Below are 56,444 nucleotides of genomic sequence, written 5' to 3' on the forward strand. Positions count from 1 at the left end.
TCAAGAAGCTCCTCCACTGTTTCTTTAGTATATCCAGTTGTTGCTTGTAGCTCTCCACAGAATAGCTTGTCATTGTGAGCTGCTTCTGCGACTAATTGCCTGAAGAAAACCAACTCTTCGTGTGAGAAAAGCTCTCCGATATATGCTTCTTTAGTTTTTTCAGCAATAATCTTTGCTGCACCTTCAAGCACAGGTGAAATCAAAACAACATCTCCAGCCTTTTCAATTTCATGTAAGGCTTGCGTGATATTTACTTTTAACTCTTTATCTACATCTTTCATGATTCACTTAATGCTGAACACACCAGCGTGAGCTTGCGAACGTCCGGTGCTGTGACTTGTTAAATATCTGATGAATGATCTATTGATAAACTTAAAACTCGATTTAGTAAGCTTTCTTCGGAAAGAGAGTAAAAATCAACTGCTTTTTCAGTACCGAAGCTTTGGCGGAAAAGAGCAAATTTTGCTTCCCCCACCTCATCAGTAAGTGCTTGAGCTCCCTTCAATGGAACCACAGAAAAGTAGTCTGTTTGAATTTCGCCAAAACCATCCCGGTAGGAAACTTTTAGAAATCGACTTAGGCTGATTTCTGCATAATAGCCGTGAAGCTCCACATACTGCATAAACTCGACATTGAAGTCCATCCACTTTTGATAGTTATGACTCCCTATCGAAGTAAACATTAGACCCTTCGGATTTTGAGTGACTTCAGTAGCAGAAAAGTAGCCACTCATTGCCAACTCTACCTCGATAATTTCTTGGCTCTTATCTTCTGGGTATAGCTTTACCCGCAACCAAACTGCATTTGATTCTTCTGCCGCAAATGCCGGCCCACCTAGATTATAAACCCTGAGCTCTTCCTCAGAGTAACGACCCGTATCCGAACTCCTAATCTGAACTACAGTAGCATGAATTTTTGGGCTAATAGACTGTTTCGCCACTGTTAGTTGGGCTTCAGTTAGTTCTTGTTGTTTCAGCGCCACAAAAACCTGAGATACTGAGACCAAAATAGCCATAACTCCCAGCAAAGAGGCCGCTACCGTTTCAAAATATATTTTTTTTTGGTTAAGCCATGACTTCATAAAAACTGCCCAAAGAAACCCAACTATTTAACATTTTAATAGTGCGCATGCTCGTTTACACATTTCTAAAACTTCCCCAAAAAGCTTATAAGTACTTAACTTCATATAACTTTTCTACGTTATAAACAATTTTGAAAATTGAAAAAACGAGCATGCGCGTTATTCCTTTTGTCCACAGCGCGTTATTTATTTTGTGAACTCCCTTACTCATTGATACTAAAATACTTTAAAAATCATCACCAGTACAAAACGCGCACAACTGGATTATTTATTTTGGCTAAACGCGCAAAAAACTGGCTAAGTAAAAAATAGACTGTATATTTATACATGTATTTTAGATTTATACACAAGGAATGTGATATGTCTTCTAGCCCTTTTTTAAACCATATCCGAAGCGAACTTCGGCTACGTGGATATAGCCTTAAAACCGAAAAATCTTATATTTACTGGATTCGGTATTTCATTTGCTTTCACCAATTACAGCACCCTACCCTTATGGGGGCTGCAGAAGTAAGAGACTTTCTGTCTTTTCTCGCTATTGAAAAGCATGTAGCAATTAACACCCAGAAGTCTGCACTTAACGCCCTTGCTTTTTTATACAACAAAATTCTTGATCGCCCACTTGGGGATTTAGGGTTTCAACATGCGAAACAGGGACGCCGATTACCCATTGTTTTATCTCCCGATGAGGTTCAAAAAATACTTTCTAGTTTAAATGTAAGAGACCATTTAATTTTCTCGTTATTATATAGTTCAGGTCTAAGAATCAGTGAATGTTTGCGAATCAGAATTCAGGATATTAATTTGGAACAAGGCAGTTTGAATGTGCGTTGTAGTAAGGGTAATAAAGATAGAACCACAATATTAAGTCGTAAACTCGCCAACGCTATAAAAAAGCAAAAAACTTCAGCACAAGCAATCCAACAAGAAGATAATAAAAAGGGATATGGACCATCATTACCTTTTGCTCTTGGAAAAAAGTACCTCAATGCATTTAGACAATTCAGTTGGATGTTTCTGTTTCCATCCTCTTCGATTAGCCCTCACCCCGTAACAGGAGAACTATGCCGTCACCACCTGCACGATTCAGTTCCTCGAAAGACCTTAAAGCAAGCGCTACAATGTACAAACCTTGTAGAGAAAAAAGTAAATTGTCATACGTTTCGCCACTCCTTTGCGACACATTTACTGATGGCTGGAAGAGATATTAGGACGGTTCAAGAGTTACTTGGTCATAACGATGTTTCAACAACACAAATTTACACTCATGTTATTGGACAACATTTTTCTGGCACTGACAGTCCTCTTGATCAGTTACTATAATGCAATAAGAATAAGGCAATTTATTGAACTGAAGTTCGACATACCAAGAACAGCTATTCCTTAACATTCAAAACTAGCACCACTAAACCTCTACCTTACCTTCACTCAATGCAGTGTTAATTTCTTTCCATGTTAATCCACTGCGTTTCTTGGTTTCTGACAAACTTTGCTGGGTGAGTTGGATAATTTGTGCGGAGATGGATATAGCAATTTCAAAGGGCTTTTTGCCTGTAATGTCGGGCGAGCCAACGGGACAATGGACAGAGTCTATTTCACCTTGGCTGAATGAGGCGCTGGCGAGGCGTTTGCGGAATCTAAGAGCTTTGGTTTGTGAGCCGATTAAGCCAATAAAACGACAGTCTTTTCTGTCTAATAAAGCTTCAACCAGTTGGTAATCCAGCGCATGGTCGTGGGTCATGATGAGCGCCATTTCGTTAACGCCCATTTTCTCCACGTGTTCCAACATGGACTCATACAAGAAGACTTGTGCATTGGCTGGCACGCCTTGCATTTGGCGGTCTTGAGCGAGGTTTTCCCGGCTATCCACCCAAGACACCTTCGCTTGCATGTTCGCCAATACATTCACCAAGGTAGAGGCCACATGCCCCATACCAAATATGGTAATTTTGGTGGCAGGCTCTGGAAAATATTCCAGTAAGACACTCACCGAGCCACCACAACATTGGTTGGTTTTCGCCGCCAAGGGAAAGTGCTCTAACACATGGGAAGCACTGGTTTCTCCATCACTACCACTACTTAACATAGCGCGGGCTTTTTGGCAGACAGCGTATTCCAGCTGGCCACCGCCAATGGTATCGAAGCTGTGATCTTGGGTAATAATCATCTTACTGGATGATTCCCTTGGCGCAGAGCCATGGGTGCCAATCACGGTGGCGATCACCCAAGATTGGCCTGTTTTTTCCACTTCAGCTAAGGCCTGAATCCAACTCATTGATGACATCATAAACAAACCTCCCTAAAGGCTTTTCATACTCTTCTCAGAATTTGATACAGCACCTGCACTGAACTCTTTCGCCGCTTGCATACTATAAAACACGGCTTCTGGCGTCGCAGGCACCGCCAAAGGAGGTGAAATTTGATGATCACACACAGCAGCACAAGCGTCTTTCAAAGCACACCACACAGAAATACCCAGCATTAACGGTGGTTCACCCACGGCTTTAGAACGGTAAACAGACTCTTCACTGTTAGCTCGATCAAACAACTTCACAGTGAACTTCTCAGGTACATCCGCCGAAGTAGGGATTTTGTAGTTGGCAGGGCTGTTAGTGGTAATGCGCCCTTTTTCATCCCAACTTAACTCTTCCGAAGTTAGCCAGCCCATTCCTTGCACAAAGGCACCTTCAATCTGGCCGATATCGATTTCTGAGTTAATGGAAGCACCCACGTCATGGAGAATATCCACTTGAGTGACTTTATATTCCCCAGTAAAGGTATCCACCACAACTTCAGATACAGCCGCGCCGTTAGCGTAGTACAAGAAAGGACGCCCCTTAGCGGCTTTTCTGTCGTAACCAATTTTTGGCGTTTTGTAGAAGCCAGTAGACGACAAAGACACACGGTTCATATAGGCCAGCTTCACGAACTCAGGGAAGCTCATCACCTGAGAATCACTGTCGCCTTTCCCTAGTATGACTTGGTCATCTTCAATGGCGAATTCGTCCGCAGCAATACCAAAGTGTTCCATAGCAAATTCTTGCAGGCGTTCTTTAATGGTTCTTGCCGCGTCCAATGCCGCCATACCATTTAAGTCTGTACCAGCGGACGCCGCTGTTGGTGAAGCGTTAGGGACTTTGTCCGTTCGGGTCGCCCCCACATTCACTCGTTGGTAATCAATACCGAAAGTTTTCGCTACGATTTGCGCCACCTTGGTATACAAGCCCTGCCCCATTTCTGTTCCACCATGGCTCACATGCACGCTGCCATCCGTGTAAACATGCACTAGAGCACCACCTTGGTTAAGGTGTTTGGAAGTGAAGGAAATACCAAATTTCACAGGCACTAAAGCAAGGCCTTTCTTCAAAAATGGACTTTGCTGGTTAAAAGCTTTTATCTCTTCTCGGCGCGCTCGATAGTTTGAGCTGTCTTCCAAGTCTTGAATTAAAGGCAGCAACACATCTTCATCCACGCTTTGGCCATAAGGTGTTTGACGCTTCCCTTCTTGATAACAATTGAGTTTGCGAATATCTAGGGCGTCTTTACCAACCGAGCAGGCGATTTCTTCCACCACGGTTTCCGCCAATATCACCCCTTTGGGGCCACCAAAACCACGGAATGCGGTGTTGGATACCGTATGGGTTTTACCACGGTAACCACTGATTCTGGCATTAGGTAAGAAGTACGCATTGTCGGAATGGAACATGGCCCTATCCACCACGCCGTCCGACAAATCCGCCGTGCAGCCACATTTACCGACCAAGTCGTATTCTGCGCTGATAATTTCCCCTTCATCGGAAAAGCCCACCTCGTAGCTGTTCCAGAAGTCGTGACGCTTACCTGTTTGCACCATGTCATCTTGGCGAGGCATACGATATTTCACAGGGCGACGATTACGCACCGCCAACACAGCTGCCATACAACCCAGTGTTGCTGCTTGGGATTCTTTACCCCCAAAGCCACCGCCCATGCGGCGCACTTCCACTTGCACACTTTCAACTGGCACACCCAACACTTTCGCTACCAGCTTTTGTACTTCGGCAGGGTGCTGGGAAGAAGCGTATACCACCACACCTCGGTCTTCCGTGGGGGTCGCAATACTAATTTGCCCTTCTAAATAAAAGTGCTCTTGGCCTTTGATATAGATATCTGACTTAATTTTACGGGGCGCTTTGGCCATGGCGGCTTTTGCATCACCACAGCGAATGGTATGGGTAGGTAAAACAAACTCTTGGCGTGCTAAAGACTCTTTAGGGTGAAGGGTTGCTTCCCTTGGTTTGTATTCGATTTCAGCCAGTTCCACCGCCTGCTTGGCAGCACGAAAACTGGTCGCCGCCACGGCAAAAATAGGCTGACCTATGTAATGGACAAAATCCCCCGCTAGCAGTAAATCGCCACTTAAAACAGGCGATACGTCGACTTCACCGGGAATATCCGATTGCACAATAACATCGACAACACCCGGATAAGCGCGAACTTTATCAAGGTTAACACTGACAATATCCGCATGGGACTCTGTCGATTTACCCGTCGCCACATGCAGCTCATTGGGCCATTCCGACATATCATCAATATAAATGGCTTCTCCAGTCACATGCTTTTTTGCGGACTCATGTATGGGCTGTTTTTTGGCCTTTTGATTAGATTGTTCGGTCACTAAGTTATCAGGAAGTTTACGCATGACTTGCTCCTCCTTGTGTGGATGCCGAAGTTGTTGATGCTGCTACTTCGTAGCCTAAGTCAGCATTCGAAACTGGGTGCCCTGAAAAGGTCGGCACCTGATGACCATTTAACTCCAGCAACGCCTTCCTTATTAAGCTCGCAGCAATGTCCGATCGGTACCCAGCGCTGGCTCGCATATCACTTAGTGGCGATAGCTCTTCTTTCAATGTATTCATGGCTTGCAACAAGGCTTGCTCATCATTTATTGATGCACCCAGCAGCGCGTTTTCTGTTTGGCTTGCACGAATGGGTGTGGCCGCCATGCCGCCAAAGGCAAAACGCACATCGGTAATTTTCTGATCTTCTACTGCGAAACGCACGGCCAGCATGACACTGGAAATGTCGTCTTCCATACGCTTAGAGACTTTATAAAAGCGGTGGAATAGATCGAGTTTAGCTAGGTCAATTTCAAAAAATTGAATCAACTCATCCGCCGCTAACTCTGTTTGCTTATAACCTAGGTAGAAATCATTAATATTCACCACTCGTTTGCTGCCATCCACTTTGACTAAATGAATGTCTGCATCGAGTGCTAGCAAGATAGGCGGCATATCTGCGATAGGTGAACCGTTCGCGACGTTGCCGCCAATGGTGCCACGGTTACGAATTTGTCGAGAGGCAATGCGTTCCAATAGGTGAAATAAGTGTGGGTAGCGCGTTTTGCTAAAGGCTTCTAATTCACTGTAAGTGACCGATGCCCCCAAGCTAATACTGGTTGAACTTTCTTCTATTTGAGTCAACTCTTTGACACAAGACACATCAATCAAGACATCGAAGTCATGGAATCGTTGGGTATTTTCCAACATCAAGTCCGTCCCACCAGCAATGAGAACCGCGTCTTTATGGTCAGCTTTTATCGCCAACAACTCGGCTAGTGTATCTGGCTGAAAGTAGTTATTCGCTGACTGAGCTTCTTGTTGCAAACTTTCTAACTGAGCTTTTACTTGCTCACTATTAGCCGAAATATTTGACCAAGCCTCTTCTCGCGAATGCTCGCTAATGGATTGCTCAGCAGTGGATTGCTCAGACTGCATAGCAAGACCTGCATCTATGATGGGGCGATAGCCAGTACAACGGCACAAGTTACCTGAAATGGCATCACATACATCAGAACGATTGATGGTTTTATTGGCAGACTGACTGTTCTCATAGAGGCTTGCTAACGACAGCACTATGCCCGGCGTACAAAAGCCACATTGGGAACCATGGTGGTCGACCATGGCTTGTTGAGCTGGGTGGAGTTTATCTAAGCTTTCTGACAAATATTCAACAGAGACAACATGTTTACCCGCCAATGCTTGCACGGGAGTAATACAAGAGTTGAAGGTCGAATAGGCCACTTCGCCCTCTTCCAATGCACCAACCAAGAGCGTACATGCCCCACAGTCACCCGATCCACACCCCTCTTTAGTGCCTGTTAGCCCCTGCTTTTCTCTTAAGTAACGTAACGCGGAAAAGTCGCTAGGCAGCGTATTATCAGTCACTAGCTCATCATTTAGTAAAAATTTCACCGAGCTCTCCTACAAAAACAAAAAATTATATGCAGATGAAATGCAAAAACCTGACCAATCGTACAAACTTTTAATAAAAACAACCAGTACAAAGTTAAAGCCGCTTTAAACACTAAGCAAAAGCCCCTTATCAAAGCTACGAAGATAGCATCCAGTCTTATCGAAAAACACTAAATAGCAACACAAAAAATCAGTATTAATACGTAGTAAGTATTTATTTTATAAGGAGTTAATGCGGTTAATACGTATTCAAAGCGAACACACCCTTTGTTAAGGTAGGCTCGAATCCATAGCAAAGTAGCTTATGTACTAATACAAAGTTCATTTCACACATCAGAAAAGGCTTTGCTGAAATCCGTTGATTTTGTAAAAGCCTCTCAGCGTTAGGTTCACTCTATCTAGTTAAATTTTGATACCACTAAAATCCAAAATATAAAGAAAGGCTCAAGATATTCGGCCTTTATATTTTAATTTTCTAATAAATTCTAATAAGAGGAAAAACATGGATATTAGCATCCAAGCTGCGTTTGCAGTGCTCCCCATTCTGGTCGCTGCCGTATTACTCGTCGGCTTTCGATTACCAGCCAAAATATCAATGCCAATTGTATTTGTCGTCACCGCACTCGTTGCCTTACTCGTTTGGGAGGTTACGCTAAATCGTGTTATTGCCTCTTCAATACAAGGTTTCTTAATTACTATTGCCGTTTTATGGATCATATTTGGTGCCATATTATTACTGAACACCCTAAAACATTCGGGTGCCATGACCGTCATTCGTTCTGGGTTTAATGGAGTTAGCCCTGATCGAAGAGTCCAAGTCATTATTATTGCTTGGCTGTTTGGCTCTTTTATTGAAGGTGCCTCTGGCTTCGGTACACCTGCTGCGATTGCGGCTCCTCTGCTGGTTGCAATTGGCTTCCCTGCCATGGCAGCCGTGATGATAGGTATGATGATCCAAAGTACGCCCGTTTCTTTCGGTGCCGTTGGCACACCTATCTTAATCGGTATCAATCGAGGGCTGGATTCAGAAGGGATAGGCGCGACCCTATCTTCAATTGGTTCTAATTGGGATGTCTATCTTCAGGTTATCACTTCAGAAGTTGCCATTGTTCATGGCATAGTCGGCACGTTAATTCCTTTGGTTATGATAGTGATGATGACGCGCTTCTTCGGTAAGAAGAAATCTTGGACAGAAGGCTTAAACATCCTGCCTTTTGCTATATTTAGTGGTCTTGCGTTCACCGTTCCTTATGCACTAACAGGTGTATTCCTTGGAGCCGAATTCCCATCGTTAATTGGTGCTCTAGTTGGCCTGCCAATTGTTACCTTTGCTGCTAAGAAAAAGTTCTTACTTCCAAAAAGCACTTGGGATTTTGCGCCAAGAGAAGAATGGCCTGTGGAATGGGTCAGCAAATTTGAAATGAAATTTGACACTCTAACTGATAAAGCACCAATGTCTTTAACCAAAGCATGGATTCCTTACCTTTTAGTCGCTGCCATTCTGGTGTTAACTCGTGTTTCCTCAGAAGCGAAAGCCTTTGTAACCTCTTGGGTTATTCCATTTAAAGACATTTTAGGGGAAGGTTTAGGTTATTCCATTACGCCGCTTTATTTACCGGGTGGAATTTTAGTCTTTGTTTCCTTTGTCACATATTTCTTCCATAAAATGAAATTTAAGGAAATGAAATCAGCACTGTCCGAGTCTTCTCAAGTAATGCTGGGTGCGGGTTTTGTTCTTATGTTCACTATTCCTTTGGTACGAATCTTAATCAACTCTGGAGTCAATGAATCAGGTTTTGACTCTATGCCTGTTGCCATGGCGAACTTCGTCGCTAATTCGGTTGGAGAGATTTACCCAGTTTTTGCCCCTATGATTGGTGCCTTAGGCGCTTTTATTGCGGGTAGTAATACGGTATCAAACATGATGTTGGCTCAGTTCCAATTTGGTGTTGCAAACGCATTAGGCTTATCGACTGCCTTCATGGTTGCACTTCAAGCCGTAGGTGCTGCAGCGGGTAACATGATAGCCATTCACAATGTAGTGGCCGCTTCCGCTACGGTTGGCCTACTGGATAAAGAAGGGGAAACCCTTAGAAAGACTATTATTCCAACACTTTACTACTGTTTAGTGGCGGGTATTTTAGGCCTTATCGGTATGTATGTAATTGGTTTGACTGACCCTCTACAAGGCTAATTTTTTAGCCCCAAAAAACAATAAAGCCTCCGTTAATTGTATCTCAATTTTATCGGGGGCTTTTTATTACCCGTTTATTATTGGAGGCTACTTCTATCGTGATCTACCTGACACTGCTATATTCAAAAGACAATTACATTGGGCAATCAGTGCCCGAGCCAAAGCCTTATTTAGCTTTCTACTCAGTATTCGGGTTTAAATAGCCTATTTTACTCTACAATTCCGTCACTCAAAACTCAGACATTTAGAGCTACTTCAATTCAACTTCTGCGTGCATTTCTAGTTTGAAGCCCAACCAAACGCCCCCTACCGTTGCCAATATCAACATAATAATAAGCATAAGATGAAAGCTAATGTACTCAGCCACCGCCCCCATGAGAAACGCGCCAATTGCTGGCCCGCCAAGGGCAATCATGATCCAGATACTCATCACTCGACCACGAATTTCATTATGGGTAGAAAGCTGTATCAATATTTGTGAGCCTGTACCAATCACCGTCATCAACAAGCTAATAAGACAAATCAAGCTGCCAAGAATAAAAACAGGTGGCACAAGTAAAATAGGAAGCATTGCCAGAGCTGTTCCCAGCATTGCCATCATCATAAGCTTCATTAGCCGCTGTTTATCTCCCTTCTGACGAGAGATAAACAAAGCCCCAAGAATAGAGCCAGCACCAGAACAGGCGGTTAAAACAGCCAGATCATGGGGCTGACCTTGAGTAAAAGTACCAGATAAGGCAGGTAACAATTCCATGAGTGCTCGTCCAACTTGGCTATTCACCAAGGTCATTAGCAACATTAAAAGAATAAACTCTGATTGGTAGGCGAAACGAAAGCCTTTTACTAAGTCTTCAAATTTACTTTGCTTCTTTTCCCTCTTAGCGGGCGGCAAATCACTTAAACGAGTATTGAATAGCGCCGCCACAGCAAAAAATAAGGCACTGATTAGGAAGATGTATTCCGCAGCAATAACCGTTAACAAAGCAGCCGCTATAGCAGGTGCCATCACCCGAGATGAGTTAAATATCATAGCACCCAACCCAACCGCATTTGGCAAGTTGTCTTGGTCGACTAACCGAGGAATTAACGACAAGCGTAAAGGCGAGCCAGCGGATGCCACACACCCAAACGCTAGCCCTAATAAAATTAAGCTAAACAAACTTGGTGAGAAAAACACAAAAGTCACAAAGGCAAAAAAAGCAATAAAAGACTGACTAGAAACCCAAATCAACATGCCTTTACGAAGGTCAATACGGTCGGATATCACGCCAAAAAAAGGGGTTATGATTAAGGTTGGAATCAAAAGTGCCGAGCTAATAATACCCACCCAGAGAAACGATTCCGTTTCCTCCCAAACTAACCAGCCAAACATGAATCGTCCCATCCAAACCGCGAGAGTTGCAAAGCAAGAAGCCACAAAATAGTGACGATATTGGGTTTGCTGTAACGCTGAGAAATCGAACAAAGAGCGTAATTTTTTAAAGTAGAACATGGACAGAATGGCTCAGTTAAGACGGGGTATGTTATTGTTTTCTCATCATAGCACCATCTGTTTCTTTCAGACACGAAGTGCACTTCCCCATATAGAAATTTACAGGCGAAACGTAGTCGACAAAATTGGCAAGGAGAGCAAAGTGAAAAAAGTCATTATTCTCGGCAATTCAGGATCTGGTAAATCGACACTAGCCAAGCAATTTGAATCTGAAGGGCTCGCTCATCTCGATTTAGATACCATAGCGTGGGACCTAACCCCTTCCCCGATCCGTAAACCACTAGAAGAAAGCGAACAGCAAATACTCAGTTTTATGTCAGCACATTCTTCTTGGGTCATTGAAGGATGCTATGCAGATCTTTTAGATATTTGCACACAGTACGCCAACCAAGCCATTTTTATGGATTTAGAGGTGAGTGCCTGCATTAAAAATGCTGAATCGCGACCTTGGGAGCCACATAAATACCCTTCAAAAGAAGCTCAGGATAAAAACCTAGCCATGCTGATAGAATGGATTTCACAATACCCCATCAGGACAGATACTTTTTCACGACAAGCGCATCAAGGTCTATATGAAAAATTTGCGGGAGATAAAACGCGAATTGTTGAAAACAGCGATCTAAATACGGTTTTCCCGAACAGCCATAATTGGAACAAGAGCCGTTCATCATTAGAGTAAAGGTGGACTTAGTAAAAATTAACTTATTGCAATTAGGTCTCTTCTCCAAAGAAAAACAGTAACTATGACAAATACAGGAAGGTGAACATGGATATGCCGCCAGAAGTAAAAATAATTACCGAGATATTCTTGAAAGAGATGTTGGAAGCAGACGATACGAAGAACTTCCTACTCTATACCAAACGCTACGAGGCAAAATACCTAGAGGGCTTCACGCAGGAAAGATTCTCTGATGATATTGACCAAATGCAGATGCGTAATGGCAAAAATAAAAGCTATGAGTTTTTAGCCACACTACGCAGTGCTGAAATAGAAGGCGCAGAAGTATTTAGATCTGTTTGGAAAGGTGTTTATGAAAAGCGCGACGCTGTTATTGAGATGGCGATTTATCAGAAAAACGGCAGCTGGCACCTAATTCAATCTTCGGTTCATTAGTGTTTGCTAAAAATATCGTTTGACGTAACAAAAGTAAAAAACAGTAAAGATAAAACCTTAGCCTTGAATGATAATAATTCGACTGGCATGATGCGCCAAAATTGGCACTTATAAATAAGGAAATTGCACATGAAAAAATATAATTTTTTGTCTATCCTCGCTCTCATTTTTGCATTCCAAGCACCCGCTGCGCTTGCTGAGAAAGTCGAGATTGTTTTAGTTGATAACCTAAATGGTATTCTAAACGGCTACTGCGTCGATATTGCTGGCGGCAACCGTAATGTGGACATTAGCAAAGGCTTGCAAACTCACACCTGTTACAGCTACAGAGGCTCGCTAGGTGAAGATCAAATCTTTGAAACCAGCCGCTTTGCTAACAATGAGTTATATATGCCTAACTACGATGTGTGTGCAACGCTATCTAGCTTAAATACTGGCGCTAAATTAGGCTTGGCAACATGTGAAGGTAACGAATTACAGAATATCTCGTTAACCGATGAAGGTAAGTTATCTCCACTTGCTGCGCCTAACTTATGTTTAACTGCAGGCGAAGAGACTCGCTATGGCCGTGGTGGCACTTCTAAGCATCAAATAAAAACACTAACACTGGAAAGCTGTGACTCAAGCATCGCGGCTTACCAAACATGGCGTGTACGTAGTTATGATGATGACGAAAAATAATATCTCCTAACCATTGGTGATTTATTAATAAAGCAGAGGTTAAAAGCCTCTGCTTTTTTTGCACTAAAGTTTTTCACCACCCATTTTTACCGCACTATTTTGATGCTTTCATCGTTTTATAAATTTAAATAAGATATTCCTCTCTCTCCCAGTATAAAAAAGTCATTTAAATTCAAAAGGATAGAAATAAATCACATTCAAACAAAAAATATGGAACGTTTGTTGCAAAACCATGACTGATGGAAACAAATGACATCAACTTACATTTAAACGTTGGAGCCCCCCTCAAATGAAAAAAACGATGAAAAAAACACTTGAACTTTCTTTGTTAGCAGGTCTTATCGCCAGCTCATCCGCTATGGCAGCAGATACAGTAACCTTTCAGTTAGACTGGTTGCCAGGTGGTGATAAAGCCCCTATTTATTCAGGGATTCAACAAGGCTTTTTTGAAGAAGTTGATATTGAAGTAAAAATTGCTAGTGGTCGTGGTTCTACCGATGCGTTAACTAAAATGGCAACAGGTCAGTCTGATATAGGCACATCGGACATTGGTGCACTAATGGCTGCTAAAGCGCAAGACGATGTTCCTGTTACTGCCGTGCTACCTTATTTTACTCAAGCACCTCACGCGTTTTTTACCGTTAAAGGCAGCGGTATCTCCTCGATTAAAGACTTGAAGGGCAAGAAAGTAGCAACATCCCCATTCACTTCATCCAACGCCTTCCTACCTTTAGTGCTTAAACAAAACGGTTTAACAGAAGACGATATTAAATTGGTTAAGTCTGACCCAGGAGCCCTGTCTCCTATGATGATTACAGGTAATGCCGATGCCATTATCGCTTGGGTGACCAATACCGCTTTGTTTGACGCTCAAACAAAAGAAGCAGGTAAAGAGCTAATCGAAATGCCTTGGTCTGATTCTGGCCTATCGCTTTACAGCTCCACATTGCTTGCTGCAGATAAGTTCTTAGAAGAGCGCCCAGATGTCGCGAAACGCTTTGTTAAAGCTTACGCAAAATCCATTGCTTTCACTTACCAGTACCCAGACAAAGCAGGCGCGGATATTCACAAAATGGTGCCAGAGGTGGATGCAGCTATCGCTTCCGCTCAGTTGAAAAGCATTACTGGTCTAGTTTATAACGACGTGACGGAAAAAGATGGTGTGGGTAAATTCAGTACTGACCGTATTCAGCAAACATGGACATACGTTGCTGAAGCGAACGGTTTATCAGCTGATGCACTTGACCCAACAACGGCTGTTACTACAGACTTTCTTCCGGAGTAATTAAACCATGTCACAAGATTCGCCAATGGCTTTTGTGAGCATGAAAGGTGTGGGTCATAAATATGACCCACTTCCTGATGCACCCATGGCTGTACAAGATATCGATTTAGATATAAAGAAGCATGAATTCGTTTCTGTCGTTGGGCCTTCTGGCTGTGGTAAATCGACCCTTTTAAGAATGGTGGCAGGTTTACTTATCCCATCCCATGGGGAAGTTTCCATTTTTAATCACCCTGTTACTGAGCCTCGTGATGACGTCGGCATCGTTTTTCAAAAAGCCAACCTATTGCCTTGGTTAACCGTTCGTAAGAATGTGTTATTCCCTCTAAAGCACAAGTATGGTCGCTATGGTACAGCTGACGAGAAACGAGCAAATGAACTGCTTGAAATGGCTGGTCTGACTCAGTTTGCTGACAAAATGCCAGACGAACTTTCTGGTGGTATGCAACAACGTGTTGGTATCGTCCGCGCCCTGCTATTAAATCCTGACATATTGCTGATGGATGAGCCTTTCTCGGCGCTGGACGCTTTAACTCGAGAGCAGATAGGCTTTGACCTACTCGATATCTGGAAAAAGCAGCCTAAAACCGTTCTATTTATCACCCACTCTATAACCGAAGCCGTACTGCTTTCAGACCGTATTTTGGTTATGAGTAAACGCCCAGGGACAGTGTTAGATTTAATCGAAGTAGATCTACCTCGACCTCGTTCTTCCAATACTATTAACTCTAGCCGCTTTGCAGAGTTAACCGACTTAATAAGAGGCTATATCTATGAACCAAACACGCCCGCTTAAGTCTTGGTTTGCCATTCAAGCCAACCGTTTCGCCCCACTTATCTTTTTCGTAGGGCTGGTTATTTTATGGGAACTGATTTGTACCTTAGGCAAGGTACCAAACTATGTATTGCCATCTCCATCGGCCATTATTACCGCGTTTTTTAATGTGGAATTTTCCCGCTGGATGGGCCATTTATGGGCTACTTTACGAGTCGCTTTAATGGGCTTCATTTTATCTATTCTGATCGCCTTGCCCCTATCTATTGGCATGATGCGCTCTGAATTGATGAACAGAATCCTATACCCTGCACTGATTGTGATTCAGTCCACTCCAGTGGTCGCGGTTGCACCTTTGATCATTGTATTACTGGGCACGGATGATCCTTCACGTGTTCTTATCACCTGCTTAATTACCTTCTTCCCGCTAGTGGTTTCTACCACAACAGGCATGCTGGAAACACCGCCTGAGATGATAGAGCTGAGCCAATCATTACGCGCACCACGCTACCGTGAAACATGGCAAATTCGTATCCCTTATGCGATACCGCATATCTTCAGTGGCTTACGGGTTTCTATCACTTTGGCCATTATAGGTGCTGTGGTTGCTGAGTTTGTCGCAGCAGAAGAAGGGCTTGGGTACTTTATACAATTCTCGACCTCTTTCTTTAAAATCCCACAGGCATTTTCAGGGCTAATATTCCTGTCCATCATTAGTTTATTGCTGTTTAAATCCATCCAATGGATTCAAATGTGGCTATTCCCTTGGAGCTTACCTAAGAAGAAATAATATGACCCTTAACGATATTGATACGAAGTTTTTAAGGCAAAGCTTTGAGCTGGCAGAAGAAGCGAAAAAGCAAGGTATTCACCCTTTTGCCGCCATTCTTGTAGACGACAAAGGCGAAGTGCTAATGTCGCAAATAAATGGCTATTTACCTGATTTGGATATGACAGGCCATGCTGAGCGTAAGTTAATGACTCGCGCTAGCAAGGCTTACCGTCCAGACTTTCTGGCTAAATGTACTATGTATGTTTCTGCCGAGCCTTGTGCCATGTGTGCTGGAGCCGCCTATTGGGCAGGTTTAGGGCGCGTCGTTTATGGTTTAAGTGAAGCTAGACTGAAAACGATAACGGGCAACCACCCAGAAAACCCCACTCTGGATTTACCTTGCCGCGCCGTGTTCGATTCAGGCCAAAGAAGTGTAGAAGTCATAGGCCCTTGTCTTGAGGACGAAGCGGCCAAACTACAAGAAGGGGTTTGGTAAAACCAACTTAAGAATTAAAGCGAATAACGACAACCATCAACTGGAGTAGAAGCAGTCAGGCATTGCCAGGTCATTGCTCCACATCACTTCATATTTGGAGGGAGCAATGACAACTTATCAACTTGAAGAACTACAAAGAGAAACGACCTTTGGCGGTGCGGGGGAAGAAGCCAATGATAGAGAAATCCCCGTCATCGATATGGGCAACTTCGAATTACGCCGAGAAGAAATCCGCGAGCAACTTTGGCAAGCCGCGACGCAAGTGGGCTTTTTCCAACTCAAAAATCACGGTATCACAGCCCAAGAAATCGCAGCTGCGTTTACTGAATCCGAACGTTTTTTCAACCTTCCTGAAAGTATCAAAGGCCAATACTTAAAACCAAAAGGCGTCAACGCTGGTTGGGAAAGTCGCAGCCAAATAAGGCCGTCTACTGGCACTAAAGATCAAAAAGAGTCTTATCAAATTACCCAGTATCACATGGACAACTTATGGCCGAGCCAAGATGAGTTGCCCGACTTTCAAAAAAACGCCCTAGAATTCGAAAACCGCTGTTGGCAAGTGGGTATGAAGGTACTCTCCTGCTTTGCTGATAAATTGGGCTTTGATAGAGACTTTTTCACCCAAGCCCATGACCCTAAACAAAAGGATTACCAGAGCACGTTACGTTTATTGCATTACTTCCCTACGGAAGGTGTCACAGAACAAGGTGATATATGGCGAGCGGGGGCTCATACGGATTTTGATTGCCTGACTCTACTCTTCCAGCATGAAGGCCATGGCGGCCTACAGGTATGCCCAGGCGCAGAAGCTGACAGCCTACGTTGGACGGATATCCCACCCCTTGCCGATGTCATTACCTGCAACATTGGCGACATGCTTATGCGCTGGAGCGACGATCAACTCAAGTCTAACTTACACAGAGTCAGACAACCTAGAATAGACGAATACTGTGGTAGCCGACATTCTGTGGCCTTTTTCTGTCAGGCAAATAAGGAACAGATCATTCAAGGCCCTGCAAAGCATTATCAGCCTATCAGCGCCGCTGACTTTTTACAGCAGCGAATACAGGCAAACTTTGTAGGCGAAAAAACCTAATATCTAAAGATAAAATCAATGTGGTGATGTGTTATCGCCTTTTATTTACTAGTGAGTGTAGTAAGTAACGGGCGAATCAAATCACCACATCCTGTTGGTTGTTAAATTCTTCTAGAGCACTTTTAAACGCCTCGATACCTTCTTCAAACTCTTTTCTGGTGTTAGACCCGCCAAGAGAGATTCTAAAAGCATTTAAGCCAATCGAAACTGACGAAGAACTTGAGTGACAAAATAAGTCTGCCGTTCTGACTTTCACATTTTTGGATAATAGAAAGGCATTCAGCTGATTTACATTGATGTGTTTAGGCAAACTTAGCCATACATTTAGCCCACCACAACGAACAGTTAAACCTTGCTGTTCTGCCATTGCTTTAAAGGCACTTTGACGATAACGCATTTCCGTTGCCAACAAAGATTGGTTATAAGTAAAACCTTCACTGGTTAGAAATCGCGTTGCAAGCTCGAAGTTTAACGTTGAAACCATCCAACATTGACTGTGAATATTCGCATTAAACGCCTTCTGTAATTGCTTAGGAACAAGGCTATAAGCCACCCTCAAACCACCAGCAACGTATTTAGACAAACTCGAAATATAGAATACTCGATCAGCGGCTCGCTGTTGCAGTGGCGATCGCCAATTTTCTGGCAAGCAGTAATTCACATCGTCTTCAATAATATAAAACTTATATTGCCGACTCAGCTCAACAATACGGTCAAGCTGATCCTGAGAATATTGAATATTAGTTGGATTCTGCATGTTAGCAGTAATGTAGAGGATCTTAGGTTGGTATGTTTGGCAATATTCTTCCAAAACCTCCAAATCTAAGCCTTGCGGAGCTATGGGAACCCCCATTGGCTTTACTCGGCATGCATCTACCGCGCGAAAGAAACCGGGGTATGCGAGCTCTTCATGTAAAACATAATCCCCCTCTTGAGTGAGTATTTGTAAACAGGTATAGATGCCTTGCTGCGCGCCCTGAGTAAACACAATATCATTTGGGTCTATTGTTATTTGCTTACCAGCTAACCAATCTTTGAAGACCCGTTTATGCTTGGAAACGCCTTGCGGGGAGTAAGTCATGACTTGAGTGACGGCATTAAGGTCTTCGGCTAATTCAGTTAACGCATTCTGCATTAGAGTCTGTTGACCTAGCATTGGCTGCATACTCGACGCAAAGTCATACTCTCTATTAGCCTCAAGCTCAATCTGCCCTTCGCCTTTACATACTATTGAACTAGGAGATTTCACATAGGTTCCAGCTCCTAACTTCGCCCTTACTAACCCTTTCTTTTCTAGTAAATCATAGGCTCTAGTAACTGTCCCATGAGTAATCACTAGTTCATCTGCCAACCAACGTTGTGCTGGCAACTTTTGTTGATCTGGTAGATCGCCAGACAAAATGGCTTGCTCAATTAATAATGCCAAGGCTTTGTATTTAGGCTGAACCAGACAAGCCTCGTCAAATTTGATTTTACTAATCATACAATTGTACCCATAACAATAAATCAATTGCCTACAAAACTCTAATATGAGAACCTAAATACATACAATAAACCATAAATTGTATAGATACAATACTATTTAGACGGAGTTTAAAGATGAGTAATGCATTGCTAGAGTTACTTCCCGCACTAACACTATTTTGCCTAGTAAGCACATTAACCCCTGGGCCCAACAACATACTATTGGCTCACTCCGGTGCGAATTTTGGAATAAAAAGAACCTTGCCACATGTGGCTGGTATTCGTCTCGGCATGACACTTCTGCATTGCTTCATTTTATTAGGGCTAGGGAAAGTTTTTTCGTTATGGCCTAAAACACATGATGTTTTCGCCTTTATTGCGGCAGGCTACATCTTATATATGTCTATTAAAATTGCTCTGGCAAAACCCCATTCAAGCAAAAATAGTTTACAGCCAATGGGGGTGATTCAAGCAGCTCTTTTTCAAGGTATTAACCCAAAATCATGGGCAAGCCTTATATCAGCTAGCTCTCTTTTTACTTTAGCAGGTGATCAATTTTGGCCATCAGCACTTATATGTATTATTGCTTTTAATGTGGCGACTCTTCCTGGAACATTTATGTGGATATCCATAGGTAAACTAGTGTCACGTAAACTAAAAGATCCCACCTTCCATAAGTACTTCAATATCTTAATGGGAGCGCTATTATCCACTACTTTACCTATGATGTTCCTGTAGAAAAAGACTCTACTAGCTTAAAGTAAAGCAGTGCTAAGGCTCCATAAAAAAAGGACGCATAAAAGCGTCCTTTTTTTATATTAACCGTTAAATTAAAGGTTAATTTGATTCAGTGTCAAAGCTGATGTTTCAATGTTTAACATCTTAGCTAAGTCTTCTTTCACTTCATCCATACTGCCGTATTGCGCCGCTGCGTCATATTCGCCTTTGAAGTAATGACCTTCTTTGTTGTTCACTCGGCCCAATTGAAATTTATCACCTTTTTCACCACGACCATTGATGATGTAGACATCGAGTTCCATAAATTCTCCAATAACATTTATACAGTAGAGGTCATTATATATGCTTATTAACAACGACCACCAGTCTTGCTTGAGAATCAAAGAAGTATTAAGGCTATATAGTGACTATATGATTAAAAAACCATTAATGCCTACACTAAAAACTAAAGAATAATGTGAGGTAAATAGCGACTCATATCTTGAGTTATTGGACCACTGTCTTCCCGTACGGATATACCTGCTGCTTGGTTATCTACTAGCCAGCTGCCTATCAAGGTGTAATTATCACCGAATCTAGGCAGTAAATGCGTTTTTTGATAGATAAATCCTTCCTCTCCATACGGCCCATCTGATATCGCCATTCCCTTTTGCTTACCAGTAAAGGAAATATTAGCTCCCTCCCGAGAAAAAATAGGCTTTTTAACTAAGGAGTCTATGTCAGACGCTAGGTGTAACTCATCTTCAAAAAAAGCAGGGAGTAAATTCGGATGGTTTGGAAACAGCTTCCATAACATAGGTAATAACGCTTTATTGGAAAGAATACTTTTCCATGGAGGCTCTACCCAGCGAATATTATTATTCCCCAAGTCTGTCGAAAACTCTTCCTGAAACATAAACTCCCAAGGATAGAGCTTAAACATAGAAGTAATTATATGATCAGACAAATCAGTAAAACTGCCAGATACATCTCGACCAATATCTTCCATGTAGACAAATGCTGTTTTCAATCCAGCTTCTTTAGCGCAATCTTCTAGGTACTGAACTGTACCACGATCTTCCGGCGTTCCTTTGCAGCAGGCAAAATGCAATGTGCGATTTGGTGTGAGGATACTTATCTCTTTAAACCGATTAACTAGCTTTTCTTGAAGAGAGTTAAACTGGTCCGAATGAGAACTTAATACACCACTATCAACATTATCTTGCAACCACAGCCATTGCCAAAAGCCCGTTTCATAAATACTTGTTGGAGTGTCCGCATTATTTTCATAAAGCTTAGCATCACCGACACCGGAGTAGGCAAAATCTAGACGTGAGTACAAGCTAGGATCACCATTAAGCCAGGATTGCCGAATAAAATCCCATTGTCCCTCAGGTAAACAAAAGCGACGCATCAATTCATCGTCATGAATTACCTTCTCAACCACGGCTAAGCACATTTGATGGACATCTTCAGTTGGACCTTCAATCCCCTTCTCAATCTGTTCTAACGTAAATTGATAATAGGCTGTCTCATCCCAATACTTTTCGCCATACATGGTGTGAAATTCAAAGCCAAATTCTTTTGCCCTTTGCTGCCATTGAGCTCGTTCCATGATAGGGAGGCGAAACATATACTAGCCTCCCCAGCTTTTAGATTTGCCGCCGCCCCAGTTAGATTTAGCGGAAGCTACTGAGCCAAACCCTCCTCTTGAAACAGTGCGTGTTGGTGTAGGCTTAGAAGACAAAGTAGACTTTGGCACCTTATAAGAAGATCTACCTGCACTACCAATAACAGTACCGTCAGACAACATAACACGGCCATGATATGAAGAACGGCTATTACGATAATAGAACACTGGGTTATATACATACCCATGGTGGAATGCATTACTCACCATAAAACCAGACATATAAGGCACAAAAAAGCCATCAGGCGATTGATGACAATATCTTTGGCCAAACTCTATACCGCACGCGGATAACGAGTTATATCTTGGTGCCGTTCTAGCAGCTTCTTCTAAAGCTTTTTGATAAGCAACCTCACATTGCTCCTGAGTTAAGTCTGTTTTTGACACACAATCATCAACAGAAGAAGCGACCTTCACATCTTCCTCGTTTCCACATGCAACTAAAGTTATGGACGCAACAGCTAATGCAACAGGCTTAAGCAAAGGCCTAACAATCAACTCTTTGCGCATAATAGCGATATTAATTTGTTTGCTTCTTTTCATCACAAACCTCTTAATATGTCATACAAGCTGCATTAAGTACCCCAACCGCAATACTAGTTGCCGCTAGCATCACCCCCGCACTCACTTCATTTGCAATGATACGAGCAACAATTTTAGGCATGAAAATAAATCGCACAACAAGAAAGGCTAAAGATTGGGCTATTAATGCCACAGCGCCCCAAACAGCAAAATCTAACAACGAAACAGAGTTTTCTGCCACACCACCCAAAGCAATAGCAAAACCGACAACAGCCCCACCAAACCCTATCGCAGCTGCTGTATTTTGCTCTTCTTTAATTAATTTCCATTCATCGTGGGGGGTTATAAGCGAATAGATAAATTTGAAGATAATGACAAAAAGTAACGCTAAACCAAAATAGCTACCAAAATTTGCCACACTCTCCATAAGTGCCTGAATTTCCATAAAAACTCCTTAGTATTGTTATTGTATTAACCATGAATGGTAAGTTGTGATGGCGAAAGCGTTATACCTGTACTTAAAACAAAACAGCGATTTAAACTACCAGCTTGCTCACTTTCTTCTGCGGACAAAAATAATGACTCAGTAAAGCCATTACTCACTTCTCTCTCAAACAACATAGTGAACTGATCCGTTGATGAAACTTCCCCGTCTTCATCATAAGTATCTTCTTGTATATAGACTGGATTATGATAGTCACTAGCTGAAGTCCAAACTCGTTGATATATATTTCCCTCCACTTCATAGGAGGGGGTACCAATTTTCGTATTCAGTAAGGTATCCCAAATTTCTTGGGATACAATATCTTGGGTATCGTAGAAGTGAAATAATTTTACATCAACAACACTTTCAGACTGTTTATTACCTTCTGAAATCACTTGTAAAAAAGCATCATCATCCGTGTAAAAGCGAAATACATAAGTACCATCTAATTCTGCAGTGCCAACCGCTTTAATAATATAACTAGTGGCTGCACCATCTGTCATTAATTCACTTTCATTCATTCTCAATAGCAATGGGTCTATTTCAAAACTGCCGCCTATACGTAGGCCCATGATAGAAGGCGTGGCACTAGCCTTCGCGTCTTTCTTTTTAAAAAATGAAAACATATTTAAAATCACCCACTAAACAACTGGAAATTAAAAGTTTTACTACACACAACACTATTGCAAACCAACGAATTTAAAAGCCTACTCATAAAAAAGCCATTTCATTTACTTATGAAATGGCTTTGCTTTTTCATCCGCTTATTTTGCTTTTTTTGCTGCTAGTATTTGAGCTAACTTATCATTGCCTTTAGCTGTATTACTGTTAGAGCCTATGCCTGCGGCTTTCAATTTTGCATCGAGATCACTACCACTTTCTTCGTTTGCAAGTTCCTCTGCTGCCTCCAATTCCGCATTACGCTGAGCTTGCTTTTCTTTGATTCGATCAAGGCTACTCAGGGCTGTTTTAACTTTGCTATTGGCTCCCATGTGACGTGTTGACACAGCTACTTGCGCCTTTTGTACAGACTCAGTCGCTTTAACTTGTTCTATTTGCTGCTCCATTCGGCGAACATTACCTTTTGCTTTAGCTATGTTACTTTTTAACGATTGCTCTGACGTCAAAAAACTGTCCAAGATACTTTGCTCAGTTTCTAAAGTTGTTTCTAACTCAGCAACTCGATCCGCGCATTCTACTGCCAAAGCATCATCGCCTTTTTCACTCGCAGCAATAGCGTGGTTCGTGTAGGTTTCAATATCTGCTTGAAGAGCCTTCACCTTACCTTCTGCAAGTTTACGTTTTGCCATAATACGCGTCAGGTTCTCATCGCACAGTTGAAGCTCTTTTTTTGCTTCTCGCATCTCTTGGTCTAAAATACGAATCGCCTGACCATCAGCAACAGTTTCAATACCTTCATTAGCAGCACCACGCACTGCCGTCCATAGTTTTCTTAAACTCATAGCGCTTTCTCCACATCTAAATAGTCATCGCATAAATCAAGAAACTCTGTCACATTTTCAAATAACGTCTCGATTTCTTCCATTACTACAGTATCTTTGCTATCCACCGATAAAGCACCAAATGCCACATAGTAGTCTTCATTTGCAATATTCTTTATGCATACTGAAGTCAGAGGCACATAATGATGACTTCGCAAAATCAATTCATTAAGAGCAGCTTTATCTTTCACACTTTTTGTTGAAAATAATGCGGCCTCGACCAAAATTTGTCTGCCACCTACATATACAAAAACATCAACACCCTCGTCATTAGATACCGCTAAGCAATCACCTTCTGACTCTACGACCCAACTACCTTGAGACTCAATTAATTTTAATAATGCACTTCTGTTCCAAGACATAAGAACTCCCTTAATTTATAAAATGTAAAAATCTTTCTACTTCATAACAAACTTTGCAGTTACATCATTAACTCTTTTTTTCTATGCCTTCACTCTTACCATCTTTAGGCATAAATGAAGTTGGAGAAAGATTATCGCCATTCAACAAGTTTGATAATGATCCATCAACCTTATCAACTAATCCAACCTCTCTTAATAAAGCATCGACCACTGGTGCATTGGCACGATAATTCAACGCTGCTTGAGTTACCTGATCTGCCATATTGCCACTACTCGAGCTCACACTGTCTCCTGTTAAGCCCCCTCCCGTACTATAACCTTGTAATATTTTAATACCTTCAATGTTTTCTAAAGGTTTTACTGTACTAGCAATAATTTCTGGCAAGACTTTTAAAATTGCTAAAGCTTTTTGTAGCTCTATCTGTTCATCTTTTAAAGTATTTTCAGCGTCATAAAGAGCTTGTTTACCCGCTGCTTCTACTGCTAACACTTTTTCATCAGCTTCAGCCTGAAAAAGCTTCGCATCAGCATTAGCTCTGGCAGTGGTAAGTACCGCATCTGCTTCATTTTTAGCAGCTTCCATTTTGGCTTGCGCCTCCACAGTTATACCAACAGCTTCTCTCTCCGCTTCTTTCTGAGCGTCAATAACTTCAATCTTCATTTGACGATTCGCCTCAGCTATCTGGCGAGCAGTAATAACTTCTTCTTCTTTCTCAACTTTAACTTTTTCTGCACCTGCCGCTTTCGCTCTAGCGGCAGACTCTTCCTCAGACTTAGTTGCCACCGCTATTTGTTTTGTTTGCTCAGCAACCTGAAGATCCCTCTCTTGTATAATTCGAGCTTCTTCAAGCTGTTTTCGCTTGGCAATTTCTTGGGACTCAATCTCTCTAGACTTCTCTATTTCGGCAATCTCAATAGCACGCTCTTTCGCTATTTCAGCTTCTCGTTCTTCTTTCTCTTTTTGTTCTCTTTGTTTCGCTATTTCGGCCTTTTGATTCTGCCTTTTGAATGCCAAAACCTGCTCTTGATTTAAAAGAGCCTCTTCTTCATCTTGCTTGATGTTGAGGGATTGTTTATTCGCCTCTAAATTTCTAGTTTCTATTTGGATGCGATTATCTTGCTCAATATCATTTGTTTCTTTGCGCTTCTCTTCAATAATTTTAGCTAGACGCGCACGACCTTCCGCATCAAAAGCATTATTTTCATTAAAATACTGTAAATCTGTTTGATCAAAGCCTGTCAAGCTCACGGACTCTAACTCAAGCCCATTTTTCTCTAGGTCGTTAGCAACACTCTGCTGCACCTTTTGCACAAAGTCTGCTCGCTGCTCATGCATTTCAATCATCGACATCTCTGCTGCTACCGCACGCAAAACATCTACAAATTTGGACTCCATCAGCTTCTTAACTTCTTCTGCGCGGGTAGTGCGCGTCCCCAAAGTCTGAGCTGCCATAGATATTCCATTACCATTAGGTGATACTCGAAGATAGAAGTCCGCCTTAACATCTACACGCATTCTGTCTCTGGTAATCAAAGCATCTTTTTGTGTCTTTTCTACCTCTATTCGAAGTGTGTTCATATTAACTGGTATCACTTCATGGACAACGGGCAACACTAAGGCCCCACCGTCTTTGATTACTTTCTCTCCTCCAAGCCCAGTTCTTACAAACGCTGTTTCTTTCGTCGCACGCTTGTAGAGCTTGGCAAAGATAATACCTATTGTTATGAGTGCAAGAATGATTATCATCGCAAGAATAATCGATGCTGATATATTTATTGAGAATATTTCCATAGAATAACAATCCTTTTTTATTTATAAGTAACCTGTCACTAACCAAAAACCAGTTTCTTTCTTTACAAGAATAACTTTATCACCGCTTACAAACTCATCATCATTTTCAAATGGCTGAACAAGCACATAGTGAAGCTGATTAAATTTATCTATATATTTCGCTTCTGCGGAACAGCCCATACGAGCAGAACCAACTGTTATTTGAGCTACCACACCGACAAAGTCATCATCACTCATTGCTGAGGACTCTTCTTTAGGTAATATAAGCGCTATTAATGCACCCACTCGCCCAGTTAGTAAAGCTGCAAAAAATAGGGCCATCGGTACAGATATTACTGGTGTAATAAAAGACTCTTCATTCGCAAACAACCAAACTATATTAAAAACATACCCTGACAAACTAAAAATAGTTAAAAAAATAACAAGCCAAATAATCATTGGTAAGCGATCAAGAGCCAACCAACTTATTAACGCTACAACACTCGGTACCTCAATATCAAAATCAGGAATGTCGCTGAATAGCCCAAACAAACTCGAACCTAAAAAAATCCCAATAACTTCTGCCGAAAACAATAGAACAACAATGAATAATGCAGTACTGAAAAGAAAATTTGCATCATTAAAGAAGAATGTGGTCATAGTTTGTCATCCTGAATGTGAGTAATTTCCATCTTTTTTATCGCACCTATAAATGTATATTGATTATCTTTCTCAAGATTAACTTCCACAACCTAAATCCACTTATTAATGCGAAAAACATAAACATGACTCATTATAAGAAACTCTAAGGAAACGAAATATTTGTTACTTATAAGCAACAAATATACAATATAAACAACTATTATCAAGCATAATTTTATATATAGATGCTGTTTTTTAAATTTTATGCTACCTTCATACATTAACTGAGCCCTCTAACTTAGTGAGTAATCATATGAATCAAGACCAAAGTATTAAAAACAGACACTCTCTATCCCCTTATAAGCTTGCAATTACACGCTACATTCGCTCATCTCTTGCTTTAAAAGGTTTAAAATATGATGACTTATGTGAGCTACTTCAACGAAAGGGCATTACTATGACACCAGAAAACCTACGCAGTAAAACCCACAAAGGTATGTTCTCTGCAGATTTATTTACAGCTATTATCGACGTGCTTGAATTAGAAGAAGATGCTCTGAAGACTATTCTGAAGGAAGCAAAAAGTGCCTAGAGCTTTCCTTCCTTATACCGTGCTTTATTTTGTCATGGCCATTTGGTTGGTATATATACTTGACCTTGTTCTGATTGGTGTCGATTTAGATCAATTTGGTATTCGCCCCCGAACCCTCACTCATATTCCCAGCATATTGCTATCACCATTTTTGCATAGCAATTTATATCACCTACTATCAAACACAGTAGCAATTTTGATACTCGGTATATTAGTAAACATGTCTGTGGGGAATATAAGACTAAGACAAATTATGATGGGTGGTGCAATAGGCTCAGGTATAGGTATATGGCTATTTTCTGCTAGTGGCTTAGTGATTGGTGCTTCAGGTATAGTTTTTTCACTACTTGGGTTCTTACTTGCGAACGCTGCTTGCAACCCAACTATAAGAAGTTGGGTTGCTGCTATTGTGGCTTTTTTGGCTTATGGTGGAACTCTATTCTCTTTTGCTCACTTTCTCCCTCATATTTCTTGGGCAGCACATTTCTGGGGATTTTTAAGTGGCATCCTACTAGCGGCCCTTTTCAAAAAACAAAGTACATAACAGCAAACTTAGGAGCGGTATAAGTATAACTGTAATTAAGTACTTGCTATTTTTTGACATAGAAAGATTATGTGCTCATCTACAATTCAGCTAATCGAAATCCTGCGATTTTATGTACTTCATTTAATGCTCGGTCAAACTCAGTTTGCCAATCGTTGGGCATCCTTTCTTCAAAGCCTTTAAGTATTTGTTCTTTGGTTGCGCCTTTTACCGCCATGATGAAAGGGAAGCCAAATTTGCCTCGGTATTCATCATTTAACTGTAGAAAGTGAACTAGCTCTTCATCACTGCATTGATCTAAACCAGCACCCGCTTGTTCTGACTTAGACGCATCAGTGAGTGAACCAGCTAATGCTGCTTTGCCTGCTAGATCTGGATGCGCCCTTAGTAAAATAAGCTTTTGCTCATCAGAACTTTGATCCACAACGTCACGCATGGCCGCTTGAAGCTTTTCTTTACCATCTAGGTAACTGCTTGGGTGTTGTGTTTTTTGCTGCCACACTAATTCCGCTACCCAAGGCGAATGTTCGTATATGCTACCCAATACAGCCACAAAGTCTGCTTCATCTAGTGAGGCAAACACAGCTTGTTCATTCTGCATTTTCTTCTCCAATCACTTGCGCTTTCTAAACGCGTATTTATTATTAACGCCTGCTCAGATCAATAATCTAAGTCGATGGCATAAATATTGATTTATTTTTTGCAGCTCTCTTTATTGTTATGGTGATAAAGAGTTCTAATTTAAAGATCTATCTGCAAAAACTGGGCTCAAACCGCAATACCTCTATTATTAAGGAAATATTATGGGTTACCTAACCACTCACATTCTCGATACGACAAAAGGCATTGCTGCCGAAAATGTCGCAATTCGTTTATTCCAGCATACAAATACAGGTCAACGTCAACTGATACACACCACTATCTCTAACCACGATGGCCGATGTGACAGCCCATTATTAGAAGGCTCAGCATTCATAGCTGGCGTCTACGAGCTAGAATTTGATATTGATGCATACTTTGCGAACCAAGGTATCGAGTTAGAAGAACCTAATTTTTTAAATACCGTGGTTATTCGCTTTGGTATTCATGATGAATCCACTCACTACCATATACCTTTACTGGTCTCGCCTTATTCCTACAGCACCTATCGCGGTAGCTAATTTTGTTTTCTTGAACAAAGGCTTTTCTAAACAAAGAAAAGTATGAGTCATATAAACGCACCACGACAGTAAGAACGCACTAAAAGAAAGCAATCAAACCCTTTAATAGGCGATTAAAATATTGGGGAAACCCTATTTTATTGCATTGAAGAACTGTGTGAAGCAGTGAAACATATATTTCACTTAAAATAAATGACGGAACCATTGTTTCGTGGTACGTTTATTGCCTCTAAATATTCGTATCTTAGATGGGAGCAAAATATGAAGGCGTTAATTATTGGAGCCGGTATTGGCGGCATGTCCGCTGCAGCCGCTTTAAAGCAACAAGGCATAGAGTGTGATGTCTTTGAAGCCGTAAAAGAAATTAAGCCAGTCGGTGCTGCGCTTTCTATTTGGTCAAACGGTGTGAAATGCATGAACCACCTTGGTATGGGTCATATTATGGATCAGCTAGGTGGCCCAATGCATAACATGGCCTACCAAGATGGAATTAGTGGTTCTGTTATGACCCAATTTAGCCTCAGCCCATTAGTGGAAGCCGTTGGTGAGCGCCCTTGCCCCGTTTCCCGGGCCGACCTACAAAGCATGATGGTCGACTCTTGGGGTAAAGAGAACATTCAATTTGGCAAACGTATTGAAAAAGTCGAGCAAACAGAAGAAAGCGTGACGGCTTATTTCACCGATGGTTCCAGTGCCACAGGCGACTTTATGATCGCAGCTGACGGCGCCCATTCTAAAGTTCGTACCCACGTCATTGGCTACCAAGCGGAACGCCGATACGCAGGCTATGTGAACTGGAACGGTTTAGTCGATGTCGATGAGGACATTGCTCCTGATAATCAATGGACGACTTTTGTTGCTGAAGGCAAACGTGTTTCCATTATGCCGGTTGCCGACAAACGCTTTTATTTCTTCTTTGATGTGCCATTACCAACAGGTCTAGAAGAAGACCGCACAACTGTGATTAAAGATTTAACTGGCTATTTCCAAGGCTGGGCGGAGCCGGTACAAAAACTTATTTCAGCCATTAATCCAGAAACCACCAATCGCATTGAAATTCACGATATTGACCCTTTTGACACCTTAGTAAAAGGCAACATTGCTTTGCTTGGTGACTCTGCCCACAACACTACACCTGATATAGGTCAAGGTGCTTGCTCTGCGTTAGAAGATTCGGTTGTACTAGGACAATGTTTCGCTGAACATGGCGCTATTGAATCCCCTGCTGATATCGAAGCCGTTTTAAAAGCTTATGAAGAGAAACGCCGTTTCCGAGTGAAAGATTTGGTCCTCAAAGCACGCAAGCGTTGTGATGTTACTCATGGTGCCAACATGGCGGAAACACAAGCTTGGTACGACGAGTTAAAAGTAGAAAAAGGCGACAAGATTATTGAGGGTTTACGCAACACCATCATTAATGGCCCACTAGGTTAATTATGTCTGTTACGGCATAGATACAGAATAGAGAAAGGGGAGCCATTACTCCCCTTTCTCTATTCTAGTTCTTCTCCTAATCCACTCATATTTACAAAAACATATTTACAAAACATTAGCACTTAGGAGTTAAGGTCGTGTTTCCAACTGCCGAGCTGTATACAAGGCCCTGTAAATAAGGTGTTCTCTTCGGATGGGCTGTCGGCGTTTTTGGTGAATACCAGCTCGCTACTGTTAGAAACGGCGGTCCATGTGCTTTTATTCAAATTCCACGGAGTCGCTTTATTTGGCTCACTACCAATGTAAGTTAACAACCCTGTTTCCCTGTGTTTCGCCCACAAATGAATACCTTGCTTTAAACCTCTAGGACTGTTTTCAGACCATTGAAGAAAAAGCCTAGATGGGGACGTTTCTGTTTTTTGATAAACATTAACCACAAAACTTATGGCGCTGTTCGAATCGTCTGCAGAAGCTGGAGACATCACTGCCAGATAACTTGGCGTCGCACTGACAATAGGTTCTTTCATGGACGAAGCAGGATAGAAGAACAATAACGCCGCAAAAGTGAGAGACAAAGCGGAAGCCCCTATCCCGGTAAATTGCCAGAATCGTAAGCTACTCCAGACACTCGATTTCTCTACTTTCTGTTCAGTTTTTTCAAATACGCTGCGCTCAATTTTTTCCCATACTTTAGGGCTAGGTGTTATCTCCTCTAGCGAATCATGTATAGGAGAAAGCGTCTCAGCCCACTCAGCTATTGCTCTGCTTAACTCAGGACAAGTCAAAGACAAAGCTTCTGTACGCGCACGCACTCTTGGCGTCATGACACCCGCCACATATTGGCTCGCCAAATGCTCGCAAATCACAGGGTTCTTATATCTTAGGGCTTCAGACATAGTTTTAACTCCTGTAAACCGCGACGAATCCAAGCCTTCATGGTGCCTAGCGGCACAGCCATCTTATGGGCCAATTCACTATGGCTATAGCCATGCACATAAGACAATAAAACGCTCTCTCTTGCCTGCTCCTTCAGCTTGTATAAGCAGCGGTTCAAGGCAATATTACTGGATTCATCAAATTCCTCAGTAAGCGAACTAATAAACTCTTGATGTTCGTCTGTGGAAATATGAGGATGTTTTTGTGCTTTTCTTAATCTATCCAAACTGGCGTTTCGTGCCATCACGCACAGCCAAGCCAACGCACTGCCCTCTCCGCGGTACTTGTCCGCCTGATGCCAGACTTTTATAAAGACTTCTTGCAATAGCTCTTCTGCCTCAGCGTGATCCTTAATGATTCGATAGATCAAACCAAGCAGCTTGCTACTGGTTAATTCATAAAGCTGTTTAAGGGCGAGCTTATCTTGTGTTTGAATCCGAAACAGTAAAGCATTCACTTCAGTGTTCCATTGTGAGTTTTCCACTAATACACATCTCTTTGTTAAGTAAATGGTTTCTCAAGACAATAAAGCAGTAAGTTAAACTTACTGCTTTATAAGATTCTTAACAAGGATAGGCCTTGCTCTGCTACCAAGTTCTGTCACGACAATGTTAGTAGGAGTAGCCCTGTTTTTTCGCCACATGCCAAACACCGCCAATACCATCACCTGTCATATCACCTTTTTTGACGTCACCAATCCATGTATATAAAGGTTTATTATCGTATGTCCATTGTTTAGCGCCATCGTCACGCACCGTAAAACCGTAACCCTTTTTAACTGATGCGCCATCTTTCATGATGTAAGGTGGCCACTTTTTAGCACACCCATCGTTACAATAAGAAAGACCGTCTGAATCAATATCAAAAGTATAAAGCGTCATACCGTCTTTATTCACTAGGACAGTCTCAGCGGCTACCGCTGTTGCAGATAAGATAAATGGGCTTGCCATTAAGATAGTGCCAGCGACCAATTTATTAAGTTGAATTTTCATTGTTTACTCCATTTTGACTTTAATAATGTGGGATACACTATTAAAGACGAAATGAAATAAAGGATTGGACGCAGCCTTTCTAAAAAAATTTAAAATATTTATTTTTTCTGGGCGGTAGAGCAAAACATTCGCTAATTTAAATAGCTATCTAAGCGCTTTTGCAGCGTTTTTCTAAATGGGTAACATTTCAATATTTCATCAAACAAGATAACCCCAAAAACCACGTAAAGCGGTGCATCCCAGTAAATAAGCAGAGCGCACAAAGGCAGAGCAATCAGCCATTGGGTAATAATATTAATACGCACGATTAAATAACTGTCTCCCATTGCTCTTATCATGTTGCCGCAAAACATATTATTGGTACGAACTAGGGGTAAGATAATATAAATAGGTGCAATGATACTCAGCGCCATCAGTGTTTCTTCTGATAGATTGGGGTAAAGGAAAGAAAACGACAGGCTAAGTGCAAAAAAGCCTAAAGCGATAAACACAGCAATAAGTCGTGTTACCCATAGGGACTGGTAAACAAAATCAGGGATGCTAGCAAACTCTTTTTTCCCCACATACTGGCTGACTAATATGGTACTCGCCTGAGCCCATGTATTGGCAAACATAGAGCCTATTTTAATCCAAGGCAGTATCAGGGTAATAGCCGCATAAGCTGGTACTGAAAGCTGGGCGAAGAGAATTTGGAAGATTAAAAGTCCAGTTAATAAAACAATAAAGTTCGCCACCACAGGTACGACTTCATTGAGATGATTTTTTATATCCTGCCGCTTAGGTAAGTTTAAGCTGCCCACAAGCCCTTGTTTATTTTCCATATAGAAGCGAATAGCCAAATAGCTAAAGCGCAAAGCAATCGCCATGACACTACCTAATGCAGCACCTGCTAGGCCTAATGCTGGAGCGCCCAAATAGCCGTTAATCAGTATCACACTGAACACCACATTAAGGGGAATTTCGATCATAAAGCCATATAAAGGAATACGTGTCTTTTTATTGGCATTAAAGTAAGACACCATCACCACGGAAGCAGAAGCCAATACCAATAGAACTAAGGATATTAGGATATACTGCGTGGCCTGTTTGATGACTTCTGGGTTATCTGTAATCAAGCTGACGATAAACTCTGCCGAGAAGAATAATGCCACTACAGATAAGCACGAGAAGCTTAAATTAATTAACCATGCTGATACCATTTCTGTCGCTATCTTTTCTTTATCGCCCGCCCCAGCTGCCCGAGATAAAACCAACTGCGTGCCATTAGAAATCGCAAATTGGATTCCAAGAATAAAGGTCACTATGGCCGCCGCGATACCAAACGCCGCAATAGGCAGCTCCCCTAATGATGCAATCAATAACAAATCTATGATGGCCACAGACTGCATTAATATCGCATTGCACGTCATTGGCCATGCAAGGGATAAGTTTTGCTTTAACGTGACTTTTGACCATGGAATGGACTTGAACATCTTAGGGTTTACTCACTTAGCAAAGGTTAATAAAACACAATGAACTGGAAGAACAAATTTCAAAAAAGGTAAGGAATTAAGCCGGTAAAATAATCTTAGTTAGCCAGTCGTTAGCAAGGTTACCTATTACTTCCATACGACTATCTTGTTGCCATTGGGATAGACGAATAGATACTTCCCCACGGGACACATTGACAAAAGCAGCTTCATTATCATCAATAGAGAATACCCCTTTTATACGGTACACCCCTTCTATCTTGGCAATATTTTTAATCACAGACTCTAGTTCAGTGACTGAGAAATGCGTATTCAATGGCCAACGCCAACCAGCCACCATCATACTGTCCTGACATTTTTGATAACTAGAGACAGCAATGCTCTTACCATTCACTGATGTAAACTGATCAGATTCAGCATCATCCTTATGGGAGTGCTCATGGTCATGACTATGAGAGTGATCATGTGTGTGGCTATGGTCGTGTGAGTGGCCATGATCGTGGGAATGAGATTGTTCTGGCGCTTTTTCTAGAGAGCTAGTTTGTTGAATATCTTCTAGCCCTAGGTCTAAGTCCTCATGACTGAACTCCATAGAGGTTGCATAAAACAACTGAGGGTTCAATTTACTCTCAAGACTATTCCCTTCTATAACACCAAAGCGTTCATTTAACGCGACTATATCTGACTCGTCATATAAGTCTACGTGGCTAAATACAATGCCATGGGCCGACTCTATTTGGTCATTAAATAATTCATGTTCTGTGTATCTTTCATCTTGCAGGTTTCGAGCATCTAACACACAGATCACGCCTGTCAGTAGCAATACATCTTGGTAGGTTTGACTACGTAGCTTTTGGATAATTTGTTTTGGATGACCTAATCCAGAAGGCTCGATGAAAATTCGATCTGGGTTCTGCTCACAAATCAGCTTATTAAGCCCTTGCTGAAAGGCAGCTGAGGTAACACAGCAAACGCAACCACCCGGAACTTCTTTAATCGCTACGCCTAAATCCGAATAAAAAGCCCCATCTAGGCCGATATCACCAAATTCATTTACTAAAACTGCCCAGCGCTCATTAGCCGGTGCTTGCTGTAATATGTGGCGAATTAATGTAGTCTTACCCGCCCCTAAAAAGCCCGTCACCATAGTGACTTTTATGCCTTGATATCTTGGTGTTGCTTTCTGCTTATCCATTAGCGCCTTACTTTTACATTGTTGTTCATGTCTTTACTTTGAAGGATAAGATCATCCCCCGCATTGGCTCTTTCGGATTTGGCTAATCTATCGTACAAAAGCACGTTCACAGATGCGGCCAGATTCATACAGCCTACCGTTGGCACAAACACTACATGATCAGCTTTATCGACCACCTTTTGATCTATCGTTCCATCTTCAGGGCCAAATATATAAAGGGCTTTTTCAGGATGTTTAAAAGCTGGTAACGGCGTAGCGCCTTGTATTAAATCCACACAAACGACTTGTATATCATCATCAATGGTATCAAAAAAAGTATCTGCTTCTAACGCGTCGATATTCATTAACGGAATAGAATGGCTGGCCTTTTTGGTGTCGGTAGACATTTTTGCAGCCCGATCATAACGCTTGCCTGTGTAAAGCACCTGATCGGCAGAATAACAACCCGCAGCCCGCATAACAGAACCCACATTTTCGGTTCCCTTCGGGTTAATAAGACCTATTACAACTTTTTCAGTTTTCATTTATAAGAGATTACATCGACAAAGAATATCCCTAGAATAATACCACCTATTTCGATAGGCTAAGTGATTAATCTGCATATTGATAACCAAGGATGCTCAAGATGAACAGGCATGTTTTTCAACTGATATCAGCCATTACTCTCCTTATTGCGCCATTAAACAGCCAAGCTGCAGCCGTTTGGGAAGTCACCTCAGAGAAGAGCACACTTTACATAGGTGGCACGGTTCATATGCTTAGCGAACAAGATTATCCCCTACCCAAAGCTTATGAAGCAGCCTACTTAGCATCCGAAAAGCTTGTCTTTGAAACAGACGTTAATGGGTTAAACACACCAGACACCCAACAAAAATTTCAACAGGTCGTATTCGCTAATGACGGCAAAACCATCGATCAAAAAATCAATCAACAGAACTTATCAGACCTTAAAAAGTATTTAGACAGCCGTAATATCCCTTTAGCTAATGTTGAAAGCTTTACTCCCAGCTTTCTAGCAACCTACCTAAGCCTTATTGAATTAGAACACCTCGGTTTTACCAACCAAGGCGTTGATGAGTTTTACGCACAAAAAGCGAACCAAGACAGTAAATCCATAGCATGGCTTGAAGAGATTGATGAACAAATTAACTTTCTGGTTGAACTAGAACAGCTCGATCATGATTTCGTGATGAAATTCGGATTAATGGAACTCAATAAGATATCTGAACTTATAGACAGTATCAGAACAGATTGGCGCTCTGGCGATATGGAGGCTTTAGCAAAAATGGGAATCACCGAACTCCTCAATGACTACCCAAGTATCTATAGGTCTTTATTATCTGACCGTAACCACAACTGGCTACCCCAAATAGAAAACATGCTAACTGACGACACCATTGAATTCGTATTAGTTGGCGCTTTACACCTCGCTGGCCCAGACAGTGTACTGACGCTACTAGAAAACAAAGGCTACACTGTTAGTCAGCTCAATTTATGATGAAAGGCAAAAGCATGTGTATTAATACTCAAAACTTTTTGCCTTTCAATTTATTTGATTTTGCCTCTAGATGTTAAATTGTATCTCTAATATCTATAACTCAACACGCAACCGCACCATATCAATACAACGAACTCCATTCTCAATGATTGGTTCTGGATAAGATTTAAAAAAATTTGGTTCAATGCTGTGCATTCTAAATCCGCATTTTTGATAGAGTGCCAGCTGAGAAAAGCTAGAGTTACCTGTTCCTACCTCCATCATTTTAGCACCGGCCTCTTTTGCAATTTGTTTAGACTTCTGAATCATAGATTTAGCAATACCTAAACCCTGATAGGGTTTTAAAACCGCAAGGTTCTTCAACTCAAACGCTCCTGCCGAATTAATTAAAACCGCAATACTCACAAATATATCGCCATCTTTGCAGACCAACACTAACGCCCCAGATAGATACGATAAGATCGCTTTTTTATCTGGGTCTGCACTTAATAATAAATTCATTAAGTCAGGCGTTATTTCTTCTTCATATACTTCAATATTCATTTTCAATTTTAGCCATACCTTAATGGTGTATTTTTCAATCTGTACTTAACCACAACTGGCTACCTCAAATTAAAAAAGCCACACTGTTAGCCATCTCCACTCATGATGAAAGGCAAAAGCATGTATATTAATACTCAAAACCTTTTGCCTTTCAATTTATTTGAGCCTGAGCCTAATTATGTATTTTGATGTATATATGCCACAACATTTTGCTGTGCCTGAGAAACGATCTGCTCTACCCTATCCACATATTGATTTAGACCATGGGCAATAATACTTTCCGACTCTATTCCCATAAACCCCATTAAAGACTCAGCTAATGGTGTTGCGTGATTCATACTAACCATTGGCTCTTCCGTGAAGTCACCACCGCATGTCATCAGGATTAACGCCTTCTTGCCTTGGCATAAACCTTGATAACCTGATTCGCCAATCGTAAAGGTTTTACCTATTTGAATAATGGCATCGAACCAAGCTTTCACTGTGGCAGGCAAGCTTAAGTTATACATAGGGAAAGCTAAAACAATTCTATCCGCCGCTAGCAACTGCTGAACCAACAGATCAGCACTTTCAACCGCACTCCTCTCACCTTCAGATAATGCCATCCCCATAAAATTTCGCTTTATTAACGCATTTAGGTTTTCTTCTAGTAGCAAAGGGGCTGGTGTTTTAACTAAATCAAGGTGGGTAATATTTTGTTTATCGCCTACCTCATCAATATAGGCCTGTACTAACTTTGCAGTATTCGACTCTTCACGAGGGGTATAGGTAACCAATAAAATTTTCATCATAATCGTGCCTCAGTGTTATGTAAGAGACACGATTGTAGGACTTACCAAAATACGACTTTTGATATTTTGTGCTTTTATTGATGACTTCTTATAGCAGGGGAACAAGTCTTAAAAGCCTTCTGTGTCACCCCGATTGTATGCAAAAGAGCGCCTAGGGAATGAGGAATTCAAGGCTCTTCATTCATCGCCTTCTGGCGCTCTGCATGCTCAATTGCTAGCGCCTTTTTTTGCTTTTCTTTTATTTCAGACCATTTCACACCCGCCTCAATACCAGAGATGCGTTGCTCGTATTTTTTACAGGCCCTTTCTAAAACAGACTGAATATCAATACCTTCTTCCTTTTCCAAAGCGGTCAAAATATTAAGGTAATCCCAAAGAACATCACCTAGCTCATCTTCTAAGTAACATTTCCTAGATTTGGGTATCTCCTCTATTACTTCATCAATCTCATTCTTAATTTCTTTTAAATACGTCTTTGAACCATTCGACCAAGTGTTATTTTGATCAAAGGTTGATTTTCGCTTTGCAATAGCAAGCAATGTATCAAACTCTTTCATGAAACCTCTTCAACCAATTTAGTCTCATATCGCCCCTTCAATGTGAACGCTTTAAGGCCACACTCAGTTTCTATGTGGTTTTAAAGCCAAACACATGCATGACTTTTATTTTTAGCTTTCATAACACACTGCTTGCAGCTTATTTCCATCAGGGTCACGCACATAGGCTGCATAATAATTCGTGCCATAGTGTTCTCTTAGCCCCGGCTTACCTTCATCTGAACCGCCATTCGCTAGTGCTTCTTTATAAAACTCATCAACAGCACTCCTTGTTTTCGCCGTGAAAGCAACATGAGTCCCGTTCCCCCAAGTAGCAGGCTCGCCATCATACGGCTTGTACAAATATAAGTGAGGCATTTCACCATTTACTGCATACATAGGAGGCTTTTCAGCAGGCTTAGGCTCCCGCGTAAACCCCAACGACTTCAGCGCAGCATCATAAAAACGAGCCGCTTTCTCGTAATCATTCGTTCCTAACGTGATGTGACTAATGATAGAACTAGACATTCGATTTCCCTTATTAAGGCTACTTTCTAATTAAGTTAACTCAACTATTACTCGAACTCTTTTGCATAGTTTTATCGATAAAACGGCTCCAAGTCCTTAATCTGCCAAGCAGGGTATTCACTGTTATCTGTATAAACCATAATATTACGAATACTTTCAAATGCCTTATTTACGTCTTCCAAGTTCACTGAGTGCAAAGGGAATGGTGGCTGAGGATATAACCCCAACACATCTCCATACATTTTCTCGGCTATAGCTCCGTCATCTTTTGGAGAGAGAATTAAAGACTCTCCCGCAGATCTAGCTAAATAGAAGTTAAGCATATGAGCCTGCCCTTTCTTTAACTGCTGACCTTTAATTTCTTGAGTTTCATTAGAAAAAGCATTCCAGTCTTTTGGCATTGAGCACGCAACAAAGCATAACTTAGGAGATAAAGGATAAAATAGACATGTATCTGGTAACTCAATAAACCCTGTTTGCAATATAGGGTTATCGCTCCTTACAAAGAAGTCATCCTCGTGTGCTAACAGTAAGTACCAATTCCTATTGGCTATGAAGCGTAAATCAGAACAATCTTTACAACCCACACGGCAATGCTTTGCAACCTCTGTAATACCAAAGATATCATGTGCTGCCTTCTCATATTTCATATAAGTTGGTGTACGAACTAATTGGGATAATATAAATTGGGACCACACGATACGCTCGTCATCAGACAACTTCTTATAGTTCAGAATTTTTTGATATATCGGCCCCGCCAAAGTTTCCAGTTCTTGGTCCAGTGCTTTTTCTACAGCCCAAGAATAAAGTCCTCGCTCAACCCCCCATTGCTTCCAGCCTTTACCCGACTTTTTAATCTTCTCACTATATGAACAATGAAAATACGATATATAGTCTGTGCTATCAGCCCATGCTTTATTAGCAAATTTCGGAGAATAGTGTGATCGTGGTGGTTTAGCCAAGTTAAATCCCTTTTTCTGTAATACAGTTCAATTTATCTAGGCTACACATTCATAATGCCCACCCCTCTCACAGCATCTTAATACAATTACGTTGCCCTACAAAAAAACATTCGATGCAATTTATTGCACGACAGCTCGATGGTCGGGCTGCCGTGTTTGAAGAAATTCAAAGATACAAGAAAAGCCCTAAACACCTTTCGTAAAAGACCGCGTAGGAGAAAAATATATAGAAGAGAAAAATGAGGCGTTAAGATTCTGATCAAGCGAATTTTTGGTTACTTTTTGGGCGCTAGCAAAAAGTTACCCGCCCAGCAGGGCGGAAAAATGCTCCCACCCCAAAGCCATTCGAAAGGACTCTAAAGCAATAAAAACCACCCTAGAATCCTTATATCCAAAAGAAAGTTAAGCCTTAACCAAAGGCAAACTCACCTCCACCAGCAGTCCACCTAACTCACTACAAGAAGCCTGAATACTGCCATTATGTTGACGAACCGCACTCTCGGTAATAGCTAAGCCCAAGCCCGTTCCACCCGAACGTCTATCCCGTGCTGTAGAAACCCGATAAAACGGCCTAAAGATAGACTCCAATTCTGTTTCTGGTACACCTTGCCCATCGTCCTCTACACGAATTGTAAGCTTGTCACCCGTTATCTGCATATTGATACGAATTTGACTGTGACCATAGCAGATGGCATTGCGGACGATATTTTCAAGTGCGCTCATCAGCAATTGCGGGTAACAAAGAACCGTACGCTCTGGAATAGCAGAAAAACTTAATGCTTTACCGTTTTGTTCTGCTTCAAACTGACTATCTACCAAGAGCGCTTCCCACAAACTAGAAAGCGGTTGCTCTTCCCGATTTAAATGGCTGTCCACTTGCATTCGAGATAACTCAAGCAGCTCGGAGATCATGGTCTCCAGCCTTTCCGACTCAGTCTCGATACGTGAGAGTTCTGTGCTTTCCCCCTGCTTTCTAACCGCTAACCCTTGAGCCATTTTCAAGCGTGTCAGCGGGGAGCGCAATTCATGGGAAATATCCGATAACAACCGTTGCTGACGGGAAATCATAGAGTTCACTGCTTCAACCATGTGATTAAAACTAGCACCCGCTTGCTGAAATTCCGATGGGCCTTTTTCTAGTTTTTCATCCGTTTCGAAGTTACCTTGAGCTACCCTTTTTGCTGCTGCCTCTAAACGGCGCGCGGGTTGAGTTAATGCCCACGACAACCAAAGTAAGAAAGGAGTACTAACCAGCATGACAGCAAGCAAAAAACGCCACGGGTTATCCAATAAATGTAATAGGAAAAATGGTGGGGCATCGGATTTGACTCCAATGTAAAGAAAGCCCGTTTGATTCGTTAACTGAATGGGAAAAGGGCCTGACAATAATGTTCTACCATACAATTTTTGTTGAGGCTGTTCTGGATTCTCAATGAGGGTAATAAAGTTTCTCAGGATACGCATGGAGAAGCCTGCACGGTTAGACCAAGCTAACAAAGTCCCTTCTGCATCAGTAATAAAAAGCTTCGCCTTATCTTCTTTATCGCGTTTAGACTGTTTTTCCACTGCGTTAATAGCCTGCTTAAGGCTTTTCCCTTGCATAGACTCTTGCTGAAGAAGGTCTCTTAACAAGATATTTTCGCTGTAGGAACGCTGGGGCAAGTCTTTCGTCAAACGCGGATCAAGCTTTGGCAGAGCCAATACCGCCATGGTAACCAGAAACATGGTAAACCAAAAAATAGCGAAGATACGGCCATATAAGCTACCTATATTAGGGAGTTTCATGATTCGCCCTCAACCAACAAATAGCCACGGCCTCGTAAGGTTTTTATCCTCGGTTTGCCGTTCGACCAGTCTGGTAGTTTTTTTCGTAAGTTCGATACATGCATGTCTACAGCGCGATCAAAGGCGGCTAGCCTTTTCCCTAATACATCTAGGCTCAAAGCTTCTTTAGTGAGCACTTTTCCAGGGTGTAATAAAAAATAATGAAGAAGAGCAAACTCTGTACTGGTTAACTCCAATTGGTCGCCACCACAGAATGCTTCTAAGCGCCCCGGATAAACTTTAATATCTTGATACATGACGTAGTCATTTTGCGGGTTACTCTTGGTTGCTTGAGTTCGACGTAAAATCGCTCGTATTCTCGCAAGCAATTCACGTTCACTAAATGGCTTGGGTAAATAGTCGTCTGCACCGAGCTCTAAACCGATAACCCTATCTACTTCATCACCTTTAGCGGTAAGCATCAGCACAGACACATCCCACTTTTCTCGCAATTGCTTTAAGGTGTCGAAGCCATTGAGTTTCGGCATCATCACATCTAATAGGACTAGATCGACACTTTCATTCATAGCTTCCAAGCCTGCTAGGCCGTCGTATGCCGTTGAAACAGTACAGTTCTCATAAGACAGGACTTCTTTAAGTAAATCACTCAACTCAGCATCGTCATCAATAATCAAAATATGTGGCATATCACTACTTCCTAGCTCTACTTACTCATTAACTTGCTTCATTTTACGTGTAAAGTCGTAAAAACCCGAATCCTTTACGTTACTTTACTTTGGCAATACACCCCTTTACCTTGCAGACCCTATTCTATCCCCATGCACTGAAACACAGCGCTAGCAAAACATTTATTTTAAAATTCCAAGGGGAAATAATTATGAAAGCTACTAAAAAATTCGTTATTGCAGCAGTGACTCTTCCATTAGTATTGGGTACAGCAAGTGCTTACGCTTTTGGAGGTAAAGACCATAAGGGTAAAGACAACAACTGCCGCAATGAACTAGGCCGCGGCATGATGAAAGCACTAGAGATTACTGAAGAACAAAAAGCAGAAATTAAAGAGCTTTGCCAAGTGGCAAAAGAAGAAAAACGCGGTGCAAAAGAGCAACAGCCTTTTGATATGGAAAAGCACAAACAACGCTTTGAACAACTAAATGCTTTGTTACTTGCTGATACCTTTGATAAGTCAAAAGCCAATGCAATTGCCCAAGAAATGGCAGAGAAACATGCAGCTCAACAAATGAGCAAGCTAGAAATGAAGTTCAAAGTACTAAATGTGTTAACACCAGAGCAAAAAGCTAAATATGTTGAACTACAAGAAGAGCGTATGGCTAAAAAGGCCGAGAAAAAACAAGAACGCCGAGATAAGTAATCTTTAAACGTTCTATATAAGCAAAAAGGCGACTATGGATATTTCATCATAGTCGCCTTTTTTATGTACTCTGCATTTTTTAACTTGGTATTCATTAACGAATACTGAAAGCCTCTAGCTAAAAGCCTCTATTAGCTACGTTTCTAGTTACGCTTCCATATTCTGGCTACTGCTCGATCTGTTCCTAACCAAGCAACCACCTCACACACCAAACCCGTTGTATAAAACAATAAAACTGGAATGAATCCAACAGGCTCGCCAAGACCTAAAGCAAAGGTTAATGATATTGAGCCAATCAAAAAGCACAGTAAGCCAAATACCGCTAAGATAGTCCGATGAGACTTTTTGTAGTTGTATTCTCCTTCTCCCTTTTCAAATATGGATAAGATCGGAGAAAACAGTTTTCTAAATAGCTTTTTCATAAACAACTGTACCTAACTCTTTATTTTAATTCGTGAATATATTTTTAGCTTAAATGATAGAACTCAAGATCTGAGCTTTGTTTAAGCTCCAAAGGTGAAGCTTTTGATTAAAGTGAATGCACATAGCCCACTGATTCTATTTACTAAAGTTTACCTGTCATATACCGTTATACCAAGCTATAGATAGGAAGTAGTTATCATTCAATTTTAACTTAGCGATCTCAGAGGTCTATGAATATGAAAAAGGTTATTCTATCCACTTTAGCAGCTAGCCTTATTAGTCTGTCTACCGCCAGCTATGCAGAAGGCCCATTTAATTATATTGATTTCACCTTGGGTAACATCAGTTACGATAATTCAGGCAGTGGCACCTATTCCGCTTTAACCACCTCTTTTGAAACCGAAGTTGTCCCTTTGGTAAATGTTAAAACTCAAGACTTTGATGGTTCCGATTCCTTATGGCTCGGTGCAGGGGCTTACACAGAAGTCGGCACCTACTCCCACCTTTATGGCCTTCTTCATTATGTAAATGATGACGGTGACAATGACGTGTCTTTAACAACAGGTGTCAGAAGTACAGTCAGTGACCGCATCGACCTCGGTGTCGAGATGTTAGTTATTCTCACAGACAGTGATCAAGCAAACCAATACACTATATCTGCTGGCTATTACTTCACCGAGAAGCTTTCTGTCTCAGGGAAATACATTACATCAGACGGTTATAGTATCTTAGGCGCTACACTAAAAGTGGGACTGTAAGGCTGAGGTAACCTAAAATTTTTCATTGCTAAAACCACCAGATATACTTATAAAAAAAGGGAGACGATGTATCGCCTCCCTTTTTTTATAACGTTTTATTGATTAAACGACTTTCGTTAACCAACCGTGCTTATCTTCCGCTTTGCCCCATTGAATGTCATTCAATGCTTGGCGAAGCTTATCTGCAACTGGCCCAGGCTCTCCCGAACCTACTTTGTACTCTTTCTCGTTATGAATAAAAGTGCCCACTGAAGTTAATACCGCAGCTGTTCCAGAAAGAACCGCTTCAACACCCGGCTTAGCGGCACGCTCCAATAACTCATCCACAGTAATGTCGCGCTCGCTTACTGTCATGCCCATATCAGCAGCCAGCGTTAGAATAGAAGAACGTGTCACACCGTGCAAGAAGCTAGAATCCAAGCCTTTAGTGATGATTTCGTTGCCATCAATTAACAAGAAGTTAGCCGCACCCGTTTCTTGTACATCGCCGTTTGGACAGAACAAAATTTGATCCGCTTGAACTTCCTCTTTCGCTTTAGCGATTGGCCCTAGTGCACTGGCATAGTTACCACCACTTTTGATCATTCCCATGTGAGGCGCACAACGCATTCCTGTTTCATCTAGTAGCAACCTAAGTGCTTTTGCTCCGCCTGTGAAGTAATCACCTACTGGAGACAACAATACGTACAGCAAAGAAGTTGCACTTGGTGCAGCCGCTTTACCTACCGCTGCTTCGGTGCCCACATGCGTTGGGCGAATGTACATAGAACCCGGTGGTTCTGGTACGTCTGTCGCAAACTCGGCAACAGCATCTAGAATCATCTTAGAGGTTTGCGCTTCATCAATTTCTGGCAAAAACAACAAGCGGCTACTCTGTGCAAGACGTTTAATATTCTGTTCCATACGAAACACATGCACACTGCCATCTTCGTGACGGAAAGCTTTTAAGCCCTCAAAACAAGTACTTGAATAATGTAAAACGTGAGCACCTGGGTGAAGTTGGATACTATCTGAAGAAACTAAACTTGATTCACTCCAGTTATTGTTTGCAAATGTTGCTAACGCCATTTTAGGCATAAATACGCTACCAAAAGCCGCCATTTTTGTTTCCTATATAAATAATGGTGCCAAGCAGTGTCAGATAAAAAGCACTGCGCTACTTGGCCTGTAATTTTTTTGGTGAAGTCCAATAACCAAAAGGTACGATGGAAATCTTCTTGAGGAAAGTAAATCGTTGAACGCTATAACATTAAAGCGTATTTACTGACTTATCATTAGTGGTAAATACTACCTGTAAGCAACACGACGCTCAATAAAGCACTAAGAAAAAGTCATCCTTTAAAGACACTTTTTAAACTTTGAAGGTTAAATAGGTGACCATGGCCGCCAAAAGGATGTTCATTGACACGGTTATCCAGAAATACACACGAAATCGCTTCTTTATAGTTTTATGGCGAAACAGTTTTTGAGCACACAAGGCACCTATCCAGCCACCGAAAAAAGATAATGTATGTAAGGTCAACTCGCTAATTCTGCGCCAGTGTTTTATAGCTAGCCACTTATCCAAACCATAGAAAATAAAAGTGATAAGATTCAGACAAAGCAGGTAAAATAGTACGTAAAGAGTCAGGTTCATTTTTGATTTTTTCATTAAACAATCATTTAATATACGGGCTTTGGTTTTTGCTTCAAGCAAACACCGCTAAAATGGCACTCTTAGATTCAGTAGGATCAAATAAAACACCATGAGAGACAAGGTCACCATATCGGTTTCTTCCATTCAAGGAACCAAACAATTTAACCTAGGCAAGAAAACACGTTTCACCTTGAAAGTGTTTTGCTATACGGTTTTTCTTGCTTTAGTCGCTATGGGTACTGCCATTTATTACTTATTGCATGAAGCGGAATTTGCCAAAATAAAGCAAATTGAACTTGAGCATAAGTCGACGTCACTGAGTAAAGAAATTGAGTCTTTAACCACCCTAAAAACTCGCTTAGAAACCGACCTTTCAGCCCGTGAAGAGCGTATACAGCTTGTATCAGACAAGCTACAAGACCTCGAAAACCTCTTAGATATGGACAGTGCGAATGACAGCCAATTAGAGTCTCGCCTCGACATCGCCACTATTAACACTTCCATCCGCGTCAGCATGCTGAACCAAATACCTAGCGGCTCTCCTGTAAAAGACGCTAGAACATCGTCAGGCTATGGTAAAAGAAAACACCCTGTCACAGGCATTCTGAAGTTCCATCGCGGTCAGGATTTTGCCGTCAACACAGGCACTCCAGTTTATGCTCCAGCCGATGGCGTGATTGAAATCACTCGTCCAAGCGACAAAGGCTCAGGCAACTTTATTAATGTTTTACACGCCTATGGCTTTACTACCTCTTACTCACACTTAAGCAAATTTGCCGTCAAGAAAGGCGACTTTGTCAGAAAAGGCGACCTGATCGCCTATTCTGGCTCCAGCGGATTATCGTCTGGTCCGCACCTTCATTATGAGGTCAGATTTTTAAAACGGGCATTAGACCCAAAACCATTTATTGAATGGAACGTCGATAACTTCGACTCCATATTTAACAGCGTAAGGGGAATAGAATGGGAATCTTTGGTGGGAAAAATAGAATCCAGAGTCAGCCTAAAGCGACCACACTCATCGCAGAGGGTTGCACAGTTAACGGCCATATCCAAGTAGCCAATGCGTTACAAATTGACGGCCATGTAGAAGGCCAAATTGAAGCCTCTAAACTACTGAGAATTAGCCGCTCTGGTTATGTGGTGGGAGAAATCACCACGGAAAGACTTATCATCAACGGAACATTTGAGGGCACTTGCCATGCTAAATTCGTCGAGATTCTGAGCTCTGGTCACATTACTGGTACCATTTACAGCGATAACCTGACGATTGAACCGGGCGGTAAGTTTAACGGCAACTCAAGTGATAATAAGGTAGAAAAGGCTGAGAAAGAGAGCGAACTGATTGATGATAAAGTCGCCATTATGGACAACCTAAAGCTAGGTTAAAGCATGACAAGGTAAAGCCATAATAAACATTATGGCTATGACAAAGTTAAATAAAGACAAAGCTAAACCGCGATTAACTCATCTCGAATCAAGCACAATAAAAAGGTCTCCCGCTCAATCGACATACCTTTCTTATCACTGTTTTTAATCGTATCGAGATTATGCTGAATGGCATCGTGAATATTCATCCACACCGCCTTCATACCATTTTTCATCTCGTAGTCTTCTAGGCTAGTTTCCCCTAACGCCTCATCAATATCACAGGTATAACAATAAGACTTCATCTGCATAATATCCGCGTTTTCTTTATACCAAGGGCGAAACTCTTCATACAAACCAAACTCAGCAATATTGTGAATATTCTGCGCCCCCGTCTCTTCTGCTAGCTCACGAATCAAACCCTCTACCGGATTCTCACCTTCATCAATCCCCCCACCCGGCAAAGTGTAATCATCGTAACGCTGGGTATACAACATCAGAATCTCTTCCCCCCTTAACACAATGCCACGGGCAGCAAGGCGTAAAAAGGAAGGCAAATCAAGGGACTCAATACTGGGGTGGATAGACGACTTCAACAAACGCATAAAAGAACAACACTAGAGGTAATTTAAATAGGCAGAATAATAACCACCAAAGCTAGGTAGTTAAAGGACTATAGATTGCTTCTCTAGTTAAATTACTAAATCACCTGTTTTAACGAATAAGAGAGGGTATTTGAAAGGTATTGCTAAAAACTAAGAAAGCATTAACAGCTTGATAATCAGCATGGTTTTCTTAGCTTTTAGCAATATAGTGGGCGCTTTATTTGGCCGCGATCAACGACACTTCAACTAAGACTTCTGCACCAGGTTTACCACCAGGTAATGCACCGATTTCAATCGCTTCACGCGCTGGTGGTATTTTATCGCCAGGCCAGTATGTCGCGTATACCTTATTAAAAGCGCCATAGTTTTTAATGTCTGTCATAAAAACAGTTACCTTCACAGCATCATCAAAGGTATAACCCGCTTTATCCAAAACAGCCCTCAACCCCTCCATGACGATCTTAGCCTGATCTGCCATGTCATCCTTACCGTCACGAGCGTACTCAGGAATTTCACCATTTACATAAGGGATATGCCCCGATACAAACAGCATACCATTAGACAATTTAATACCTGGAGTAAATGGTAACGAAGGCTTACTAGTAGGATATACAGGTTCAATAACACTCGAACCGTAAGCACTTCCCATTACACAAGCACCAAATAAAACAAGAAAGAATTTAGTAATCATTTTATTTCTTAACATATACATTTCCCCTTTTAATAAATATTCGACAAAAACACCTTAGCTAAAGTCAAAGGGCACAGCAATCAATTAAAACTGATCGAAAGTGATCACATTTTTAAAAATAAAAACCTAACTAACGGCTCCGAAGGCATTAATATTATTGATTAATAAAGGTGAGGATTTTTTTATAGAAAGGTTTAAATGGCTAAGGAATTCAACACTTGGATGGATAGACGACTTTTAAAGACACACAAAGGAACAACACTAGAGATAATTTGAATGGGCACAATAATAAGAACCAAAACTAGGTAATTAAAGGGCTTAAGAGATACAAGCCCTAATAATTTTCCACCAAATTACAGATCTAATTTTACTCTGACCCGATTTATTAATGGGCAGAATAATAACCACCAAAGGTAGGTAATTAAAGGACTTAAGAGATACAAGCCCTAATAACTTTTCGCCGTATTACAGGATTAATTTTACTCTGACCCGATTTATTCTTATTATGTATAACTCTATCTACAACAGATTCATGCCGTTTATCTGGATTGACAAAAACTTCTATATCATATTTCCTCGGGCTCGATTAATGCCCAAGGAAAAGACCAACAACGGGATTTTTAAATTATTTACCGGTAGCTTACCCAACTGCCTTCTGCGATGACATCGACCGCAACATTGTGTACCTGTGCTTTATCGATTAATACACTAATTGGCTCTAGGTAAAGTGCATAGGTGGAGTGATGACTAGGTAAAGTACGTTTAGGTTTTAAATATTTAATGGCGTCTATGACATCATCGGCGCCCATCGATAATTGCCCAAGAGGTCCTGTCGTGCCCACTCGGCCAACATGTGGGATAAAAAGATCGGGGTTATCATATTTAGTTAACAGGCTCAGCAATTCGGGGGTTAAGAATGAATCTCCCATCCAATAAACAGATCGCTTCCAGTCTTGATGGGTAAATTCAAGCCAATAACCATTACCATGACCTATCACTTCTTCTAGTGCATGGTTTTCAGTGTGGTAGGCAGGAATGGCAGTTATCTTAATATGATAATCGCCTTCGCTAACATCCCAACTTTTTCCCCAAGTTAAAGGAATGTGATTACTAAAACCAAGCCCTTTAATTAGTGTTGCGTCGCTCTCGGGGGATATCAACGGGAGTGTTTTAGATAATTCTTTTTGCGCTACTTGGTCAAAGTGATCCTCATGTGTATGGCCAATAAGTACTACATCAATATTACCTTGATTGAAGTCAGGCAGAGCGCCTATGCGTGCATGGTCTTTAATGGTTGGGCCTTTGCTAAGGTCAAAGTTTTCATTAGGATCTGCCATTTTGAAAGCTTTATCCCCTTGTCCAAGCATCGGATCAGTAAGCAACTGAATGGTGCCAAACTCTATTAATAAAGTGGGGCCACCTAGCCACTTTATATCCAGCTGTTGACTTAAGCTCAGCGTTGAATAAACGCTCACAGCCAATAAAAAAATTGATTTATGTAGTTGTTTCATATCGAGTATCTCCTTGGTTTGTGATTGATGGCCAGTTTATAGATAGTATTTATCGCCATCTATACGGTATAGTGTGGACACTATGTATAAGATTTTTTGACAATGAACTTACTTTCCCCTTTTAAAACTTTCGTATTGGTCGCCGAGCATCTCAATTTTTCAGCCGCTGCTCGACAACTTGACCAACCCAGAGCAACCGTCAGCGCGCGTATAATAGAGCTAGAAAAACAGTTGGGTGTGCGTTTGTTTCAGCGCAATAATCGCAATGTTTCACTCACTGCTGAAGGCCTACAATATTTGGCTGCTTGTCGGCAAACATTAAGTGCCTTTGAAGATGCAGATGAAGCTTTGGATATTGGATCAAAGTTAAAAGGGGAAATACGTTTAGCGTTACCTGCCACGCTACCTAATCAGCATTTCTTAACGACACTGATGGACTTTCAAAAACATTATCCAGAGATCCATCTTGAATTAATATTCAGTGATCAGGTCTTAGACTTAGCTGAGAATAGAATAGATATTGCGATCCGTGGCAAAAGCCCTGTGAGTAAAGACTTAGTCGCAAGGGAGTTAGATCCCACAGATATGATTCTTGTGGCAACAAAAGAGTGGATATCGATAAATTTACCTATTAAAGATTGGAATCACTTAACCTTGCACGATCCACTTACTTTATGCCCATTTTCTTATCGACAGACAATGATTAAAACCACAGAGATTAGTCAATCATTATCACTTTGTTTACTCGGCATTGGGGCTGCTTTATTGCCACGTTCTATTTGTGAATCTCAACTAAAAGAGGGGAGTTTGCTGCAGTTTGAGTGTGAAAGTGAATTACCTCGTTTGAATAAATATCTTATTTATCAGCAGCCTAAATATCTTCCTAAACGAACGAAAGTGTTGATCGATTTTCTATTACAAGCATTGCGCAGTTGATATCTAGAGCCCTAAAACCAAAATCAATTAACGAAATTAACTAGGCCATGCACCTCTCAAAGCCAATAAAACCCTAACTTCAGTAAAATAACAGAACTATCACTTAAAACACAATGAACAGCATATCTTGCCGTAGAATCACCTTGGAAAACTGTGTCTTATAGATTGTCACTTTATATGACGATCTGGCTTTAAGATTTGAACTAATGAGGACTGTTTGACGAATAAGAACCACTCTGAATCCCCGAAGATCATTCTCGGTTATAATTGTGTTTTAACGGTTGTTCTCGTTATAACTAAGCGAGTAACTTAGTGCATTTTTTATTCGGCTTTCGGTGTCGGTGATGTGAGTCACAATAATGATCGATGGACTGTTCTTGGCCAACAACGCTCCCTGTTCTTTTTTCAAACTCTGTGGCGATACATAGCCAGTTGTCAGAAGAAATATTTAAGCGTTGCAGAATAGGTAATAAGGAGGCATCAATAGCACCTCGCTTGTCATTTCTTATGATTCGCCCAGTTAAGTCCACCAGCTCAAGATAATCGGTGAGTTTGAATGGTAAGCCATTGGGCATATCTTTCTTTGGGTTGCCAACAAAAGGAGATAAGGCTTTTGGTTGATGCTTACCTTTGGCAGAAGTTACTCGTTTCTTAATGCTAGTAAATTCAGAGTCTTCTGGTGTTTTAGTCATGTTTGCTCGTAGTGGGTTTAGATCAACATACGCCATGCAGGCCATTAGAGCTGCTTCGTCTAATAAGGCTTGAGACTTAAAGCGCCCTTCCCAAAAATGCCCTGTGCAACCGTCTTCAAAATTAGCTCTTCTAGCAATGGGTTCATTCAACTCTTTCATAAACCAGCTGATGTCCATCAGCCGTTCCCTATAGGTTTTGGCGGAGACTTCGGCTAAGGTTACAGCGTAATCAGGTAAGGTTTCTCCTTTTACGTATTGTTGAGTAAACAAAGTGCCTTTATGAAGTTGATGCCAACGTTTCAACACTTCTAAGGTTGACCATGATTTGGCTTTTTCTGCATCGACATGCAACACAACATGAAGGTGGTTACTCATCACAGCATAAGCACAAATATCAATTGAAAAGACACTGGAGAGAAACAATAAACGGTTTTCCACCCAACCCCGTCTGTGTTCGTAACTGGCGCCATTTATTGGGTCTTCACCACATAAAAAGGCACGGCGAACGCATCTTGAGACACAATGGTAGTAAGGGGTATCGGACAAACACACTTGCTGGGTTCTTGGGGTAGACATCACTCACTTCCTCTTCCTTGAGAAAACATGAATTCAGTATAGAAAAGATCACCAAGAAAATCTGAGAAAATAGCTAAATGCACGGATTTACTGGCTTTGAGAGGTGCATGGCCTAGTTTAATTTGTTCTACCGGATTCTCACCTTCATCAATTCCCCCACCCGGCAAAGTGTAATCATCATAACGCTGGGTATACAGCATCAGAATATCCTCACCCCTTATCACAATGCCACGGGCAGCAAGACGCAAAAAAGAAGGCGAATCAAGGGACTCAATACTTGGGTGAACAGACGACTTTAACAAACGCATAAAAAACAACACTAGAGGTAATTTGAATGGGCAGAATAATAACCACCAAAGCTAGGTAATTAAAGGGCTTAAAGGGCTTAAAGGGCTTAAAGGGCTTAAAGGGCTTAAAGGGCTTAAAGGGCTTAAAGGGCTTAAAGGGCTTAAAGGGTGTAAGCCCTAATAATTTTTCGTCGAATTACAAAGCTAATTTTACTCTGACCCGATTTATTTTAAACACTAAAACCAACGCATAGTGAAAATGCTATACGTTGCTACCCCCTTTTGAACAGTTTGTTAGTTTTTAATTAGATGCGCCTCTAAAGGCACTGAAACGTTATAGATTACAAGGCATGCAACTAGTAATGAGATGATTACACCAATTACACCAACTCTTTTTGAGTTAACAAATGAAGGCTCACCAACCTTAACTCTGTCCCACTCCTCTTTTAACGTCAGTTGAGCAAAGTCACGAATGTTATCAACCATTTCTACTGACTCTTCCCACTTACCTTTACTCGCAAGTTTTTTTGATTGCACGAGGCAATTACGCAAATCTTTTTGGTGTTTGCTTTTATCATCAGGGTTTAGACGCATCATGATATTTGAATAGGCAATTGCAAGTGCTTTATGTTCTTCCTTTGTCTCCATCGAACGAGCTAAAACATCCACTGAATCTCCATGCTTCTGCTCTATAGCCCAATATATTTCTTCCGTTGCGACCAGAGCTGAAATGTACTTTGAAATATCATCTCGTAGTGCATCAATCCAGTTCTGTCGTAATTGAGATATTTGCTGCTCTTTGGTTAAAACTAAACTAAGAAACGAGAATGCCCCCGCTATAAGGGCAGCAATAACAACCCCAACAGGTACAAGCGTATTAACTGGAATTTCACTCATAACTTTCCTTAAAAACTAACGCTTCAATAACCGGCACAGCTTTGCTGCGTCCGGCGCCTGAAAGGCGCGTAGTTAACTAATTTGTCAGTACCTGTTATAGCCATGAAACTGACCGGAGTCTTTAAAGTTAAATACAGCCCATAAACATACAGACAGTGAATAACATAAATTGGGTAAAAGAGCTTGATCAAGAGGTAAACTTGTTTTTGTGAGAACAAAATAATTCAGGTATGAAATTTGAGTTAGCATGAGGACACTGATAAGCAAAACTATTCTAATTGCAAAATCTTCCCCTGAATTCATGGCGGAAATAGTTATTTGAGAGACTATAATGCCAACAACTATTGGAATTATTGTGGCAATACTAAGCACCTTTAATAGACTCGCATCGGTTACGGCAATAAGCATTAAATCAGCAAATGTAATACCAAAAGCCTTACTTCCTAAAAATAGAAGTAGACCCGCTGAAACTGCAGTCATTCTTACAAACTGTTCCGCACCACTTGCTTGAAGCACAATCTTTGCCGAGACAAATACTTGGCCCAACATAACCAAGATTACCAAGGCTTGCATAAAGCCGGAATCAAACCCCCAATCAATCATTTTTATGAATTACTCCTTTAGTGTACTAACATTTTAAATAGTGCGTATGCGCGTTCACACACTTTCAAAAATGGCCAAATAAGCTAGTTAACTTGATATAACCTTTTTAAGTTATAAACAATTTCGAAAACAGGAAAAACGAGCTTGTAAGTTATTTATTATACTGACTCCCTTACTCATTAATACCAAAGCACTTTCAAAAACACCACCAGCACAACATATAATCAAAGAAGTAAAACTAGCATCTCATACAAAAAACATTCGATGCAATCCTGATTGCACGACCGCTCGATAGTCGGGTTACCGTGTTTAAAATAAGCAAGGAATTAACCAAGGGTAAACTAAACACCTTACGTAAAAGACCGCCTAGAAGATAAAAAATATAGAAAACAATAATGAGGCGTTAAGATTCTGACCAAAGAGACCTTTTGGTTACTTTTATGGCTCTGGATAAAAGTTACCCGCCCAGCAGGGCGGAAAAATGCTCCCTATAACAAAGCCCTTAAATGGAACTTGAACTGTTTATTCCTCAAAAACCTTTTTAAAACCACAAAAAAAGAGGCCTAAGCCTCTTTCTTATAAACAACTAAAAAAACCAAAAACCTAATTCTTATCCCCCGAAATTCGACTCCCAACCGCCGAATTCTGGTTCTTATATTTCGCATTATCACGCTTGTTATAAGGGCGATCCGCAGAACCTGACATGGTCTCAAAATTGATCGCGCCAATGGTCATACCGGGCGTCAGGGCAATGGGCAGTTTGCCGCCATTTAAAAACTCAAGCACAATACCACCACTCCAACCGGGATCAATACGGTGTGCCGTCACATGCACCATTAAGCCTAAGCGTGCCAGTGATGAGCGACCATCTAACCAACCCACTAGGTTATCAGGCAAGGTCACAGACTCTTTCGTGACGCCTAATACCAATTCACCTGGGTGGATGAAAAATGGCTGACCATCTTCAATCAGTATTTCATCCCCCATGACAGATTCAATGACCTTACTTAAATCGGCTTTTGAATTGCTTAAATCAAGGTATGGTGCTGTGTGGCCTTGGAAAGTACGGAAGGAGTTACCTAGCCTCAGGTCAACAGAAACACCACTGATAACACTGTTATCTGGGCGTGGTTCAATAACAATTGACCCTTCATCTAAAGCGGAAATGATATCTCTGTCGCACAAACGCATTTCGGTTCCTTACATTGTTACTTTCAATTTTTATGGTGAATGACTTTATAGCAAATTACTTGGCACAAAATGTCTCAGTAGTTAATCATCGCTCATGCTGCCAGTGATTAATCATCGCTCATACTTATGGTCGGCATCACAAAGGCACCACTGTCTTCATCACCTTGTTGGGACGCTAGAGTAGCACCAAGTTTACGAGCAATCGACTGATAACTATTGGTCACATCACTTTCAGGTGAGGCAACAACAATCGGTTTGCCTTCATCACTCAATTGGCGAATAGACATACTAAGCGGCAACTTGCCTAACACACAAACGTCAAACTCTTGGGCGAGACCTGCTCCACCCTCATCACCAAAGATAGCTTCTTGATGACCGCAGTTAGAGCAAATGTGAGTAGACATGTTTTCTACCACACCTAATACGGGAATTTTCACCTTGTTGAACATTTCAATGCCACGGCGTGCATCGAGCAAAGCAATATCTTGTGGAGTGGTCACAATGATTGAACCTGCCACAGGGACTTTTTGCGCCAAGGTTAATTGAATATCCCCTGTGCCTGGTGGCATATCAATAAACAAGTAGTCCAAATCTTCCCACGCAGTTTGATTTAAGATTTGCATGAGCGCCCCTGTTACCATAGGACCACGCCACGCCATTGGTGTGTCTTGGGTAGTAAGAAATGCCATAGACATGACTTGAACACCGTGAGCTTTCGGAGCGATAAAGAACTTTTCATCACGAACCTGTGGGCGAGTGCCATCGGCAAAGCCCATCATCATGCCTTGGCTAGGGCCATAAATATCCGCATCGAGAATACCGACTTTCGCCCCTTCTTTTACCATGGCTAGAGCAAGGTTAACTGTGGTGGTCGATTTACCCACACCGCCTTTACCTGATGCCACAGCAATCACATTTTTCACGCCTTTCAGGCCGGGTAGGTTGCCTTGGGTTTTGTGGGAGGCAATATCTGCCACAAGGTTTAAATCAAATGAAGTGTCATCTCCAACCTCGGTTTTAATGCGAGAAATCAAATCCGACTTTTGCTCTTCGCATGGGTAACCTAAGGTTAGGGTGATATTGAAAGTGTCTTGATTTTGAACAATCTCCCACACATTTTCACCATAGCTATGACCCGTATTCTGGTCTTCTAACTGAGCTAATTTAGCGAGTAGTTGTTGAGGTGTAGGCATGAAAAACTCCAAGACAAGGTATAAATTGAGAGCCTAATAATACCCTGTCTTGATCTTGGTTCCTACATTATTCAAGGTCGGAAGTTTTTTCTTCTAAATTAGTCAGTTAACACACCATTTTGATAATCACGCATGGCTTGACTAAGTTCTGCTTGAGTATTCATCACATAAGGGCCGTACTGGGCAATAGGCTCTTTAATAGGAAGACCCGCAAGCACAAACACTTTCGATTCTTTGTCAGATTTATTGCTAATTATAAGGTCGCCTTCTGTATTGAATCGAGTCAATGTGTTCTGCTGCACAACATCAGATGAACCAGAGTACGACACTTCCCCTTCATAAAGGTACGCCATCAAATTATGACCTT

The 56,444-nt window shown here is 41.4% G+C and carries 64 protein-coding genes (2 of these 64 running past the window's edge); 21 read left to right on the plus strand and 43 right to left on the minus strand.

The window, feature by feature from the left end; genetic code table 11:
• A protein-coding gene (locus tag OFY17_RS09735) for a hypothetical protein (protein WP_263530538.1) crosses the window boundary here: on the minus strand, window positions 1-281 show its 5' portion. 31 nt of this gene lie to the left of the window's left edge; only the first 281 of its 312 coding nucleotides appear in the window; it begins with the start codon at window positions 279-281; its stop codon lies beyond the left edge, outside the window.
• A 59-nt stretch (window positions 282-340) separates the two neighbouring features.
• Window positions 341-1,081 carry a hypothetical protein gene (locus tag OFY17_RS09740; protein WP_263530539.1) on the minus strand — a complete coding sequence of 247 codons (741 nt, stop codon included), beginning with the start codon at window positions 1,079-1,081 and terminating at the stop codon, window positions 341-343.
• A gap of 360 nt (window positions 1,082-1,441) precedes the next feature.
• Here OFY17_RS09740 and OFY17_RS09745 point away from each other — a divergent pair, with 360 nt between their 5' ends.
• On the plus strand, window positions 1,442-2,404 hold the full coding sequence (locus OFY17_RS09745; protein WP_263530540.1) for an integron integrase: 963 nt from the start codon (window positions 1,442-1,444) through the stop codon (window positions 2,402-2,404).
• A gap of 82 nt (window positions 2,405-2,486) precedes the next feature.
• On the opposite strand, the gene xdhC is transcribed toward OFY17_RS09745, so the two are convergent.
• From xdhC to xdhA, 3 genes are read right to left on the minus strand one after another with little or no spacing between them, the layout of a single operon-like run.
• The gene (gene xdhC, locus OFY17_RS09750) at window positions 2,487-3,368 is read right to left on the minus strand and encodes a xanthine dehydrogenase accessory protein XdhC (protein ID WP_263530541.1); all 882 of its coding nucleotides are present in this window, start codon (window positions 3,366-3,368) and stop codon (window positions 2,487-2,489) included.
• A gap of 12 nt (window positions 3,369-3,380) precedes the next feature.
• Complete coding sequence (gene xdhB, locus OFY17_RS09755) at window positions 3,381-5,762, minus strand: xanthine dehydrogenase molybdopterin binding subunit (protein WP_263530542.1); 2,382 nt, start codon at window positions 5,760-5,762, stop codon at window positions 3,381-3,383.
• Window positions 5,755-7,314 carry a xanthine dehydrogenase small subunit gene (gene xdhA / locus OFY17_RS09760; protein WP_263530543.1) on the minus strand — a complete coding sequence of 520 codons (1,560 nt, stop codon included), beginning with the start codon at window positions 7,312-7,314 and terminating at the stop codon, window positions 5,755-5,757. Before xdhA ends, xdhB begins: the two co-directional genes overlap by 8 nt.
• A gap of 502 nt (window positions 7,315-7,816) precedes the next feature.
• On the opposite strand from xdhA, the gene OFY17_RS09765 reads away from it, so the two are divergent.
• Window positions 7,817-9,508 carry an L-lactate permease gene (locus tag OFY17_RS09765; protein ID WP_263530544.1) on the plus strand — a complete coding sequence of 564 codons (1,692 nt, stop codon included), beginning with the start codon at window positions 7,817-7,819 and terminating at the stop codon, window positions 9,506-9,508.
• Window positions 9,509-9,758: 250 nt separating this feature from the next.
• On the opposite strand, the gene OFY17_RS09770 is transcribed toward OFY17_RS09765, so the two are convergent.
• Window positions 9,759-11,000, minus strand: coding sequence for an MFS transporter (locus OFY17_RS09770; protein WP_263530545.1), 1,242 nt, complete (start codon window positions 10,998-11,000; stop codon window positions 9,759-9,761).
• 142 nt (window positions 11,001-11,142) lie between these two features.
• Between OFY17_RS09770 and OFY17_RS09775 the strand changes: the two genes are divergently transcribed.
• The 8 genes from OFY17_RS09775 to OFY17_RS09810 all read left to right on the plus strand — a co-directional run bounded on the left by OFY17_RS09775 (window position 11,143) and on the right by OFY17_RS09810 (window position 17,219).
• The gene (locus OFY17_RS09775; protein ID WP_263530546.1) at window positions 11,143-11,679 is read left to right on the plus strand and encodes a P-loop NTPase family protein; all 537 of its coding nucleotides are present in this window, start codon (window positions 11,143-11,145) and stop codon (window positions 11,677-11,679) included.
• A 93-nt stretch (window positions 11,680-11,772) separates the two neighbouring features.
• Complete coding sequence (locus tag OFY17_RS09780; RefSeq protein WP_263530547.1) at window positions 11,773-12,114, plus strand: hypothetical protein; 342 nt, start codon at window positions 11,773-11,775, stop codon at window positions 12,112-12,114.
• Window positions 12,115-12,243: 129 nt separating this feature from the next.
• Complete coding sequence (locus tag OFY17_RS09785; protein ID WP_263530548.1) at window positions 12,244-12,795, plus strand: RICIN domain-containing protein; 552 nt, start codon at window positions 12,244-12,246, stop codon at window positions 12,793-12,795.
• Window positions 12,796-13,096: 301 nt separating this feature from the next.
• A complete protein-coding gene (locus tag OFY17_RS09790) occupies window positions 13,097-14,080 on the plus strand; it encodes an ABC transporter substrate-binding protein (protein ID WP_263530549.1) in 984 nt (327 codons plus the stop codon).
• A 7-nt stretch (window positions 14,081-14,087) separates the two neighbouring features.
• Complete coding sequence (locus OFY17_RS09795) at window positions 14,088-14,876, plus strand: ABC transporter ATP-binding protein (protein ID WP_263530550.1); 789 nt, start codon at window positions 14,088-14,090, stop codon at window positions 14,874-14,876.
• Entirely contained in the window at window positions 14,854-15,645 is a 792-nt protein-coding gene (locus OFY17_RS09800; protein ID WP_263530551.1) for an ABC transporter permease, read from the plus strand. Before OFY17_RS09795 ends, OFY17_RS09800 begins: the two co-directional genes overlap by 23 nt.
• A gap of 1 nt (window position 15,646) precedes the next feature.
• Window positions 15,647-16,123 (plus strand): nucleoside deaminase, encoded by a 477-nt coding sequence (locus tag OFY17_RS09805; RefSeq protein ID WP_263530552.1) that lies wholly within the window; start codon window positions 15,647-15,649, stop codon window positions 16,121-16,123.
• A gap of 106 nt (window positions 16,124-16,229) precedes the next feature.
• On the plus strand, window positions 16,230-17,219 hold the full coding sequence (locus OFY17_RS09810; RefSeq protein ID WP_263530553.1) for an isopenicillin N synthase family dioxygenase: 990 nt from the start codon (window positions 16,230-16,232) through the stop codon (window positions 17,217-17,219).
• A 76-nt stretch (window positions 17,220-17,295) separates the two neighbouring features.
• On the opposite strand, the gene OFY17_RS09815 is transcribed toward OFY17_RS09810, so the two are convergent.
• Window positions 17,296-18,702 carry an aminotransferase-like domain-containing protein gene (locus OFY17_RS09815; protein WP_263530554.1) on the minus strand — a complete coding sequence of 469 codons (1,407 nt, stop codon included), beginning with the start codon at window positions 18,700-18,702 and terminating at the stop codon, window positions 17,296-17,298.
• Window positions 18,703-18,818: 116 nt separating this feature from the next.
• Between OFY17_RS09815 and OFY17_RS09820 the strand changes: the two genes are divergently transcribed.
• Entirely contained in the window at window positions 18,819-19,421 is a 603-nt protein-coding gene (locus OFY17_RS09820; RefSeq protein ID WP_263530555.1) for a LysE family translocator, read from the plus strand.
• A gap of 92 nt (window positions 19,422-19,513) precedes the next feature.
• Here OFY17_RS09820 and OFY17_RS09825 read toward each other — a convergent pair whose 3' ends face one another.
• The 9 genes from OFY17_RS09825 to OFY17_RS09865 all read right to left on the minus strand — a co-directional run bounded on the left by OFY17_RS09825 (window position 19,514) and on the right by OFY17_RS09865 (window position 26,391).
• Entirely contained in the window at window positions 19,514-19,723 is a 210-nt protein-coding gene (locus OFY17_RS09825; RefSeq protein WP_263530556.1) for a hypothetical protein, read from the minus strand.
• Window positions 19,724-19,866: 143 nt separating this feature from the next.
• Complete coding sequence (locus tag OFY17_RS09830; RefSeq protein ID WP_263530557.1) at window positions 19,867-21,033, minus strand: glutathionylspermidine synthase family protein; 1,167 nt, start codon at window positions 21,031-21,033, stop codon at window positions 19,867-19,869.
• Between the two features lie 3 nt (window positions 21,034-21,036).
• Window positions 21,037-21,633: a DUF1190 domain-containing protein gene (locus OFY17_RS09835; protein WP_263530558.1), complete on the minus strand. Its 597-nt coding sequence runs from the start codon at window positions 21,631-21,633 to the stop codon at window positions 21,037-21,039.
• Window positions 21,634-21,643: 10 nt separating this feature from the next.
• Entirely contained in the window at window positions 21,644-22,057 is a 414-nt protein-coding gene (locus tag OFY17_RS09840) for a DUF350 domain-containing protein (RefSeq protein WP_263530559.1), read from the minus strand.
• Between the two features lie 26 nt (window positions 22,058-22,083).
• Entirely contained in the window at window positions 22,084-22,722 is a 639-nt protein-coding gene (locus tag OFY17_RS09845; RefSeq protein WP_263530560.1) for a YjfK family protein, read from the minus strand.
• 138 nt (window positions 22,723-22,860) lie between these two features.
• The gene (locus OFY17_RS09850) at window positions 22,861-23,559 is read right to left on the minus strand and encodes a PspA/IM30 family protein (protein WP_263530561.1); all 699 of its coding nucleotides are present in this window, start codon (window positions 23,557-23,559) and stop codon (window positions 22,861-22,863) included.
• Window positions 23,556-23,960, minus strand: a complete 405-nt coding sequence (locus OFY17_RS09855) for a YjfI family protein (RefSeq protein ID WP_263530562.1) — start codon at window positions 23,958-23,960, stop codon at window positions 23,556-23,558. The genes OFY17_RS09850 and OFY17_RS09855 overlap by 4 nt, the downstream gene beginning before the upstream one ends.
• A 67-nt stretch (window positions 23,961-24,027) precedes the next feature.
• Window positions 24,028-25,752: a flotillin family protein gene (locus OFY17_RS09860; RefSeq protein ID WP_263530563.1), complete on the minus strand. Its 1,725-nt coding sequence runs from the start codon at window positions 25,750-25,752 to the stop codon at window positions 24,028-24,030.
• 21 nt (window positions 25,753-25,773) lie between these two features.
• Window positions 25,774-26,391, minus strand: coding sequence for a YqiJ family protein (locus OFY17_RS09865; RefSeq protein WP_263530564.1), 618 nt, complete (start codon window positions 26,389-26,391; stop codon window positions 25,774-25,776).
• A gap of 295 nt (window positions 26,392-26,686) precedes the next feature.
• On the opposite strand from OFY17_RS09865, the gene OFY17_RS09870 reads away from it, so the two are divergent.
• Window positions 26,687-26,965, plus strand: coding sequence for a DUF6471 domain-containing protein (locus tag OFY17_RS09870; RefSeq protein WP_263530565.1), 279 nt, complete (start codon window positions 26,687-26,689; stop codon window positions 26,963-26,965).
• The gene (locus tag OFY17_RS09875; protein WP_263530566.1) at window positions 26,958-27,509 is read left to right on the plus strand and encodes a rhomboid family intramembrane serine protease; all 552 of its coding nucleotides are present in this window, start codon (window positions 26,958-26,960) and stop codon (window positions 27,507-27,509) included. The genes OFY17_RS09870 and OFY17_RS09875 overlap by 8 nt, the downstream gene beginning before the upstream one ends.
• A gap of 79 nt (window positions 27,510-27,588) precedes the next feature.
• On the opposite strand, the gene uraD is transcribed toward OFY17_RS09875, so the two are convergent.
• A complete protein-coding gene (gene uraD, locus OFY17_RS09880; RefSeq protein WP_263530567.1) occupies window positions 27,589-28,110 on the minus strand; it encodes a 2-oxo-4-hydroxy-4-carboxy-5-ureidoimidazoline decarboxylase in 522 nt (173 codons plus the stop codon).
• Window positions 28,111-28,312: 202 nt separating this feature from the next.
• On the opposite strand from uraD, the gene uraH reads away from it, so the two are divergent.
• Entirely contained in the window at window positions 28,313-28,669 is a 357-nt protein-coding gene (gene uraH / locus OFY17_RS09885) for a hydroxyisourate hydrolase (protein WP_263530568.1), read from the plus strand.
• 261 nt (window positions 28,670-28,930) lie between these two features.
• Complete coding sequence (gene hpxO, locus OFY17_RS09890) at window positions 28,931-30,103, plus strand: FAD-dependent urate hydroxylase HpxO (protein ID WP_263530569.1); 1,173 nt, start codon at window positions 28,931-28,933, stop codon at window positions 30,101-30,103.
• A gap of 122 nt (window positions 30,104-30,225) precedes the next feature.
• On the opposite strand, the gene OFY17_RS09895 is transcribed toward hpxO, so the two are convergent.
• From OFY17_RS09895 to OFY17_RS09920, 6 genes are all read right to left on the minus strand, one after another.
• Window positions 30,226-30,999 (minus strand): anti-sigma factor, encoded by a 774-nt coding sequence (locus OFY17_RS09895; protein WP_263530570.1) that lies wholly within the window; start codon window positions 30,997-30,999, stop codon window positions 30,226-30,228.
• Window positions 30,984-31,523, minus strand: coding sequence for an RNA polymerase sigma factor (locus tag OFY17_RS09900; protein ID WP_263530571.1), 540 nt, complete (start codon window positions 31,521-31,523; stop codon window positions 30,984-30,986). Before OFY17_RS09900 ends, OFY17_RS09895 begins: the two co-directional genes overlap by 16 nt.
• A 127-nt stretch (window positions 31,524-31,650) precedes the next feature.
• A complete protein-coding gene (locus OFY17_RS09905) occupies window positions 31,651-32,031 on the minus strand; it encodes a COG4315 family predicted lipoprotein (protein ID WP_263530572.1) in 381 nt (126 codons plus the stop codon).
• A gap of 131 nt (window positions 32,032-32,162) precedes the next feature.
• On the minus strand, window positions 32,163-33,503 hold the full coding sequence (locus OFY17_RS09910; RefSeq protein WP_263530573.1) for an MATE family efflux transporter: 1,341 nt from the start codon (window positions 33,501-33,503) through the stop codon (window positions 32,163-32,165).
• 76 nt (window positions 33,504-33,579) lie between these two features.
• Window positions 33,580-34,695 carry a CobW family GTP-binding protein gene (locus OFY17_RS09915; RefSeq protein ID WP_263530574.1) on the minus strand — a complete coding sequence of 372 codons (1,116 nt, stop codon included), beginning with the start codon at window positions 34,693-34,695 and terminating at the stop codon, window positions 33,580-33,582.
• Window positions 34,695-35,219, minus strand: coding sequence for an RNA methyltransferase (locus OFY17_RS09920; RefSeq protein WP_263530575.1), 525 nt, complete (start codon window positions 35,217-35,219; stop codon window positions 34,695-34,697). Before OFY17_RS09920 ends, OFY17_RS09915 begins: the two co-directional genes overlap by 1 nt.
• 101 nt (window positions 35,220-35,320) lie before the next feature.
• Here OFY17_RS09920 and OFY17_RS09925 point away from each other — a divergent pair, with 101 nt between their 5' ends.
• On the plus strand, window positions 35,321-36,193 hold the full coding sequence (locus OFY17_RS09925) for a TraB/GumN family protein (RefSeq protein ID WP_263530576.1): 873 nt from the start codon (window positions 35,321-35,323) through the stop codon (window positions 36,191-36,193).
• Between the two features lie 93 nt (window positions 36,194-36,286).
• On the opposite strand, the gene OFY17_RS09930 is transcribed toward OFY17_RS09925, so the two are convergent.
• The 7 genes from OFY17_RS09930 to OFY17_RS09960 form a co-directional block, all read right to left on the minus strand.
• Window positions 36,287-36,736 (minus strand): GNAT family N-acetyltransferase, encoded by a 450-nt coding sequence (locus OFY17_RS09930; protein WP_263530577.1) that lies wholly within the window; start codon window positions 36,734-36,736, stop codon window positions 36,287-36,289.
• Window positions 36,737-36,912: 176 nt separating this feature from the next.
• Window positions 36,913-37,527 carry an FMN-dependent NADH-azoreductase gene (locus OFY17_RS09935; protein WP_263530578.1) on the minus strand — a complete coding sequence of 205 codons (615 nt, stop codon included), beginning with the start codon at window positions 37,525-37,527 and terminating at the stop codon, window positions 36,913-36,915.
• Window positions 37,528-37,694: 167 nt separating this feature from the next.
• The gene (locus tag OFY17_RS09940; RefSeq protein WP_263530579.1) at window positions 37,695-38,084 is read right to left on the minus strand and encodes a MazG nucleotide pyrophosphohydrolase domain-containing protein; all 390 of its coding nucleotides are present in this window, start codon (window positions 38,082-38,084) and stop codon (window positions 37,695-37,697) included.
• A 111-nt stretch (window positions 38,085-38,195) separates the two neighbouring features.
• Window positions 38,196-38,591 carry a VOC family protein gene (locus OFY17_RS09945; RefSeq protein WP_263530580.1) on the minus strand — a complete coding sequence of 132 codons (396 nt, stop codon included), beginning with the start codon at window positions 38,589-38,591 and terminating at the stop codon, window positions 38,196-38,198.
• Window positions 38,592-38,662: 71 nt separating this feature from the next.
• Window positions 38,663-39,553 carry a DUF4238 domain-containing protein gene (locus OFY17_RS09950; protein ID WP_263530581.1) on the minus strand — a complete coding sequence of 297 codons (891 nt, stop codon included), beginning with the start codon at window positions 39,551-39,553 and terminating at the stop codon, window positions 38,663-38,665.
• Window positions 39,554-39,955: 402 nt separating this feature from the next.
• Window positions 39,956-41,338 (minus strand): envelope stress sensor histidine kinase CpxA, encoded by a 1,383-nt coding sequence (gene cpxA, locus OFY17_RS09955; RefSeq protein ID WP_263530582.1) that lies wholly within the window; start codon window positions 41,336-41,338, stop codon window positions 39,956-39,958.
• Complete coding sequence (locus OFY17_RS09960; protein ID WP_263530583.1) at window positions 41,335-42,024, minus strand: response regulator; 690 nt, start codon at window positions 42,022-42,024, stop codon at window positions 41,335-41,337. The genes cpxA and OFY17_RS09960 overlap by 4 nt, the downstream gene beginning before the upstream one ends.
• Before the next feature lie 191 nt (window positions 42,025-42,215).
• Here OFY17_RS09960 and OFY17_RS09965 point away from each other — a divergent pair, with 191 nt between their 5' ends.
• Window positions 42,216-42,710: a CpxP family protein gene (locus tag OFY17_RS09965; RefSeq protein ID WP_263530584.1), complete on the plus strand. Its 495-nt coding sequence runs from the start codon at window positions 42,216-42,218 to the stop codon at window positions 42,708-42,710.
• A 143-nt stretch (window positions 42,711-42,853) separates the two neighbouring features.
• Here OFY17_RS09965 and OFY17_RS09970 read toward each other — a convergent pair whose 3' ends face one another.
• Window positions 42,854-43,132 carry a hypothetical protein gene (locus OFY17_RS09970; protein ID WP_263530585.1) on the minus strand — a complete coding sequence of 93 codons (279 nt, stop codon included), beginning with the start codon at window positions 43,130-43,132 and terminating at the stop codon, window positions 42,854-42,856.
• A 237-nt stretch (window positions 43,133-43,369) separates the two neighbouring features.
• Between OFY17_RS09970 and OFY17_RS09975 the strand changes: the two genes are divergently transcribed.
• Complete coding sequence (locus OFY17_RS09975) at window positions 43,370-43,891, plus strand: hypothetical protein (protein WP_263530586.1); 522 nt, start codon at window positions 43,370-43,372, stop codon at window positions 43,889-43,891.
• Window positions 43,892-43,993: 102 nt separating this feature from the next.
• Here the strand turns inward: OFY17_RS09975 and OFY17_RS09980 are convergent, their stop codons facing one another.
• Together OFY17_RS09980 and OFY17_RS09985 are read right to left on the minus strand one after the other, a co-directional pair.
• Window positions 43,994-44,992: a branched-chain amino acid aminotransferase gene (locus OFY17_RS09980; protein WP_263530587.1), complete on the minus strand. Its 999-nt coding sequence runs from the start codon at window positions 44,990-44,992 to the stop codon at window positions 43,994-43,996.
• A gap of 250 nt (window positions 44,993-45,242) precedes the next feature.
• Window positions 45,243-45,542, minus strand: a complete 300-nt coding sequence (locus OFY17_RS09985; RefSeq protein ID WP_318013671.1) for a DUF1294 domain-containing protein — start codon at window positions 45,540-45,542, stop codon at window positions 45,243-45,245.
• 94 nt (window positions 45,543-45,636) lie between these two features.
• On the opposite strand from OFY17_RS09985, the gene OFY17_RS09990 reads away from it, so the two are divergent.
• Together OFY17_RS09990 and OFY17_RS09995 are read left to right on the plus strand one after the other, a co-directional pair.
• Window positions 45,637-46,587 carry a M23 family metallopeptidase gene (locus OFY17_RS09990; RefSeq protein ID WP_263530588.1) on the plus strand — a complete coding sequence of 317 codons (951 nt, stop codon included), beginning with the start codon at window positions 45,637-45,639 and terminating at the stop codon, window positions 46,585-46,587.
• Complete coding sequence (locus OFY17_RS09995; RefSeq protein WP_263530589.1) at window positions 46,491-46,916, plus strand: bactofilin family protein; 426 nt, start codon at window positions 46,491-46,493, stop codon at window positions 46,914-46,916. Before OFY17_RS09990 ends, OFY17_RS09995 begins: the two co-directional genes overlap by 97 nt.
• A 62-nt stretch (window positions 46,917-46,978) precedes the next feature.
• Here OFY17_RS09995 and OFY17_RS10000 read toward each other — a convergent pair whose 3' ends face one another.
• The 3 genes from OFY17_RS10000 to OFY17_RS10010 form a co-directional block, all read right to left on the minus strand.
• A complete protein-coding gene (locus tag OFY17_RS10000) occupies window positions 46,979-47,500 on the minus strand; it encodes an NUDIX hydrolase (RefSeq protein WP_263530590.1) in 522 nt (173 codons plus the stop codon).
• A gap of 217 nt (window positions 47,501-47,717) precedes the next feature.
• A complete protein-coding gene (locus OFY17_RS10005) occupies window positions 47,718-48,206 on the minus strand; it encodes a RidA family protein (RefSeq protein WP_263530591.1) in 489 nt (162 codons plus the stop codon).
• A 614-nt stretch (window positions 48,207-48,820) separates the two neighbouring features.
• On the minus strand, window positions 48,821-49,702 hold the full coding sequence (locus tag OFY17_RS10010) for an MBL fold metallo-hydrolase (RefSeq protein ID WP_263530592.1): 882 nt from the start codon (window positions 49,700-49,702) through the stop codon (window positions 48,821-48,823).
• Between the two features lie 102 nt (window positions 49,703-49,804).
• Here OFY17_RS10010 and OFY17_RS10015 point away from each other — a divergent pair, with 102 nt between their 5' ends.
• Window positions 49,805-50,638, plus strand: coding sequence for a LysR family transcriptional regulator (locus OFY17_RS10015; RefSeq protein WP_263530593.1), 834 nt, complete (start codon window positions 49,805-49,807; stop codon window positions 50,636-50,638).
• Window positions 50,639-50,934: 296 nt separating this feature from the next.
• Here OFY17_RS10015 and OFY17_RS10020 read toward each other — a convergent pair whose 3' ends face one another.
• The 7 genes from OFY17_RS10020 to OFY17_RS10050 form a co-directional block, all read right to left on the minus strand.
• Window positions 50,935-51,906 (minus strand): transposase, encoded by a 972-nt coding sequence (locus OFY17_RS10020; protein WP_263530594.1) that lies wholly within the window; start codon window positions 51,904-51,906, stop codon window positions 50,935-50,937.
• Window positions 51,906-52,214: an NUDIX hydrolase gene (locus OFY17_RS10025; protein ID WP_263530595.1), complete on the minus strand. Its 309-nt coding sequence runs from the start codon at window positions 52,212-52,214 to the stop codon at window positions 51,906-51,908. The genes OFY17_RS10020 and OFY17_RS10025 overlap by 1 nt, the downstream gene beginning before the upstream one ends.
• Before the next feature lie 273 nt (window positions 52,215-52,487).
• Window positions 52,488-53,090 carry a hypothetical protein gene (locus OFY17_RS10030; RefSeq protein ID WP_263530596.1) on the minus strand — a complete coding sequence of 201 codons (603 nt, stop codon included), beginning with the start codon at window positions 53,088-53,090 and terminating at the stop codon, window positions 52,488-52,490.
• An 84-nt stretch (window positions 53,091-53,174) separates the two neighbouring features.
• Complete coding sequence (locus tag OFY17_RS10035) at window positions 53,175-53,693, minus strand: hypothetical protein (RefSeq protein ID WP_263530597.1); 519 nt, start codon at window positions 53,691-53,693, stop codon at window positions 53,175-53,177.
• 603 nt (window positions 53,694-54,296) lie between these two features.
• On the minus strand, window positions 54,297-54,884 hold the full coding sequence (gene dcd, locus OFY17_RS10040) for a dCTP deaminase (protein ID WP_263530598.1): 588 nt from the start codon (window positions 54,882-54,884) through the stop codon (window positions 54,297-54,299).
• A 107-nt stretch (window positions 54,885-54,991) separates the two neighbouring features.
• On the minus strand, window positions 54,992-56,077 hold the full coding sequence (gene apbC / locus OFY17_RS10045; RefSeq protein WP_263530599.1) for an iron-sulfur cluster carrier protein ApbC: 1,086 nt from the start codon (window positions 56,075-56,077) through the stop codon (window positions 54,992-54,994).
• 98 nt (window positions 56,078-56,175) lie between these two features.
• On the minus strand, window positions 56,176-56,444 hold the 3' portion of the coding sequence (locus OFY17_RS10050; protein ID WP_263530600.1) for a pirin family protein. It continues 586 nt past the right edge of the window; 269 of the gene's 855 nt are visible here — the last part of the coding sequence; its start codon lies beyond the right edge, outside the window — the gene reads right to left on this strand; it ends in the stop codon at window positions 56,176-56,178.

The organism is Marinomonas sargassi, assembly GCF_025716875.1.
Classification (GTDB): domain Bacteria; phylum Pseudomonadota; class Gammaproteobacteria; order Pseudomonadales; family Marinomonadaceae; genus Marinomonas; species Marinomonas sargassi.

Coding starts and splice junctions, on each gene's coding strand:
- OFY17_RS09745 (WP_263530540.1), top strand. CDS start 1,442: ATGTCTTCTAGCCCTTTTTTAAACCATATCCGAAGCGAACTTCGGCTA.
- apbC (WP_263530599.1), bottom strand. CDS start 56,077: ATGCCTACACCTCAACAACTACTCGCTAAATTAGCTCAGTTAGAAGAC.
- OFY17_RS10020 (WP_263530594.1), bottom strand. CDS start 51,906: ATGTCTACCCCAAGAACCCAGCAAGTGTGTTTGTCCGATACCCCTTAC.
- OFY17_RS09780 (WP_263530547.1), top strand. CDS start 11,773: ATGCCGCCAGAAGTAAAAATAATTACCGAGATATTCTTGAAAGAGATG.
- OFY17_RS09795 (WP_263530550.1), top strand. CDS start 14,088: ATGTCACAAGATTCGCCAATGGCTTTTGTGAGCATGAAAGGTGTGGGT.
- OFY17_RS09985 (WP_318013671.1), bottom strand. CDS start 45,542: ATGAAAAAATCAAAAATGAACCTGACTCTTTACGTACTATTTTACCTG.
- OFY17_RS09770 (WP_263530545.1), bottom strand. CDS start 11,000: ATGTTCTACTTTAAAAAATTACGCTCTTTGTTCGATTTCTCAGCGTTA.
- xdhB (WP_263530542.1), bottom strand. CDS start 5,762: ATGCGTAAACTTCCTGATAACTTAGTGACCGAACAATCTAATCAAAAG.
- OFY17_RS09820 (WP_263530555.1), top strand. CDS start 18,819: ATGAGTAATGCATTGCTAGAGTTACTTCCCGCACTAACACTATTTTGC.
- OFY17_RS09805 (WP_263530552.1), top strand. CDS start 15,647: ATGACCCTTAACGATATTGATACGAAGTTTTTAAGGCAAAGCTTTGAG.
- OFY17_RS09905 (WP_263530572.1), bottom strand. CDS start 32,031: ATGAAAATTCAACTTAATAAATTGGTCGCTGGCACTATCTTAATGGCA.
- OFY17_RS09830 (WP_263530557.1), bottom strand. CDS start 21,033: ATGTTTCGCCTCCCTATCATGGAACGAGCTCAATGGCAGCAAAGGGCA.
- OFY17_RS09785 (WP_263530548.1), top strand. CDS start 12,244: ATGAAAAAATATAATTTTTTGTCTATCCTCGCTCTCATTTTTGCATTC.
- xdhC (WP_263530541.1), bottom strand. CDS start 3,368: ATGATGTCATCAATGAGTTGGATTCAGGCCTTAGCTGAAGTGGAAAAA.
- OFY17_RS09740 (WP_263530539.1), bottom strand. CDS start 1,081: ATGAAGTCATGGCTTAACCAAAAAAAAATATATTTTGAAACGGTAGCG.
- OFY17_RS09970 (WP_263530585.1), bottom strand. CDS start 43,132: ATGAAAAAGCTATTTAGAAAACTGTTTTCTCCGATCTTATCCATATTT.
- OFY17_RS09920 (WP_263530575.1), bottom strand. CDS start 35,219: ATGAAAACTGAAAAAGTTGTAATAGGTCTTATTAACCCGAAGGGAACC.
- OFY17_RS09765 (WP_263530544.1), top strand. CDS start 7,817: ATGGATATTAGCATCCAAGCTGCGTTTGCAGTGCTCCCCATTCTGGTC.
- OFY17_RS09790 (WP_263530549.1), top strand. CDS start 13,097: ATGAAAAAAACACTTGAACTTTCTTTGTTAGCAGGTCTTATCGCCAGC.
- OFY17_RS10005 (WP_263530591.1), bottom strand. CDS start 48,206: ATGTTAAGAAATAAAATGATTACTAAATTCTTTCTTGTTTTATTTGGT.
- OFY17_RS09925 (WP_263530576.1), top strand. CDS start 35,321: ATGAACAGGCATGTTTTTCAACTGATATCAGCCATTACTCTCCTTATT.
- OFY17_RS09990 (WP_263530588.1), top strand. CDS start 45,637: ATGAGAGACAAGGTCACCATATCGGTTTCTTCCATTCAAGGAACCAAA.
- OFY17_RS09825 (WP_263530556.1), bottom strand. CDS start 19,723: ATGGAACTCGATGTCTACATCATCAATGGTCGTGGTGAAAAAGGTGAT.
- OFY17_RS09960 (WP_263530583.1), bottom strand. CDS start 42,024: ATGCCACATATTTTGATTATTGATGACGATGCTGAGTTGAGTGATTTA.
- OFY17_RS09800 (WP_263530551.1), top strand. CDS start 14,854: ATGAACCAAACACGCCCGCTTAAGTCTTGGTTTGCCATTCAAGCCAAC.
- OFY17_RS10025 (WP_263530595.1), bottom strand. CDS start 52,214: ATGCGTTTGTTAAAGTCGTCTGTTCACCCAAGTATTGAGTCCCTTGAT.
- OFY17_RS09865 (WP_263530564.1), bottom strand. CDS start 26,391: ATGACCACATTCTTCTTTAATGATGCAAATTTTCTTTTCAGTACTGCA.
- OFY17_RS09975 (WP_263530586.1), top strand. CDS start 43,370: ATGAAAAAGGTTATTCTATCCACTTTAGCAGCTAGCCTTATTAGTCTG.
- OFY17_RS09860 (WP_263530563.1), bottom strand. CDS start 25,752: ATGGAAATATTCTCAATAAATATATCAGCATCGATTATTCTTGCGATG.
- OFY17_RS09840 (WP_263530559.1), bottom strand. CDS start 22,057: ATGGAAATTCAGGCACTTATGGAGAGTGTGGCAAATTTTGGTAGCTAT.
- OFY17_RS09940 (WP_263530579.1), bottom strand. CDS start 38,084: ATGAAAGAGTTTGATACATTGCTTGCTATTGCAAAGCGAAAATCAACC.
- OFY17_RS09835 (WP_263530558.1), bottom strand. CDS start 21,633: ATGAAAAGAAGCAAACAAATTAATATCGCTATTATGCGCAAAGAGTTG.
- OFY17_RS09910 (WP_263530573.1), bottom strand. CDS start 33,503: ATGTTCAAGTCCATTCCATGGTCAAAAGTCACGTTAAAGCAAAACTTA.
- OFY17_RS09980 (WP_263530587.1), bottom strand. CDS start 44,992: ATGGCGGCTTTTGGTAGCGTATTTATGCCTAAAATGGCGTTAGCAACA.
- cpxA (WP_263530582.1), bottom strand. CDS start 41,338: ATGAAACTCCCTAATATAGGTAGCTTATATGGCCGTATCTTCGCTATT.
- OFY17_RS09895 (WP_263530570.1), bottom strand. CDS start 30,999: ATGTCTGAAGCCCTAAGATATAAGAACCCTGTGATTTGCGAGCATTTG.
- OFY17_RS09850 (WP_263530561.1), bottom strand. CDS start 23,559: ATGAGTTTAAGAAAACTATGGACGGCAGTGCGTGGTGCTGCTAATGAA.
- OFY17_RS10000 (WP_263530590.1), bottom strand. CDS start 47,500: ATGCGTTTGTTGAAGTCGTCTATCCACCCCAGTATTGAGTCCCTTGAT.
- OFY17_RS09995 (WP_263530589.1), top strand. CDS start 46,491: ATGGGAATCTTTGGTGGGAAAAATAGAATCCAGAGTCAGCCTAAAGCG.
- OFY17_RS09815 (WP_263530554.1), bottom strand. CDS start 18,702: ATGATTAGTAAAATCAAATTTGACGAGGCTTGTCTGGTTCAGCCTAAA.
- OFY17_RS09930 (WP_263530577.1), bottom strand. CDS start 36,736: ATGAATATTGAAGTATATGAAGAAGAAATAACGCCTGACTTAATGAAT.
- OFY17_RS10010 (WP_263530592.1), bottom strand. CDS start 49,702: ATGAAACAACTACATAAATCAATTTTTTTATTGGCTGTGAGCGTTTAT.
- OFY17_RS09965 (WP_263530584.1), top strand. CDS start 42,216: ATGAAAGCTACTAAAAAATTCGTTATTGCAGCAGTGACTCTTCCATTA.
- OFY17_RS09945 (WP_263530580.1), bottom strand. CDS start 38,591: ATGTCTAGTTCTATCATTAGTCACATCACGTTAGGAACGAATGATTAC.
- OFY17_RS10030 (WP_263530596.1), bottom strand. CDS start 53,090: ATGAGTGAAATTCCAGTTAATACGCTTGTACCTGTTGGGGTTGTTATT.
- OFY17_RS10035 (WP_263530597.1), bottom strand. CDS start 53,693: ATGATTGATTGGGGGTTTGATTCCGGCTTTATGCAAGCCTTGGTAATC.
- hpxO (WP_263530569.1), top strand. CDS start 28,931: ATGAAGGCGTTAATTATTGGAGCCGGTATTGGCGGCATGTCCGCTGCA.
- OFY17_RS10015 (WP_263530593.1), top strand. CDS start 49,805: ATGAACTTACTTTCCCCTTTTAAAACTTTCGTATTGGTCGCCGAGCAT.
- OFY17_RS09810 (WP_263530553.1), top strand. CDS start 16,230: ATGACAACTTATCAACTTGAAGAACTACAAAGAGAAACGACCTTTGGC.
- OFY17_RS09870 (WP_263530565.1), top strand. CDS start 26,687: ATGAATCAAGACCAAAGTATTAAAAACAGACACTCTCTATCCCCTTAT.
- uraH (WP_263530568.1), top strand. CDS start 28,313: ATGGGTTACCTAACCACTCACATTCTCGATACGACAAAAGGCATTGCT.
- OFY17_RS09935 (WP_263530578.1), bottom strand. CDS start 37,527: ATGATGAAAATTTTATTGGTTACCTATACCCCTCGTGAAGAGTCGAAT.
- OFY17_RS09915 (WP_263530574.1), bottom strand. CDS start 34,695: ATGGATAAGCAGAAAGCAACACCAAGATATCAAGGCATAAAAGTCACT.
- uraD (WP_263530567.1), bottom strand. CDS start 28,110: ATGCAGAATGAACAAGCTGTGTTTGCCTCACTAGATGAAGCAGACTTT.
- OFY17_RS09855 (WP_263530562.1), bottom strand. CDS start 23,960: ATGTCTTGGAACAGAAGTGCATTATTAAAATTAATTGAGTCTCAAGGT.
- dcd (WP_263530598.1), bottom strand. CDS start 54,884: ATGCGTTTGTGCGACAGAGATATCATTTCCGCTTTAGATGAAGGGTCA.
- OFY17_RS09845 (WP_263530560.1), bottom strand. CDS start 22,722: ATGTTTTCATTTTTTAAAAAGAAAGACGCGAAGGCTAGTGCCACGCCT.